The 57671-nt window shown below is 56.2% G+C and carries 55 protein-coding genes and 1 pseudogene (1 of these 56 running past the window's edge); 34 read left to right on the top strand and 22 right to left on the bottom strand.

What is annotated here, in order from left to right; all coding sequences use genetic code 11:
- Window positions 1-399, bottom strand: the 5' end (the start) of a protein-coding gene (locus ACRDD5_RS21125; protein ID WP_438677900.1) for a bifunctional aspartate kinase/homoserine dehydrogenase II. 2034 nt of this gene lie to the left of the window's left edge; 399 of the gene's 2433 nt are visible here — the first part of the coding sequence; its start codon is at window positions 397-399; its stop codon lies off the left edge, out of view.
- 2 nt (window positions 400-401) lie between these two features.
- Window positions 402-1562, bottom strand: a complete 1161-nt coding sequence (gene metB / locus ACRDD5_RS21120; RefSeq protein ID WP_271281450.1) for a cystathionine gamma-synthase — start codon at window positions 1560-1562, stop codon at window positions 402-404.
- 277 nt (window positions 1563-1839) lie between these two features.
- On the opposite strand from metB, the gene metJ reads away from it, so the two are divergent.
- On the top strand, window positions 1840-2157 hold the full coding sequence (gene metJ, locus ACRDD5_RS21115) for a met regulon transcriptional regulator MetJ (RefSeq protein ID WP_015960995.1): 318 nt from the start codon (window positions 1840-1842) through the stop codon (window positions 2155-2157).
- Window positions 2158-2226: 69 nt separating this feature from the next.
- Here the strand turns inward: metJ and ACRDD5_RS21110 are convergent.
- A pseudogene (locus ACRDD5_RS21110) lies at window positions 2227-2902 on the bottom strand (oligogalacturonate-specific porin KdgM family protein).
- A gap of 293 nt (window positions 2903-3195) precedes the next feature.
- Complete coding sequence (rpmE, locus tag ACRDD5_RS21105; RefSeq protein WP_271266271.1) at window positions 3196-3408, bottom strand: 50S ribosomal protein L31; 213 nt, start codon at window positions 3406-3408, stop codon at window positions 3196-3198.
- A 207-nt stretch (window positions 3409-3615) separates the two neighbouring features.
- Here rpmE and priA point away from each other — a divergent pair, with 207 nt between their 5' ends.
- The 7 genes from priA (at window position 3616) to rraA (ending at window position 11592) form a co-directional block, all read left to right on the top strand.
- Window positions 3616-5811 carry a primosomal protein N' gene (priA, locus tag ACRDD5_RS21100; RefSeq protein WP_438677899.1) on the top strand — a complete coding sequence of 732 codons (2196 nt, stop codon included), beginning with the start codon at window positions 3616-3618 and terminating at the stop codon, window positions 5809-5811.
- A 134-nt stretch (window positions 5812-5945) separates the two neighbouring features.
- Window positions 5946-6971, top strand: a complete 1026-nt coding sequence (cytR, locus tag ACRDD5_RS21095; RefSeq protein ID WP_438677898.1) for a DNA-binding transcriptional regulator CytR — start codon at window positions 5946-5948, stop codon at window positions 6969-6971.
- A 93-nt stretch (window positions 6972-7064) separates the two neighbouring features.
- Window positions 7065-8060 carry a cell division protein FtsN gene (gene ftsN / locus ACRDD5_RS21090; RefSeq protein ID WP_438677897.1) on the top strand — a complete coding sequence of 332 codons (996 nt, stop codon included), beginning with the start codon at window positions 7065-7067 and terminating at the stop codon, window positions 8058-8060.
- A 91-nt stretch (window positions 8061-8151) separates the two neighbouring features.
- The gene (gene hslV, locus ACRDD5_RS21085; RefSeq protein ID WP_271281445.1) at window positions 8152-8682 is read left to right on the top strand and encodes an ATP-dependent protease subunit HslV; all 531 of its coding nucleotides are present in this window, start codon (window positions 8152-8154) and stop codon (window positions 8680-8682) included.
- Window positions 8683-8691: 9 nt separating this feature from the next.
- Window positions 8692-10023 carry an HslU--HslV peptidase ATPase subunit gene (gene hslU / locus ACRDD5_RS21080; protein ID WP_271281444.1) on the top strand — a complete coding sequence of 444 codons (1332 nt, stop codon included), beginning with the start codon at window positions 8692-8694 and terminating at the stop codon, window positions 10021-10023.
- Between the two features lie 70 nt (window positions 10024-10093).
- On the top strand, window positions 10094-11014 hold the full coding sequence (gene menA, locus ACRDD5_RS21075; protein WP_438677896.1) for a 1,4-dihydroxy-2-naphthoate polyprenyltransferase: 921 nt from the start codon (window positions 10094-10096) through the stop codon (window positions 11012-11014).
- Between the two features lie 92 nt (window positions 11015-11106).
- Window positions 11107-11592: a ribonuclease E activity regulator RraA gene (gene rraA / locus ACRDD5_RS21070; protein ID WP_271281442.1), complete on the top strand. Its 486-nt coding sequence runs from the start codon at window positions 11107-11109 to the stop codon at window positions 11590-11592.
- Window positions 11593-11655: 63 nt separating this feature from the next.
- Here the strand turns inward: rraA and zapB are convergent, their stop codons facing one another.
- Window positions 11656-11895: a septal ring assembly protein ZapB gene (gene zapB / locus ACRDD5_RS21065; RefSeq protein WP_325934173.1), complete on the bottom strand. Its 240-nt coding sequence runs from the start codon at window positions 11893-11895 to the stop codon at window positions 11656-11658.
- 402 nt (window positions 11896-12297) lie between these two features.
- Between zapB and ACRDD5_RS21060 the strand changes: the two genes are divergently transcribed.
- The 4 genes from ACRDD5_RS21060 to fpr all read left to right on the top strand — a co-directional run bounded on the left by ACRDD5_RS21060 (window position 12298) and on the right by fpr (window position 16672).
- Window positions 12298-13143 (top strand): MIP/aquaporin family protein, encoded by an 846-nt coding sequence (locus tag ACRDD5_RS21060; RefSeq protein WP_271281440.1) that lies wholly within the window; start codon window positions 12298-12300, stop codon window positions 13141-13143.
- A gap of 20 nt (window positions 13144-13163) precedes the next feature.
- A complete protein-coding gene (gene glpK / locus ACRDD5_RS21055; protein WP_271281439.1) occupies window positions 13164-14675 on the top strand; it encodes a glycerol kinase GlpK in 1512 nt (503 codons plus the stop codon).
- Window positions 14676-14818: 143 nt separating this feature from the next.
- On the top strand, window positions 14819-15829 hold the full coding sequence (gene glpX, locus ACRDD5_RS21050; protein ID WP_438677895.1) for a class II fructose-bisphosphatase: 1011 nt from the start codon (window positions 14819-14821) through the stop codon (window positions 15827-15829).
- A 96-nt stretch (window positions 15830-15925) separates the two neighbouring features.
- Window positions 15926-16672 carry a ferredoxin--NADP(+) reductase gene (gene fpr, locus ACRDD5_RS21045; RefSeq protein WP_271281437.1) on the top strand — a complete coding sequence of 249 codons (747 nt, stop codon included), beginning with the start codon at window positions 15926-15928 and terminating at the stop codon, window positions 16670-16672.
- Here the strand turns inward: fpr and ACRDD5_RS21040 are convergent, their stop codons facing one another.
- Window positions 16673-17092, bottom strand: a complete 420-nt coding sequence (locus ACRDD5_RS21040; RefSeq protein WP_438677894.1) for a DUF805 domain-containing protein — start codon at window positions 17090-17092, stop codon at window positions 16673-16675.
- Between the two features lie 119 nt (window positions 17093-17211).
- On the opposite strand from ACRDD5_RS21040, the gene ACRDD5_RS21035 reads away from it, so the two are divergent.
- Window positions 17212-17802 (top strand): DUF1454 family protein, encoded by a 591-nt coding sequence (locus ACRDD5_RS21035; protein ID WP_418939598.1) that lies wholly within the window; start codon window positions 17212-17214, stop codon window positions 17800-17802.
- Window positions 17803-17913: 111 nt separating this feature from the next.
- A complete protein-coding gene (tpiA, locus tag ACRDD5_RS21030) occupies window positions 17914-18681 on the top strand; it encodes a triose-phosphate isomerase (RefSeq protein WP_271281434.1) in 768 nt (255 codons plus the stop codon).
- Window positions 18682-18735: 54 nt separating this feature from the next.
- On the opposite strand, the gene ACRDD5_RS21025 is transcribed toward tpiA, so the two are convergent.
- From ACRDD5_RS21025 to cpxP, 6 genes are all read right to left on the bottom strand, one after another.
- Window positions 18736-20040 carry an SLC13 family permease gene (locus ACRDD5_RS21025; protein WP_438677893.1) on the bottom strand — a complete coding sequence of 435 codons (1305 nt, stop codon included), beginning with the start codon at window positions 20038-20040 and terminating at the stop codon, window positions 18736-18738.
- 73 nt (window positions 20041-20113) lie between these two features.
- The gene (locus ACRDD5_RS21020) at window positions 20114-20863 is read right to left on the bottom strand and encodes a CDP-diacylglycerol diphosphatase (RefSeq protein ID WP_438677892.1); all 750 of its coding nucleotides are present in this window, start codon (window positions 20861-20863) and stop codon (window positions 20114-20116) included.
- Window positions 20864-20969: 106 nt separating this feature from the next.
- Entirely contained in the window at window positions 20970-21959 is a 990-nt protein-coding gene (locus ACRDD5_RS21015; protein WP_271266253.1) for a sulfate ABC transporter substrate-binding protein, read from the bottom strand.
- A 210-nt stretch (window positions 21960-22169) separates the two neighbouring features.
- The gene (gene pfkA / locus ACRDD5_RS21010; protein WP_271281431.1) at window positions 22170-23132 is read right to left on the bottom strand and encodes a 6-phosphofructokinase; all 963 of its coding nucleotides are present in this window, start codon (window positions 23130-23132) and stop codon (window positions 22170-22172) included.
- A 174-nt stretch (window positions 23133-23306) separates the two neighbouring features.
- Window positions 23307-24212 (bottom strand): CDF family cation-efflux transporter FieF, encoded by a 906-nt coding sequence (gene fieF, locus ACRDD5_RS21005; RefSeq protein ID WP_271281430.1) that lies wholly within the window; start codon window positions 24210-24212, stop codon window positions 23307-23309.
- A gap of 153 nt (window positions 24213-24365) precedes the next feature.
- A complete protein-coding gene (gene cpxP / locus ACRDD5_RS21000) occupies window positions 24366-24866 on the bottom strand; it encodes a cell-envelope stress modulator CpxP (RefSeq protein WP_271281429.1) in 501 nt (166 codons plus the stop codon).
- A 150-nt stretch (window positions 24867-25016) separates the two neighbouring features.
- Here cpxP and cpxR point away from each other — a divergent pair, with 150 nt between their 5' ends.
- The gene (cpxR, locus tag ACRDD5_RS20995; RefSeq protein ID WP_271281428.1) at window positions 25017-25715 is read left to right on the top strand and encodes an envelope stress response regulator transcription factor CpxR; all 699 of its coding nucleotides are present in this window, start codon (window positions 25017-25019) and stop codon (window positions 25713-25715) included.
- Entirely contained in the window at window positions 25712-27085 is a 1374-nt protein-coding gene (gene cpxA / locus ACRDD5_RS20990) for an envelope stress sensor histidine kinase CpxA (protein WP_438677891.1), read from the top strand. Before cpxR ends, cpxA begins: the two co-directional genes overlap by 4 nt.
- Before the next feature lie 45 nt (window positions 27086-27130).
- Here cpxA and yiiM read toward each other — a convergent pair whose 3' ends face one another.
- Window positions 27131-27805 (bottom strand): 6-hydroxyaminopurine reductase, encoded by a 675-nt coding sequence (gene yiiM / locus ACRDD5_RS20985; RefSeq protein WP_438677890.1) that lies wholly within the window; start codon window positions 27803-27805, stop codon window positions 27131-27133.
- Between the two features lie 70 nt (window positions 27806-27875).
- Entirely contained in the window at window positions 27876-28496 is a 621-nt protein-coding gene (sodA, locus tag ACRDD5_RS20980) for a superoxide dismutase [Mn] (RefSeq protein ID WP_271281423.1), read from the bottom strand.
- A 289-nt stretch (window positions 28497-28785) separates the two neighbouring features.
- On the opposite strand from sodA, the gene rhaT reads away from it, so the two are divergent.
- Window positions 28786-29820, top strand: a complete 1035-nt coding sequence (gene rhaT / locus ACRDD5_RS20975) for an L-rhamnose/proton symporter RhaT (protein ID WP_438677889.1) — start codon at window positions 28786-28788, stop codon at window positions 29818-29820.
- Here rhaT and rhaR read toward each other — a convergent pair whose 3' ends face one another.
- Together rhaR and rhaS (ACRDD5_RS20965) are read right to left on the bottom strand one after the other, a co-directional pair.
- A complete protein-coding gene (gene rhaR, locus ACRDD5_RS20970; RefSeq protein WP_438677888.1) occupies window positions 29821-30669 on the bottom strand; it encodes an HTH-type transcriptional activator RhaR in 849 nt (282 codons plus the stop codon). It lies immediately after the preceding gene.
- A 73-nt stretch (window positions 30670-30742) separates the two neighbouring features.
- Window positions 30743-31579: an HTH-type transcriptional activator RhaS gene (gene rhaS / locus ACRDD5_RS20965; RefSeq protein WP_438677887.1), complete on the bottom strand. Its 837-nt coding sequence runs from the start codon at window positions 31577-31579 to the stop codon at window positions 30743-30745.
- A gap of 303 nt (window positions 31580-31882) precedes the next feature.
- Between rhaS (ACRDD5_RS20965) and rhaB the strand changes: the two genes are divergently transcribed.
- The 12 genes from rhaB to ACRDD5_RS20905 all read left to right on the top strand — a co-directional run bounded on the left by rhaB (window position 31883) and on the right by ACRDD5_RS20905 (window position 45325).
- Window positions 31883-33352, top strand: coding sequence for a rhamnulokinase (rhaB, locus tag ACRDD5_RS20960; RefSeq protein ID WP_438677886.1), 1470 nt, complete (start codon window positions 31883-31885; stop codon window positions 33350-33352).
- Window positions 33349-34608 (top strand): L-rhamnose isomerase, encoded by a 1260-nt coding sequence (gene rhaA, locus ACRDD5_RS20955; protein ID WP_271281419.1) that lies wholly within the window; start codon window positions 33349-33351, stop codon window positions 34606-34608. Before rhaB ends, rhaA begins: the two co-directional genes overlap by 4 nt.
- 118 nt (window positions 34609-34726) lie before the next feature.
- On the top strand, window positions 34727-35557 hold the full coding sequence (rhaD, locus tag ACRDD5_RS20950) for a rhamnulose-1-phosphate aldolase (protein WP_271281418.1): 831 nt from the start codon (window positions 34727-34729) through the stop codon (window positions 35555-35557).
- A gap of 85 nt (window positions 35558-35642) precedes the next feature.
- Window positions 35643-36629, top strand: a complete 987-nt coding sequence (rhaS, locus tag ACRDD5_RS20945; protein ID WP_271281417.1) for a rhamnose ABC transporter substrate-binding protein — start codon at window positions 35643-35645, stop codon at window positions 36627-36629.
- Between the two features lie 111 nt (window positions 36630-36740).
- Window positions 36741-38246: a sugar ABC transporter ATP-binding protein gene (locus ACRDD5_RS20940; protein ID WP_438677885.1), complete on the top strand. Its 1506-nt coding sequence runs from the start codon at window positions 36741-36743 to the stop codon at window positions 38244-38246.
- Window positions 38246-39250, top strand: coding sequence for an ABC transporter permease (locus ACRDD5_RS20935; RefSeq protein WP_271281415.1), 1005 nt, complete (start codon window positions 38246-38248; stop codon window positions 39248-39250). Before ACRDD5_RS20940 ends, ACRDD5_RS20935 begins: the two co-directional genes overlap by 1 nt.
- Window positions 39247-40251, top strand: coding sequence for an ABC transporter permease (locus ACRDD5_RS20930; RefSeq protein ID WP_438677884.1), 1005 nt, complete (start codon window positions 39247-39249; stop codon window positions 40249-40251). Before ACRDD5_RS20935 ends, ACRDD5_RS20930 begins: the two co-directional genes overlap by 4 nt.
- 71 nt (window positions 40252-40322) lie before the next feature.
- A complete protein-coding gene (gene fucO / locus ACRDD5_RS20925; RefSeq protein ID WP_438677883.1) occupies window positions 40323-41471 on the top strand; it encodes a lactaldehyde reductase in 1149 nt (382 codons plus the stop codon).
- A complete protein-coding gene (gene rhaM, locus ACRDD5_RS20920; protein WP_438677882.1) occupies window positions 41468-41782 on the top strand; it encodes an L-rhamnose mutarotase in 315 nt (104 codons plus the stop codon). The genes fucO and rhaM overlap by 4 nt, the downstream gene beginning before the upstream one ends.
- 151 nt (window positions 41783-41933) lie before the next feature.
- Complete coding sequence (locus ACRDD5_RS20915) at window positions 41934-43241, top strand: 6-phospho-beta-glucosidase (protein ID WP_438677881.1); 1308 nt, start codon at window positions 41934-41936, stop codon at window positions 43239-43241.
- A gap of 32 nt (window positions 43242-43273) precedes the next feature.
- The gene (locus ACRDD5_RS20910) at window positions 43274-44527 is read left to right on the top strand and encodes a PTS sugar transporter subunit IIC (protein WP_438677880.1); all 1254 of its coding nucleotides are present in this window, start codon (window positions 43274-43276) and stop codon (window positions 44525-44527) included.
- Between the two features lie 69 nt (window positions 44528-44596).
- The gene (locus tag ACRDD5_RS20905) at window positions 44597-45325 is read left to right on the top strand and encodes a GntR family transcriptional regulator (protein ID WP_271281409.1); all 729 of its coding nucleotides are present in this window, start codon (window positions 44597-44599) and stop codon (window positions 45323-45325) included.
- A 40-nt stretch (window positions 45326-45365) separates the two neighbouring features.
- Here the strand turns inward: ACRDD5_RS20905 and ACRDD5_RS20900 are convergent, their stop codons facing one another.
- The 4 genes from ACRDD5_RS20900 to ACRDD5_RS20885 all read right to left on the bottom strand — a co-directional run bounded on the left by ACRDD5_RS20900 (window position 45366) and on the right by ACRDD5_RS20885 (window position 50465).
- Window positions 45366-46628 (bottom strand): MFS transporter, encoded by a 1263-nt coding sequence (locus ACRDD5_RS20900; RefSeq protein WP_271281408.1) that lies wholly within the window; start codon window positions 46626-46628, stop codon window positions 45366-45368.
- Between the two features lie 44 nt (window positions 46629-46672).
- On the bottom strand, window positions 46673-48796 hold the full coding sequence (locus tag ACRDD5_RS20895; protein WP_438677879.1) for an alpha-galactosidase: 2124 nt from the start codon (window positions 48794-48796) through the stop codon (window positions 46673-46675).
- Window positions 48797-48900: 104 nt separating this feature from the next.
- Window positions 48901-49896 carry a LacI family DNA-binding transcriptional regulator gene (locus tag ACRDD5_RS20890; RefSeq protein ID WP_271281406.1) on the bottom strand — a complete coding sequence of 332 codons (996 nt, stop codon included), beginning with the start codon at window positions 49894-49896 and terminating at the stop codon, window positions 48901-48903.
- A 20-nt stretch (window positions 49897-49916) separates the two neighbouring features.
- Window positions 49917-50465 carry a helix-turn-helix domain-containing protein gene (locus tag ACRDD5_RS20885; RefSeq protein WP_271281405.1) on the bottom strand — a complete coding sequence of 183 codons (549 nt, stop codon included), beginning with the start codon at window positions 50463-50465 and terminating at the stop codon, window positions 49917-49919.
- Between the two features lie 101 nt (window positions 50466-50566).
- Here ACRDD5_RS20885 and ACRDD5_RS20880 point away from each other — a divergent pair, with 101 nt between their 5' ends.
- Entirely contained in the window at window positions 50567-51226 is a 660-nt protein-coding gene (locus tag ACRDD5_RS20880; RefSeq protein WP_438677878.1) for an AzlC family ABC transporter permease, read from the top strand.
- Window positions 51226-51549: an AzlD domain-containing protein gene (locus ACRDD5_RS20875; RefSeq protein WP_438677877.1), complete on the top strand. Its 324-nt coding sequence runs from the start codon at window positions 51226-51228 to the stop codon at window positions 51547-51549. Before ACRDD5_RS20880 ends, ACRDD5_RS20875 begins: the two co-directional genes overlap by 1 nt.
- A gap of 41 nt (window positions 51550-51590) precedes the next feature.
- On the opposite strand, the gene ACRDD5_RS20870 is transcribed toward ACRDD5_RS20875, so the two are convergent.
- Both ACRDD5_RS20870 and fdhD read right to left on the bottom strand, forming a co-directional pair.
- On the bottom strand, window positions 51591-51803 hold the full coding sequence (locus ACRDD5_RS20870; RefSeq protein ID WP_271281402.1) for a YdgH/BhsA/McbA-like domain containing protein: 213 nt from the start codon (window positions 51801-51803) through the stop codon (window positions 51591-51593).
- 128 nt (window positions 51804-51931) lie between these two features.
- Window positions 51932-52765 (bottom strand): formate dehydrogenase accessory sulfurtransferase FdhD, encoded by an 834-nt coding sequence (gene fdhD / locus ACRDD5_RS20865; RefSeq protein WP_438677876.1) that lies wholly within the window; start codon window positions 52763-52765, stop codon window positions 51932-51934.
- Between the two features lie 376 nt (window positions 52766-53141).
- On the opposite strand from fdhD, the gene fdnG reads away from it, so the two are divergent.
- The 3 genes from fdnG to fdoI all read left to right on the top strand — a co-directional run.
- Entirely contained in the window at window positions 53142-56192 is a 3051-nt protein-coding gene (gene fdnG, locus ACRDD5_RS20860; RefSeq protein WP_438677875.1) for a formate dehydrogenase-N subunit alpha, read from the top strand.
- A 12-nt stretch (window positions 56193-56204) separates the two neighbouring features.
- Window positions 56205-57128: a formate dehydrogenase subunit beta gene (fdxH, locus tag ACRDD5_RS20855; protein WP_438677874.1), complete on the top strand. Its 924-nt coding sequence runs from the start codon at window positions 56205-56207 to the stop codon at window positions 57126-57128.
- The coding region (gene fdoI / locus ACRDD5_RS20850) for a formate dehydrogenase cytochrome b556 subunit (RefSeq protein ID WP_438677873.1) at window positions 57125-57671 on the top strand (547 nt) is incomplete at its 3' end. The genes fdxH and fdoI, both read left to right, overlap by 4 nt.

Genomic DNA, 57671 nt, shown 5'->3' with positions numbered 1-57671 from the left:
AGACCACACTTCACCGTGGCCCACCACTTCGGCATAGACGGCATCGGTGACGCCGCTGTCGAGCAAACCGGCCAGGCGCTCCAGATCCTGAATAAAAGTACTGATCAGGCCATCTGCAACGTTGGCAGGCAGTAAACCGGCGATCAATTCACTCTGATAGCGGCGTAACGCTTGTTGAACCTGATGCGCAGAGAGACGATCGGTCTGGCTTAACTTCAGCCAGCTAATCAACTGGTTGGTGGTGCTGCCCGCCGCAGAGACAACCATCATGTCTCCCGGCATCGAATACTCTGCCATGATCCCCGCGACCCGCAGGTAACACTTCACATCAGCAAGACTACTACCACCAAACTTGTGCAGTTGGCGACCCTTCGCCCCTGCCTGCGCTATCACACTCATGATTACCCCTTGGTTGCGACCTGGAAGGCATTTTCCAGATCGGCAATTAAATCTTCACAATCTTCTATACCGGTTGAGATACGCAGCAGCGTCTCAGAGATCCCGGCGGCGGCACGCGCTTCTGGCGCCATGCCTGCGTGCGTCATGGTGGCGGCGTGGGAGATCAAGCTTTCAACTCCACCTAAGGATTCCGCCAGCGTAAACAGTGACAACCCGCTGAGGAAGCGACGCAGCGTTTGCTCATCGCCATCCAGTTCAAAACTTAACATTGCACCAAAACCCTTTTGTTGACGGGCCGCAATTTCATGTCCCTGATTATCCGGCAGCGACGGGTGGTAGAGCTTCTTCACCAGCGGCTGGGTCTTCAGGAAATCAACAATCGCCTGGGCATTACGCTGCGCCACTTCCATACGCGGCGACAGCGTTCGCAGTCCACGCAACAGCAGATAGCTGTCAAATGCGCTACCGGTGACGCCGATATTATTCGCCCACCATGCCAGTTCGGTGACAACGTCCGGATCTTTAGCAATCACCACGCCCGCAACGACGTCGGAATGGCCGTTCAAATATTTGGTGCATGAATGCAACACCAGATCCGCACCCAGCGCCAGCGGGTTCTGAAGCGCCGGACTGAGGAAGGTATTATCCACCACACTAATCGCTCCCGCATCCCTTGCGAGCTGACAAATTTTCGCAATATCCACGACGCGTAACAATGGATTGCTTGGGCTTTCGACTAACACCAACTTCGGCTTTTCGGCCAACGCCTGTTTCAGCGCCTGTTCATCACCCTGATCGACAAACAGCACGCGATAGCAACCGCGCTTCGCCAGGCTATCAAACAGGCGGTAGCTGCCGCCGTAACAGTCGTGCGGAGCTACCAGCAGATCGCCGGGTTTCAGGTAAACGGTGGTCACCAGGTGGATGGCCGACATCCCGGTATTGGTCATCACCGCGCCTGCGCCACCTTCCAGTTCCGCCAGCGCCCGCTGGGTGACGTCACGGGTAGGGTTGCCACGGCGCGAATAGTCATGCGCACGCGGTTCATTAAATCCGGTGAAGTTATAGGTACTGGAGAGGTGGATCGGTGGGACGACGCAGCCGTACTGTTCGTCATCATTCAATCCGCTACGCACTGCGATGGTGGCCTGTTTACGCGTCATGGTGAAGGCTTCCTGGCTTAATGGATGAAAAGTCAGGCACCAATGTAAACACTGATTAAATGGACGTCAATACATCTGGACATCTAAACTTCTTTGCGTATAGATTGAGCAATGCGTAAATAGCCGTTAAAATTATATGCTTTAGCGCAGACCTCAGAGGCAATATCCGTGTCACGGCCGCGTCTCTACGGTAAACTACGCCCGATTATGGCCCGAAACCCTGCGAAGCGCTGCGGTGGCGGCCTCATATTAATGACAAAGAGGATTAAGGTATCTCATGGCTGAATGGAGCGGCGAATATATCAGCCCATACGCTGAGCACGGTAAGAAGAGTGAACAAGTAAAAAAAATTACGGTTTCCATTCCTCTGAAGGTGTTAAAGATCCTCACCGATGAACGCACGCGTCGTCAGGTGAATAACCTGCGTCACGCCACCAACAGCGAGCTGCTGTGCGAAGCGTTCCTGCACGCGTTTACCGGTCAACCGTTGCCAAACGATGAAGACCTGCGCAAAGAGCGCAGTGATGAAATTCCGGAAGCAGCGAAGGTGATCATGCGTGAGCTGGGTATCGACCCGGATACGTGGGAATACTAAGACGGCGAAGGCAAAAATGTGTCGCCCTCACCGTTCAGTCCCGCTGGGGTTACTCAGCGGGATAGATCCTTAGAAGTTGTAGCCTAAACCGACGCGATAACGCGTCTGACGATCTGAAGAGGTGGCCGTGTTATAGCCCGAAGAGACGTTACCCACCTCAACGAACGGCACCCATGAACCGATTTTATATGCCACCCTACCGTTATATTCATAATCTTCTTTTTTATTATTATAAAGGTTCTCGCTGTCGGCAAACTTATAAATACCGTTCAGCTCAAACATCCAGTCATTAACGTTATATCCGATCCAGGCTATCCGGGCGATAGACCATACGGTCATCTTTCCCGTCCGCGTTGCGGCGAGTATATTCCGTGCGATAACGAAAGGCTGCCCACCAGCGCTCATCGATATTATATTGCACCCGCAGATAAGGTTTATAGATCGCCATATCATCGCCCATTTCAATGGCGACACCCGGCTGCCAGATAAAATTCTGCCAGCTAAATTGATAGCTTGCCGTGTATTCATTGCTGTTACTCTCCATGTTATTCAGCGCATCATTGGACTGGCTGTTATCGGAGCGCGACACGGCCTCGACGGCGACGCCAAAGCCGGTGGCGAAGCGGTGTGACATATAGACACGGTCATAATTACGCCCATCGTCATAATACTCATGACGGTAATCGACATAACCGGCCTGCACCATGCAGGATACTAATGGAAGCAGTAATAAAAATCTTTTCATTATAAAAAGTTCCCTGAATAAGAAAGATGCCGTCCTGTAAAAAAACAAGTTACGCAATACGAATTAAAATGTATGGCGCGCGCAGTGTAGTTTTACGCAGCGAGGGAAACCTTTTGTTTTTTGCCATTTGCGCCTGCATGCTGGCAGAGAGTTAAAGAATATAAAGACAGACCTCACCTTTGGAGGAGATATAACTGGCGTGAATATATTTAATACGGAGATGGGTAATTATCATTGGGGAACAGTGTGCAGAAACAAAAAAAGCGCCTTTCGGCGCCTTTTTTTCGGGTAGCTTATTTAGCGCCCGGGATGCTGAAACGCTTGTTGAAGCGGTCAACACGGCCACCGGTTGCAACGTCACGCTGCTTACCAGTGTAGAACGGGTGGCATTTGCCGCACACGTCCAGGTTCAGATCGTGACCCGCGGTAGAGCGGATGGTGATCACGTTACCGCAAGAGCAGTTTGCAGTAATTTCTTCGTATTTAGGATGAATATCTTTTTTCATGGGGAGAACCTCAGTTAAGGCCGCGTCGCTCTTCCAGCCCTAACGCCAGACACCACGCGATGTTAATAGTATGTACTCTGACGCGACAAAAAGCGCATCAAAGGCGGCGAATCATACAGAATAAGATTTGTGTATGCAAACTGATCAGCACGCCGCCAGCAACTAATGTGTATACTAACGCGCCACTTTTCAAGTCAGGAAGATTCGATGCCCGTTGTTCACGTTGCCCTTCCCGTTCCGCTTCCCCGCACCTTTGATTACCTGCTGCCAGACGGTATACAGGCCAAAGCGGGCTGTCGCGTGAACGTGCCGTTTGGCAAGCAGCAGCGCGTGGGCGTGGTGGTCGCGGTCAGCGAGAAAAGCGAGTTGCCGATCACTGAGCTGAAAAGCGTTATTGAGGTGATGGACAGCGAACCGGTTTTCTCACAAAGCGTCTGGCGTTTGCTGCTGTGGGCGGCCGACTATTACCACCATCCCATTGGCGACGTGCTGTTTCACGCGTTACCCATTCTGCTGCGCCAGGGCAAAAACGCCAGCCATGCGCCGGTGTGGTACTGGTTTGCCACCGAGCAGGGACAAGCCGTCGACATTCACAGCCTGAAACGCTCCCCGAAACAGCAGCAGGCACTGGCGGCCCTGCGTCAGGGGCGGATCTGGCGGCATCAGGTTGAAGCCCTCGATTTTAACGACGCGGCGCTGCAGGGCTTACGTAAAAAAGGGCTGAGCGAACTGGCCTGCGAAGCACCCGCGCTGACCGACTGGCGCGACGGCTTTGCGGTGTCGGGCGATCGTCTGCGTCTGAATACCGAGCAGGCCACCGCCGTTGGCGCTATCCACAGCGCCTCGGACCGTTTCTCTGCCTGGCTACTGGCGGGCGTGACCGGTTCCGGCAAGACCGAAGTCTATCTGAGCGTGCTGGAAAATGTGCTCGCGCAGGGAAAACAGGCCCTGGTAATGGTGCCGGAGATCGGCCTGACGCCACAAACTATCGCCCGCTTTCGCGAGCGCTTTAATGCCCCGGTGGAAGTACTGCACTCCGCGTTAAATGACAGCGAACGTCTCAGCGCCTGGCTGAAAGCCAAAAATGGTGAGGCGGCGATTGTAATTGGTACCCGCTCGTCGCTGTTTACACCCTTTAAAAATCTGGGCGTGATCGTGATCGACGAAGAGCATGACAGCTCCTACAAACAACAGGAGGGTTGGCGCTATCACGCCCGCGACCTGGCGGTGTACCGCGCGCACAGCGAGCAGATCCCGATTATTCTTGGCTCCGCCACCCCAGCGCTGGAAACCCTGCATAACGTACAGCAGCGCAAATACCATCTGCTGCGCCTCACCCGCCGGGCGGGCAATGCGCGTCCGGCCATTCAGCATGTGCTGGATCTGAAAGGCCAGCAGGTGCAGGCCGGATTGGCCCCGGCGCTCATCACCCGCATGCGCCAGCATCTGCAGGCCAACAACCAGGTGATCCTGTTTCTGAACCGCCGCGGCTTTGCCCCCGCGCTGCTGTGCCACGACTGTGGCTGGATTGCCGAATGCCCGCGCTGCGATCATTACTACACCCTGCATCAGGCCCAGCATCATCTGCGTTGCCACCACTGCGACAGCCAACGCCCGGTGCCGCGTCAGTGTCCGTCGTGCGGCTCCACCCATATGGTGCCGGTCGGGCTGGGCACCGAGCAGCTGGAACATGCGCTGACGCCCTTCTTCCCTGGCGTGGCGATCTCGCGCATTGACCGCGACACCACCAGCCGCAAGGGTGCTCTTGAGCAGCAGTTAGCGGAAGTGCACCGCGGCGGTGCGCGCATCCTGATTGGCACCCAGATGCTGGCGAAAGGCCATCACTTCCCGGATGTCACCCTGGTGGCGTTGCTGGACGTTGACGGGGCGCTGTTTTCTGCCGACTTCCGCTCCGCAGAACGCTTCGCCCAGCTCTACACCCAGGTGGCGGGCCGGGCCGGGCGCGCGGGTAAACAGGGTGAAGTGGTGCTGCAAACTCACCATCCGGATCATCCCCTGCTGCAAACGCTGCTGCATAAAGGCTACGACGCTTTTGCCGACCAGGCGCTGGCGGAACGGCAGACCCTGCAGCTCCCGCCGTGGACCAGCCATGTGATTATCCGCGCCGAGGATCACAACAACCAGCAGGCACCGCTGTTTCTCCAGCAGCTGCGCAATCTGCTGCAGGCCAGCCCGCTGGTGGATAATCAGCTGTGGATTTTAGGCCCGGTTCCGGCGCTGGCCGCTAAACGTGGGGGGCGCTACCGCTGGCAAATCCTGCTGCAGCATCCTTCGCGGGTTCGTCTGCAACATATCGTTAGTGGCGCGCTGACGCTGATCAATACCCTGCCAGACGCGCGAAAAGTGAAGTGGGTACTTGATGTTGATCCCATTGAAAGCTGAATCACGGTGAGAGGCGGATCGAAAAATTCAACACGCCTCACACTTTTTATGAAAATTCTGTAACCGATTCCATTCACGATCTGATAAAACTGACGGAGTCAGAAGACCGGTGATACGCCTGTGAGGAGAAGAGGTTGAAGTCCAGGAAAGAGGTTGCCTCGGCGACCATGAAAGATGTTGCCCTGAAAGCGAATGTTTCTACGGCAACGGTATCCCGAGCCTTAATGAATCCCGATAAAGTCTCTCAGACTACGCGTAATCGCGTTGAGCAGGCGGCGCTGGAAGTGGGCTATCTGCCCCAGGCGATGGGCCGTAACGTCAAGCGTAATGAATCCCGCACCATTCTGGTCATTGTGCCCGACATCTGCGATCCCTTTTTCAGTGAAATCATCCGCGGCATCGAAGTGACTGCCGCCGCGGCGGGATATCTGGTGTTGATAGGCGACTGCGCGCACCAGAACCAGCAGGAAAAAACCTTTATTGACCTGATTATCACCAAGCAGATTGACGGCATGCTGCTGCTCGGCTCACGTCTGCCGTTCGATGCCAGCATCGAAGAACAACGCAACCTCCCGCCAATGGTGATGGCCAACGAATTCGCGCCGGAGCTGGAGCTGCCCACCGTCCATATCGATAACCTCACCGCCGCATTTAATGCGGTGAATTATCTGCAGGATCTGGGACATAAGCGTATCGGCTGTATCGCTGGACCGGAAGAGATGCCGCTGTGCCATTATCGCCTGCAGGGCTATGTTCAGGCCCTGCGTCGTACCGGGGTGACGGTTGATCCACACTATATAGCCCGCGGTGATTTTACCTATGCCGCCGGCGGGTTGGCGCTGGAGGCGCTGCTGGCGCTGCCGGAACCGCCTACCGCGGTGTTCTGCCACAGCGACGTGATGGCGCTGGGTGCGCTCTCTTACGCAAAACGCCGTGGCCTGAACGTACCGAAAGATCTCTCTATTATCGGTTTCGATAATATTTCATTGTCTGAGTTTTGCGATCCGCCGCTCTCGACGGTAGCGCAGCCACGCTATGATATTGGCCGTGAAGCGATGCTGCTGTTGCTTGATCAGCTTAACGGGCAAACCGTCAGCAGTGGGTCACGCTTGCTGGACTGTGAATTAATCATTCGTGGTTCCACCCAGGCGCTGACGTAAAGTCACCGCCTTTCAGACTTCCTCGACTGGTCAAAGGCCCGCCGCTTAAGTAACATGACGGGCTGACAAACGAATAAATACAGCGAAACGATAGTGGCACAACGAGATTATGTACGTCGCGGCCAGCCGGCACCTTCGCGACGCAAAAAGAGTAGCTCACGGAGCCAGCAACGTAGTCTGCCTGCTGTCTCGCCTGCCATGGTGGCGATTGCTGCGGCGGTGCTGGTCGCGTTCATCGGCGGCCTCTGGTTCATTACGCATCATAAAAAAGAAGAAGCGGAAGCACTGCAGGGCAAAAAGGTCGTCGGTAATGGCTTACCGCCGAAGCCTGAAGAGCGCTGGCGCTATATTAAAGAGCTTGAAAGTCGCCAGCCGGGCGTACGCGCCCCGACCGAACCTTCTGCTGGCGGCGAAGTCGTGGATCCCACGCAATTAACCAACGAACAGCGCCAACTGCTGGCACAGATGCAGGCCGATATGCGCCAGCAGCCTACGCAGCTTAACGAGGTGCCGTGGAATGAACAGACGGCGGCGCAACGCCAGCAAACGCTGCAACGCCAGCGTCAGGTTCAGCAGCAAACTCAACAGCAACAGCAGCAGTGGGCGCAGACCCAACCGGTGCAGCAGCCGAAAGCGCAGCCGCGCGTAGCGGAACAGCCGTATCAGCAGCCGCGTACCGTGCAGACGCAACCTGCGCAGCAGCCAAAAACGCAGCCTGCGAAGCAAAGCACCGCTGCGCAGCCGTATCAGGATCTGCTGCAAACGCCAGCGCACACGGCCGCAGCGCAGCCGAAAGCCCAGCAGGCGGCACCGGTCACCCGGGAAACCGAGCCACCGAAGCCAACCGCAGAGAAGAAAGACGAGCGCCGCTGGATGGTGCAGTGTGGTTCATTTAAAGGCGCAGAGCAGGCTGAAACCGTGCGCGCGCAGTTGGCCTTTGAAGGCTTTGATTCGCGCATCACCACCAACAACGGCTGGAATCGCGTGGTGATAGGTCCGGTGAAAGGCAAAGATAATGCTGACAGCACCATTACTCGTCTGAAGATGGCGGGTCACTCAAACTGCATTCGACTCGCCTCCGGGGGTTGAAACCCCCAAAATCCCCCCCATCTATCATTCTATTCAGCCCTGAGCACTGGCTCGGGGCCCCTATTCCGATTATGTAAACCAGGGGGTCTTCGTGACAACAATAGTAAGTGTACGCCGTAACGGCCAGGTGGTAATTGCCGGTGATGGCCAGGCCACGCTGGGTAATACCGTCATGAAAGGCAACGTGAAAAAAGTGCGTCGTCTGTATAACGACAAAGTGATCGCCGGGTTTGCAGGCGGTACGGCTGACGCCTTCACGCTGTTTGAGCTGTTCGAACGTAAGCTCGAAATGCACCAGGGCCATCTGGTTAAAGCCGCCGTTGAGCTGGCGAAAGACTGGCGTACCGACCGTATGCTGCGCAAACTTGAAGCGCTGCTGGCCGTTGCCGACGAAAATGCTTCGCTTATTATCACCGGTAACGGTGACGTGGTGCAGCCAGAAAACGACCTGATTGCTATCGGTTCCGGTGGCCCGTACGCCCAGGCCGCTGCCCGCGCGATGTTGGAAAATACCGACATGAGCGCACGCGATATCGCTGTGAAGGCGTTGGATATTGCAGGTGATATCTGTATCTATACCAACCACTTCCACACCATCGAAGAATTGCCGTCTAAGGCGTAAGGATTTCTCATGTCTGAAATGACCCCACGCGAAATTGTCAGCGAACTGAACAAACACATCATCGGCCAGGATAACGCCAAGCGCTCCGTGGCGATCGCCCTGCGTAACCGCTGGCGCCGCATGCAGCTCGATGAAGAGCTGCGCCATGAAGTGACGCCAAAAAACATTCTGATGATCGGCCCGACCGGCGTCGGTAAAACCGAAATCGCCCGTCGTCTGGCGAAGCTGGCGAACGCGCCGTTCATCAAAGTCGAAGCCACCAAGTTCACCGAAGTGGGCTATGTCGGTAAAGAAGTGGACTCTATCATCCGCGATCTGACCGATTCTGCAATTAAGATGGTGCGCGTCCAGTCGATCGAGAAAAACCGCTATCGCGCCGAAGAGATGGCGGAAGAACGCATCCTGGATGTGCTGATCCCACCGGCAAAAAATAACTGGGGCCAGGCCGAACAGCCTGCTGAACCCTCTGCTGCCCGTCAGTCTTTCCGCAAAAAACTGCGTGAAGGCCAGCTGGATGATAAAGAGATTGAGATCGATCTCGCCGCTGCGCCTATGGGCATGGAGATTATGTCGCCTCCAGGCATGGAAGAGATGACCAGCCAGCTGCAGTCCATGTTCCAGAACCTGGGCGGCCAGAAGCAGAAACCGCGTAAGCTGAAAATCAAAGACGCGATGAAGCTGCTGATTGAAGAAGAAGCCGCCAAGCTGGTCAACCCGGAAGAGCTGAAGCAGGACGCTATCGACGCCGTTGAACAGCACGGGATCGTGTTTATCGATGAGATCGACAAGATCTGTAAGCGTGGTGAATCGAACGGTCCGGACGTGTCTCGTGAAGGCGTACAGCGCGACCTGCTGCCGCTGGTAGAAGGCTGCACCGTCTCCACCAAGCACGGCATGGTTAAAACTGACCATATCCTGTTTATCGCCTCTGGCGCGTTCCAGGTGGCGAAGCCATCCGATCTGATCCCTGAACTGCAGGGTCGTCTGCCTATCCGCGTTGAGCTGCAAGCGCTGACCACCGAAGATTTCGAGCGTATTCTCACCGAGCCAAATGCCTCTATCACCGTGCAGTACAAAGCGCTGATGGCGACTGAAGGGGTGAACATTGAATTCACCGAAGACGGCATCAAACGCATCGCTCAGGCGGCATGGCAGGTTAACGAAACCACCGAAAACATCGGTGCGCGTCGTCTGCATACCGTACTGGAACGTCTGGTGGAAGATATCTCTTATGAGGCCAGTGACCTGAATGGTCAGAGCATTACCATTGATGCCGACTATGTGAGTAAGCACCTTGATGCTTTAGTAGCAGATGAAGATCTGAGCCGTTTTATCCTATAATCGCGTTCAATGCATTTTCATCACTGATGATGGGGCTGAAAAGCCCCATTTTTATTGGCAAATAATAACTATGACTGAAATTAGCCGTTCGCAAGCCTGGCTGGAAAGCCTACGTCCTAAAACACTTCCTCTCGCCTTTGCCGCCATTGTGGTGGGCACAGCCCTCGCCTGGTGGCAGGGATATTTCGATCCCCTTGTTGCCGTTCTGGCGCTGATTACCGCCGGATTACTGCAAATTCTCTCTAACCTCGCCAACGATTATGGCGATGCGGTTAAGGGCAGCGATAAACCCGACCGGATTGGCCCCCTGCGTGGGATGCAGAAAGGAGTGATCACCCAGCCGCAAATGAAGCGGGCACTCATTATCACCGTGGTGCTGATTTGCCTCTCCGGGCTGTCGCTGGTGTTGGTGGCCTGTAAAACCCCCGCCGATGTGGTTGGCTTCCTCGTGATGGGCGTGCTGGCGATTGTTGCCGCAATCACCTACACCGTAGGCACCCGTCCTTACGGGTATATTGGTCTGGGTGATATTTCTGTGATGGTCTTCTTTGGCTGGCTGAGCGTAATGGGAAGCGGGTATTTACAGGCTCACGCCCTGATCCCGGCCCTGTTCCTGCCTGCCACGGCCTGCGGTCTGCTGGCGACGGCGGTACTCAATATTAATAACCTGCGCGATATCGACAGCGACCGTCAGAACGGTAAAAACACGCTGGCGGTACGTTTTGGGCCGGTGAATGCGCGACGCTACCACGCCTGCCTGCTGATGGGCGCAATGCTGTGTCTGGCGCTGTTTAATCTGCTGTCGCTGCACAGCGTCTGGGGCTGGCTGTTTATCCTTGCCGCGCCGCTGCTGGTGAAGCAAGCGCGTTTCGTGATCCGCGAGCAAAGTGCGTCCGCGATGCCGCCAATGCTCGAACGCACGGTAAAAGGTGCACTGCTCACTAACTTGTTGTTCGTGGTTGGAATTGTGCTTAGCCAGACGCTGAATTAGCTGACAAATATCAATTAACAATTGATGATTTTGCAAACAATGCGATTCGCGCGATATACTGAAATCATTCGCAGCAACTGAACCTTAAGCCTATGAAATACGATACCTCTGAGCTTTGTGACATCTACCAGGAAGATGTTAACGTCGTAGAACCGCTGTTTTCCAACTTTGGAGGACGGTCGTCGTTTGGCGGACAAATCATTACGGTGAAATGTTTTGAGGACAACGGGTTGCTGTACGATCTGCTCGAACAGAATGGCCGTGGTCGCATTTTGCTGGTCGATGGCGGGGGCTCCGTACGCCGCGCACTCATCGATGCCGATCTTGCCCGTCTTGCCATGCAAAACGAATGGGAAGGCCTTGTGGTGTATGGTGCAGTGCGTCAGGTAGATGACCTGGAAGAGTTGGATCTGGGCATACAGGCGCTGGCCGCGATTCCGGTAGGTGCCGCAGGTGAAGGCATTGGCGAAAGCGACGTGCGCGTCAATTTCGGCGGTGTGACATTCTTCTCTGGCGACCACCTCTACGCCGACAATACCGGGATTATCCTTTCCGAAGATCCGCTGGATATCGAGTAACCCGGCATCCTGCAGAAACAAAAAAAGCATCCTGAGGATGCTTTTTTTATGTCGGAAGCAGAATTACACCTCTTCCATACGTCCCAGCAGGGCATGCAGACGATCCTGCCAGCCAGTCTGCTGTTCGCGCAGCTGGTGGTTTTCACGCTCCAGCTCTTCACGACCGTGCTGAGCAGTTTGAATTTCCTGCGACAGCGCGTTGTTTTTTTCTTTCAGCTCTTCGATTTCCATCTGCAGCAGGGTGATGGTGTCGATCGCCTGCTGTACTTTCGATTCCAGTTTCTCAAACACTTCTAACGACATAATCCTACCTCTCCTGAATTGCAAGGCGACGCTTTGATGTAAACGCGCACAACATATAGTGCCGATTGTATGGAGCCCCGTCGTCCCTGTCCAGCGGCAGACCGCGCAGATTGCGGTTTGCCACACTTTTCGGCCTCGTCCTGGTGCGTTCGCGTCATATACCTCTAAATTGTTAATACTTTAGTTAATGAAATGCTTCTGCCACCTACCACTCCGCTGCTTCTCCGCTCACTTCATGGCGCGTTATCGCTCATTTTATTGACGCAGTACACACATTTTGATTTCGATATTTCTCGTTTTTGCTCGTTAACGATAAATTAACACTATATCTACAGAACGAGTGGGCTGGTATGACCATGGCCACACGAATAATAACCATAAATTTTCTTTCAGGATCCGATTATGAGTGAAACCTCAACCTTAAAAGGTCAGTGCATCGCCGAGTTTCTGGGTACCGGATTACTTATTTTCTTCGGTGTCGGATGTGTGGCGGCGCTGAAGGTGGCGGGCGCCAGCTTCGGCCAGTGGGAAATCAGCGTGATCTGGGGTCTGGGCGTGGCGATGGCCATCTACCTGACGGCGGGTGTTTCCGGTGCGCACCTGAACCCTGCTGTGACCATTGCGCTATGGCTGTTTGCCTGCTTTGACGGACGTAAAGTCGCGCCCTTTATCGTGGCGCAGTTTGCCGGTGCTTTTAGCGCGGCGGCGCTGGTTTACGGGCTCTATTACAATCTGTTTATCGACTTTGAACAGACGCACCACATGGTACGCGGTAGTGCCGAAAGTCTGGAACTGGCGGGCATCTTCTCGACCTATCCCAACCCACACATTAATTTTGTGCAGGCCTTCGCGGTTGAAATGGTGATTACCGCTATCCTGATGGGCGTCATCATGGCACTGGGCGATGATGGCAACGGCATTCCGCGTGGCCCGCTGGCACCGCTGCTGATTGGCCTGCTGATTGCGGTTATCGGCGCATCGATGGGTCCGCTGACCGGCTTCGCCATGAACCCGGCGCGTGACATCGGACCGAAAACCTTCGCCTTCTTTGCAGGCTGGGGCGACGTTGCCTTCACTGGCGCAAAAGACATTCCTTACTTCCTGGTGCCGCTGTTCGGCCCCATTGTAGGTGCTGCGCTGGGCGCATTCGGCTATCGTAAGCTGATTGGCCGCCACTTGCCGTGCGACACCTGTATTGCCGAGGAGAAGGACACGACCTCCGGCACACAACAAAACGCTTCGCTGTAATCTGACTACGGGACCTCACTATGACCGACAAAAAATATATCGTTGCGCTCGACCAGGGCACGACCAGCTCCCGCGCTGTCGTGATGGATCATGACGCGAATATCGTCAGCGTATCACAGCGCGAATTCGAGCAAATTTATCCTAAGCCAGGCTGGGTTGAACACGACCCGATGGAGATCTGGGCTTCACAAAGCTCGACTCTGGTCGAAGTGCTGGCGAAAGCGGACATCAGTTCCGATGAGATTGCGGCAATCGGTATTACTAACCAGCGCGAAACGGCGATTGTCTGGGAGCGTGAAACCGGGAAACCGATCTACAACGCCATCGTCTGGCAGTGCCGCCGTACTGCAGAAATTTGCGAGAAGCTGAAGCGCGACGGCATGGAAGAGTATGTCCGCAGCGCCACTGGCCTTGTGGTCGACCCGTACTTCTCGGGTACCAAAGTGAAGTGGATCCTCGACCACGTGGAAGGCTCCCGCGAGCGTGCCAAACGCGGTGAACTGCTGTTCGGCACCGTGGATACCTGGCTGGTCTGGAAGATGACCCAGGGCCGCGTACACGTGACCGATTACACCAACGCCTCGCGCACCATGCTGTTCAACATCCATCAGCTGGACTGGGACGACAAAATGCTGGAGGTGCTGGACATCCCGCGTGCCATGCTGCCGCAGGTGCGCAAGTCCTCGGAAATTTACGGCCAGACCAATATCGGCGGTAAAGGCGGCACCCGTATTCCTATCGCCGGGATCGCCGGTGACCAGCAGGCGGCGCTGTTTGGCCAACTGTGCGTGAAGGAAGGGATGGCGAAAAACACCTACGGCACCGGCTGCTTTATGCTGATGAACACCGGCGAGAAAGCGGTGAAGTCCGAACATGGGCTGTTGACCACCATCGCCTGCGGTCCGCGTGGGGAAGTGAACTACGCTCTGGAAGGCGCGGTGTTTATGGCAGGCGCATCCATTCAGTGGCTGCGCGACGAGATGAAGCTTATCAGCGACGCGTTCGACTCTGAGTATTTCGCCACCAAAGTGAAAGACACCAACGGCGTGTACGTGGTACCGGCGTTTACCGGGCTGGGTGCTCCGTACTGGGATCCGTATGCTCGCGGCGCGATTTTCGGCCTGACGCGTGGGGTGAACTCGAACCACATCATCCGCGCGACGCTGGAATCTATCGCCTATCAGACCCGCGACGTGCTGGAAGCGATGCAGGCTGACTCCGGCATTCGTCTGCACGCCCTGCGCGTGGACGGTGGCGCGGTGGCGAACAACTTCCTGATGCAGTTCCAGTCCGACATTCTCGGCACCCGCGTGGAGCGTCCGGAAGTCCGTGAAGTAACGGCCCTGGGTGCGGCGTACCTTGCCGGTCTGGCGGTGGGCTTCTGGCAGAACCTCGACGAGCTGCAGGAAAAAGCGGTCATCGAGCGCGAATTCCGTCCAGGCATCGAGACCACCGAGCGCAACTTCCGCTACAGCGGCTGGAAGAAAGCGGTGAAACGCGCGCTGGCGTGGGAAGATCACGACGAGTCGTAATACTTCCCCTCACCCTGCCCTCTCCCACAGGGAGAGGGTATTCAGGTTCCCTCTCCCTGTGGGAGAGGGTGAGGGCATCAGGCCGCACCCTTCCCACTCTGTGAGAAACTTCGTGCAATCCCTTTTGACTGCACGAGTACCCAATGAAACGTGAACTTGCTATCGAATTTTCCCGCGTAACCGAAGCTGCCGCCCTGGCGGGCTACAAGTGGCTTGGCCGCGGCGATAAGAATATCGCGGACGGGGCTGCCGTTCATGCGATGCGCATTATGCTCAACCAGGTCAACATTGACGGCACCATCGTGATTGGTGAAGGCGAAATTGACGAAGCGCCAATGCTGTTTATTGGTGAAAAAGTCGGTACCGGCAACGGCGATGCGGTGGATATCGCCGTCGATCCGATTGAAGGCACCCGCATGACCGCCATGGGTCAGGCCAACGCGCTCGCAGTGTTGGCGGTGGGCGATAAAGGTTCGTTCCTCAATGCGCCAGATATGTACATGGAAAAGCTGATTGTCGGACCAGGGGCTAAAGGCGCAATCGACCTGAACCTGCCGCTGGCGGATAACCTGCGTAACGTTGCCGCCGCGCTGGATAAACCACTGACTGAGCTGACCGTCACCATTCTGGCGAAACCCCGTCATGATGCCGTGATTGCGCATATGCAGCAGCTGGGCGTGCGCGTGTTTGCGATCCCCGATGGCGACGTAGCGGCCTCGATCCTCACCTGCATGCCGGACAGTGAAGTCGACGTGCTGTACGGGATCGGCGGCGCACCGGAAGGTGTGGTTTCAGCTGCGGCAATCCGCGCTCTGGATGGGGATATGCAGGGCCGCCTGCTGGCGCGTCATGAGGTAAAAGGCGACAGCGAAGAGAACCGTCGTATCGGTGAGCAGGAGCTGGCACGCTGTGCCGCCATGGGTATCGAAGCCAATACCGTTTTGCAGCTGGATGACATGGCGCGCAACGATAACGTCATCTTCTCGGCCACCGGCATCACCAAAGGCGATCTGCTGGACGGCATCAGCCGCAAAGGCAATATGGCGACCACCGAAACGCTGCTGATCCGCGGCAAATCGCGCACCATCCGCCGCATCCAGTCGATTCACTATCTGGACCGCAAAGATCCCGACGTGCAGACCCACATTCTGTAATACCGTTTGATCAATTGAGCTTTCCGGCCCGCGCGGGCTGGAAATCTCTCCCCCAGGTAAGGAAGATAGAACAAGAAATCAGCACAGGAGAAGATCATGGCAGACTGGGTAACAGGTAAAGTTAAAAAGGTAGAATTCTGGACCGATGCGCTATTTAGTCTCACCGTCCATGCTCCCATCCATCCCTTCACGGCCGGGCAGTTCGCCAAGCTGGGGCTGGAAATCGACGGCGAACGCGTGCAGCGCGCCTACTCCTACGTTAACGCGCCGGATAACCCGGACCTTGAGTTCTATCTGGTCACCGTCCCTGATGGCAAACTGAGCCCACGACTGGCGGCGCTGAAGCCCGGCGATGAGATACAGATTGTGAGCGAAGCGGCAGGCTTCTTTGTGCTGGATGAAGTCCCGGCCTGCGACACGCTGTGGATGCTGGCAACCGGTACCGCCATCGGCCCTTATCTCTCTATTCTGCAGTACGGACAGGATCTGGATCGCTTTAAAAATATCGTGCTGGTACACGCTGCACGCTATGCCGCCGATTTGAGCTATCTGCCGCTGATGCTGGAATTACAAAAGCGCTATGAAGGCAAACTGAAAATTCAGACCGTGGTGAGTCGCGAAACGGTAGCAGGTTCCCTGACCGGGCGCGTGCCCGCGCTGATTGAAAAGGGGGAGCTGGAAGCGGCCGTTGGCCTGTCGATGAATGCTGAAACCAGCCATGTGATGCTGTGCGGTAATCCGCAGATGGTGCGCGATACCCAGGAACTGCTGAAAACGACCCGACAGATGACCAAACATTTGCGCCGTCGGCCGGGCCATATGACTGCTGAGCACTACTGGTAATTAACGGTACTTCACGTCGATCGTATCTTTTCCGTATTTATTTGCCCCCTGGGTGCCGACAAAGGCGCCCAGGTCGATAACGATCATCACAAAAATAATGGTGGGAATTAAGCGTCCAACGACCCACGGCAACATCGACGGCAGCATCGACCAGTTCCCCGCCAGCAGCATCCACGCCAGAACAACCAGTAGCGCCCATAGCCCTGAGCGGCCCCGGTCGTGCAGACGTTTAACCAACACCGCCGACGTCGGCCACAGCAGAGAGACCAGCACAAACGCAGCGGTCTGAGTGCTCAACCACGCGCGGCTTGCCAGGGTAAACAGGATCAGCATGGCGGCAATCCAGACGCCTATCCAGATCCAGAAATCACGGCGTCCAATACGCCCTTTGAATGAGAACAGCCACTGCTGTATGGTCATATCAGGTTCCTTAGAATCGTAGCGGAGCGTAGTTTACCCTGGAGTTGCATCCTTTTGACAAGCCAGCCGGATACCGTTTTAATCGTGGGCAGTAACATTCAGGGATTTTATTGATGAAGATGCGGTTTCTCTTTATTTGGCTGAGTTTAACACTGCTGGGTGCGGGCATTTCTGTGCGCGCAGCGCAGACCTCCGCGCCCGCAACCGCACCTTATGTGATGCCGGGTGCGCCGTCATTTGATCAGTCCATTAGCCTCTTTCGGGAGACGTTCAATAGCAACAACCCCCGGCTTCCGCTTAGCGAGTTTCGTGCCATTGACGGTGCCCGGGATACCCCGAATCTGACCCGCGCCGCCAGTAAGATTAATGAAAATCTGTATGCTTCTACCGCGCTGGAGCGCGGTACGCTAAAAATTAAGAGCATGCAGATCACCTGGCTGCCGATTCAGGGACCAGAACAAAAAGCCGCAAAAGCCAAAGCGCTGGAGTACATGAGCGCGATTTTACGCGCCTTTACCCCCGCGCTGACCCCATCCCAGAGCCAGAAAAAACTGCAAAAACTGCTGTCGGCAGGCAAAAATAAGCGCTACTACGCCGAAACGGAAGGTGCGGTTCGCTATGTGGTGGCAGACAACGGCGAAAAGGGGCTGACCTTCGCTGTTGAACCGATTAAGCTGGCGTTATCTGAGACGCTCGGTGGGGCGAATTAATGACAAAAAGCAAAGCCTTTCGAGGGAAAATCTCTATACTGATTCACAGACCATGCTGCCCTTCAGGGCGGCCATAATCCTTAATTCGCTCTTGTAGCGTGGAGAAATGAAATGCGACATCCTTTAGTGATGGGTAACTGGAAACTCAACGGCAGCCGCCACATGGTAAATGAACTGGTTGCGAATCTGCGTAAAGAGCTGGCTGGCGTGACCGGCTGCGGCGTTGCGATCGCTCCACCGGACATGTATCTGGATCTGGCTAAACACGCTGCTGACGGTAGCCATATCATTCTGGGCGCGCAGAACGTTGACGTTAACCTGTCTGGCGCATTCACCGGTGAAACCTCCGCTGAAATGCTGAAAGATATCGGCGCGAAATACATCATCATCGGTCACTCTGAACGTCGTACTTACCACAAAGAATCCGACGAGTTCATCGCGAAGAAATTTGCCGTGGTGAAAGAGCAAGGCCTGGTGCCGGTTCTGTGCATCGGTGAAACCGAAGCAGAAAACGAAGCGGGCAAAACTGAAGAAGTTTGCGCACGTCAAATCGACGCGGTACTGACAACGCAGGGCGCGAGCGCGTTCGAAGGCGCAGTTATCGCTTACGAACCCGTCTGGGCAATCGGTACGGGCAAATCAGCAACCCCTGCGCAGGCTCAGGCAGTGCACAAATTTATCCGTGACCACATTGCTAAAGCCGACGCGAAAGTGGCTGAGCAAGTGATCATCCAGTACGGCGGTTCCGTAAATGCAGCGAACGCAGCTGAGCTGTTCACCCAGCCGGATATCGACGGCGCGCTGGTTGGCGGTGCATCCCTGAAAGCTGACGCTTTCGCGGTGATCGTTAAAGCAGCAGAAGCGGCTAAACAGGCGTAATCGCTGTTTGCCGATGAACAAGGCCCGGTCAGCGCCAGCGCTACCGGGCTTTTTTTACAGCTGTCCCAGGATCCTGAACCACAGATAATCCAGCGGCACCAGCACCAGCCAGGTGGCGATCGCCAGCGCCAGGCAGAGCAACATCCCCGCCCGCGCCGGCACTTTGCCTAACCCCATCGCCACCACAATCGGCGACGCCTGATACGGCAGCAGCGGCGTGGAATAGCCCAGTACCTGAATCATAATCACCGACAGCAGCGGAAAACCGGTCGCGTCCGAGAAGCTCTGCGCCAGCGTGGTGTACAGCGCCGGCACGCCGTTCGCGGTCATAATAAAATTCAGCGCCGTGGTGATACCGGTCAGCGCCAGGAAGCTGGTGAACGGATTGTCGGCATCCAGCGGCATTACCTGCAGCAAGGCCTCGCCCACCGCCCGGCCAATCCCTGTCTGCGTCACGGTGATCGCCAGCCCAAGAATGCCCGCCACGTAGATGCAGGTGCGCATGTTCACCCCGGTCGAAAACTCCTCGCCGGTGATGAACCCCACGCGCGGCAGCAGCACCACCAGCGAAGCCGCAAGCCCGACCCACGCCGGGCCAATCCCGTGCCAGCTCTCCGTCACCCACATCACCAACACCACCGCCAGCAGCCAGGCCAGCCGCTTCTCATCGCGCCCCATCGGCTCCGGTGGCGCAAGATCCTGCGCCGGTTTCGGGGCGCCGGGAAACAGCCAGCAGATCAGGCCGATCAGAATGAGTCCTTTCAGAACGCCCAGCACCGGGGTGTGCAGCAGCAAGTACGGCACATAGTTGAGATGAATGCCGTACGACCCTTCCGCCGCGCCGCTCATCACCAGATTGGGCACGTTGGCAGGCAGAATGGTAGCGGAAAGCTGGAAGGTGCCAAACCCGACGGCCAGCGCCAGGCCAAACCACGCCCGGGAGCCATCGGCAATGCTTGCTCGCCTCGCCATCGCCGCCACAATCGGCATCAGCAGCGCGATACGCCCCATATTAGACGGCATCACAAACGCCAGCGCGTAGCTGAGCAACACCACGCTCGCCACCATCTGCACCCAGGAATCGGTCAGCCTGGCTGACAGCGCTCGCGCCGCCCTGTCCGCCAGTCCCGTTTTGCGGATCGCCACGCCGAGCACAAATCCGCTGAACACCAGCCAGAAGGCGGACGACGCAAAACCGCCAAAAATGACATCCGGCGGGGCAATTCGGGCAATCATCGCCGCGGTAAAGAACAGCAGCGCGGTAAGAAATTCCGGCAGTAGCGCCGTCGCCCACAGCACGATAGTGACCAGGATAATCAGCGAGGGCAGAAACAGCGGGTGAGTAAACCAGAGCGACATACCTGTCTCCTGTAGATTTTTTCAGCAAGTCTACGAGGAGCGTTTGCCTCTGTAAACGCCATTTATGGTGGGGTCAATTCAGGATATCGCATTGATGATCCTGCAATTCCTCAGCGGTTGCGAGGTTAAGCGTCAGCAGATTACGCTCGGTCGCCAGCAGGATAAACGACCCATCCGCCTGCTGCGCCATCCCCATGGCGTAGCGCCCCATGTGCTGGCGCGCATCGGGTACCTCCTCTGCCAGCATGATAAACGGGCTGCGCTTAACCAGCTCCGCATCCGTTACCCGGCGCGCCAGATACGTATGCCCTTCCAGACCACCAGGAAACGGCAGCCACTGGGTGCTGATTTGCGCCTGATGCGCATTCAACGCCGCACGCACGTCCGGGCGCAGGCAGGAGATGTGGATATGCAGATGGTTTTGCGTCCGCCCGGTGCGGGAATTAATCGTCAGCGACACCGCGCTGTCAGGAATATCCGCGCCGTGCTTCACACGCATAAAGCTGCGCGCCTGCCACGCCAGCCAGAAGAAATTGGGGGTGTTAGCCTGTGTCAGCAGCGGGCTTTCCGTGCCATTGATACGGTAAGTGGGCATCAACAGATACTGCAGCGGTCCGTTGCGATCTTTTAACACCGCATAACCGGCATCCGGTTTCACCTGGGCGCAAGGGGCAGGATTGCGCTGCTGCAGCTGACCAGGCAAGCACTGGTCGAGGACAATGTCGCGTAACGCATCGGGGTCGCCCGCCTTCATCCGGAAAATCCCCCCCGCCACAATGGCGATCGCCACCAGCGCCAGGAGGATAAAAGCTGCTTTTTTCATGACGCGTTTCCTTTTTCCGAATGAGATGAAAGAGTAACGCAAAATGATGACAAACAAAAAAGCCCGGTCGCGCGAGGCGTACCGGGCCTGATGAGGCTATTTGTGTTTAGCGTTTGCTGATCTGATCGAAGGTGCCGCCATTCGAGAAGTGTTCTTTCTGCGCTTTGGTCCAGCCGCCGAACTCCTGATCGATAGTGAACAGCTTCAGTTTCGGGAAGGCATTTTCGTACTTCTTCGCCACCGCTTCATCACGTGGACGGTAGTAGTTCTTCGCAGCGATCTCCTGGCCTTCTGGCGTGTAGAGATACTTCAGATAGGCTTCGGCCACGGCCTGTGTGCCTTTCTTATCCACGACTTTGTCGACAACGGAAACGGTCGGTTCAGCCAGAATCGATTCGCTCGGGGTGACAATTTCAAATTTGTCTTTGCCCAGCTCGTTGGTGGCCAGCAGCGCTTCGTTTTCCCACGCAATCAGCACGTCACCAATACCGCGTTCCACAAAGGTGTTGGTTGAACCACGCGCGCCGGAGTCCAGCACTTCAACGTTTTTATACAGCGATTTTACGAAATCCTGCGCTTTAGCCTGATCGCCATTGTTGTGATGCAGGGCGTAGCCCCAGGCTGCCAGATAGTTCCAGCGTGCGCCACCGGAGCTTTTCGGGTTTGGGGTGATCACGGATACGCCAGGCTTCACCAGATCATTCCAGTCGTGGATCTGTTTCGGGTTGCCTTTACGCACCAGGAAAACGATGGTGGAGGTGTACGGTGCGGAGTTGTCCGGCAGGCGTTTAATCCAGTTCTTATCGATGCGTCCGCGTTCCGCGATGGCATCCACGTCGTAAGCCAGCGCCAGGGTCACGACATCGGCTTCGATACCGTTAATGACCGACGTTGCCTGCTTACCGGAACCGCCGTGCGACTGGCGGATCACCACGTTGTCGCCGGTTTCCTGTTTCCAGTGCGCCGCGAACGCTTTGTTGTACTGATCGTACAGTTCACGTGTCGGATCGTAAGACACGTTCAGTAACTGGATATCCTTTGCCAGAACGCCGGTCGATGCCAGCAATAAAGTAAACCCCACACCCCATTTGTTCATCGTCCAACTCGCTTAATGATGTTTTTGATGAGTGCAGCGTGCCAGAAAGCTCACCAATGATTAAAGAATAAAAAAAGATTGGATATAACGTTGGGGAATAAATAGGCAGGAAGCGAAAAAAAACCGGGTGGCATCTACGCCTTCCCGGCTTACAAAAGCACGAATCGTAGGCCGGGTAAACGAAGCCGCCACCCGGCGTTACCCATTCAATTAATACAGTTTTTTCGCGCAGTCCAGCCAGTCACCTTTGAACGGACGCTTCATGCTTTCAATTGCGTCAACGATGTCATGGTGAACCAGTTTTTCGTTCTGAATACCGACGCAACGACCGCCGAAGCCCTGCTGCAGCAGCTCAATGGAGTACGCACCCATACGGGAGGCCAGGATACGGTCGTAAGGACCCGGGGAGCCACCGCGCTGGATGTGGCCGAGAACGGTGGCGCGGGTTTCGCGCTTAGTTTCGGTTTCGATGTAACGCGCCAGCTCTTCGATGTCACAGATGTGCTCGGTGATAGCAACGATGGCGTGTTTTTTACCTTTAGCGATCCCGGCTTTGATCTCGGCGACCAGGTCTTCACGGCTGAATTCTACTTCTGGCACCACCACAAACTCACAGCCACCCGCAATGGCCGCTGCCAGCGTCAGGTCGCCACAGTAGCGGCCCATCACTTCAACGATGGAGATACGCTGGTGAGAAGAGGAGGTGTCGCGCAGACGGTCAATCGCTTCAACAACCGTGCCAAGCGCGGTGAAGAAGCCGATGGTGTAATCCGTTCCTTTGATGTCGTTATCGATGGTGCCTGGCAGGCCGATGCACGGGAAGCCCATTTCAGTCAGACGTTTTGCACCCATATAGGAGCCGTCACCGCCGATTACCACCAATGCATCCAGACCGCGTTTCTTCATGTTCTCGATAGCCACCTGACGGATGTGCTCTTCGCGGAATTCCGGGAAACGTGCAGAGCCCAGGAAGGTGCCGCCACGGTTAATCATGTCAGACACGCTGTAGCGGTCGAGCTGTACCATACGATCTTCGTACAGGCCAAGGTAACCGTCATAGACACCAAAAACTTCAAGACCTTCCGTCAACGCCGCGCGAACCACGCCACGAATTGCTGCGTTCATGCCGGGCGCATCACCGCCGCTTGTCAACACACCGATTTTCTTAATCATGACTACCTCTGAACTTAGGAATGCAAAAATGAAATCTGTTGCCGGAAGACGTCTATCGACCAACGAATACTGCAAATAGTATATCAATCACTTCCAGCTGAATTGATTCAGGTCAGCCCACATGGCGGTTATTTTTCCACAAAATGCTGGCCCGGCTCACTTTTTTACAACGAATTACGAAAGCTCAAAATGCTTGTTGTCTGACCTGGGTACAACCGAGCAGGGATCCTGGTGGATAATGACATCCGAACCCGGGAAACGCCGCAAAATCGCTTGCTCAACTTGCTCAGCCACCAGATGGGCCTGAACGAGCGGCAGGTTGTCTTCCATTTCTAAATGAATCTGAATAAAGCGGGTCGGCCCTGACTGCCGCGTGCGAAGATCGTGTGCCCCACTGACGCCTGGCCAGGAGATGACGATTTCAAAGATTTCTTGCCGTTCTGCGTCGGGCAAAGCACGGTCAAGAAGCGATTGCACTGCTTCGTAACCCATGCGTAAGGCACTGTATAAGATATAGATCCCAATCCCTAACGCAAATAACGCATCGGCCCGGTGCCAGCCATACCAGGCCAGACCGAGCGCAATAAGAATAGCGCCGTTCATCATAACATCAGACTGATAATGAAGCATATCTGCCCGTACCGCCTGGCTTTGCGTTTTTCGCACCACCCAGCGCTGGAACGTTACCAGAACGATTGTGCTAATAAGTGCGATAAGCGTAACGATCATCCCAACGCCCGGTTCTTTCATCGGTGACGGGGTATACAGGTGCTGAAACCCGGTCAAAAACAGAAACAACGCCGAGCCGGAAATGAACATACTTTGCGCTAGTGCGGCAAGCGACTCGGCTTTACCGTGACCAAAGGTGTGCTCTTCATCCGCCGGCTGCAGTGAATAGCGCACCACCCACAGGTTAGTGACCGAGGCGGCGATATCGACCAGCGAATCGACCAGTGCCGCCAGAATACTGACCGAACCGGTATACCACCACGCAAAAATTTTGATCACTAGCAGGCACGACGCCATGATCGTCGCCGCGATTGCCGCCCGGCTGACCAGCCGCGCATAAGTTTGATTCATAAACACTCCTGACATGCTATGCCGCTAGTATAACGGATGCAGGGGAGGCAATAAGATGAATAAACGGTTAACACATTTGAATGAAGGGCAAAAAAAACCCCCACATCATGTGGGGGAAGACAGGGATGGTGTCTATGGCAAGGAAAAACAGGGTTACTGGTTACTACGGGTATTGCTACTAAAAAGCGTCGATTCAGACTTCTTCTGCATCCGTGCAACCTCACGCAACTGGTCCATACGTTGCTGGTGTTTCTGGTTCAAAACCGCTTGCTGCTCAGGCGTTAGCAGGTGAAACATCTGGTTGCGGACCCTGGCCATTTCGACCTGGCGAGCAACCTGCTCCTGCGCCATCTTTTCTGCCTGAGCGCGTACAGCGCTTTCATCAAAATTTTCTGCGGTGACAAGGCTATGCATTGTCTCCATTTCGCTAACATTAACAGGGGGCTGGTCATGCCGGGCCCGGTGCATAAGATCGCGCATCTGTTGGCGCTGATGTTCGGTTAAACTTATGCCGTCAAACATATTGACCTGGCCGCTGTGCTGCACAACACCCTCCGTTGAGGGGCGGTTATCGCCGGTGATAGCTTCAGCAGCCTGGCTAAATGCACTGAACGCCAGTGTTGAGGCCATGACGGCAGCGGTAACTATGCGCATCACATACTCCCAAAATCTTTCGTGTCGCGATTCAACGAGAGACAGTCTACGATTCAGGCTGCAAACATGCGTCAGGGGGTGTAAAACAACGTAAAGTCATGGATTAGAGAGCCTTGATGACGTAATTTCTGCCTCGGAGGTATTTAAAGAATGAATAAAATCCTGTTAGTTGATGATGACCGAGAGCTGACATCCCTGTTGAAGGAGCTGCTCGACATGGAAGGCTTTGATGTATCGGTTGCCCATGATGGGGAGCAGGCGCTAAGCCAGCTCGACGATAGCATCGATTTACTTTTGCTCGATGTCATGATGCCGAAGAAGAACGGTATCGACACGCTTAAAGAGCTACGCCAGACACACCAGACCCCCGTGATTATGCTGACCGCGCGCGGCAGCGAACTCGATCGCGTACTCGGCCTTGAGCTGGGTGCCGATGATTATTTACCTAAACCGTTTAACGACCGTGAGCTGGTCGCGCGTATTCGTGCCATCCTGCGCCGTTCTCACTGGAGCGAGCAGCAGCAGAATACCGACAACAGCTCGCCAACGCTGGAAGTCGACTCCCTGAGCCTCAATCCAGGTCGCCAGGAAGCCAATTTTGACGGCCAGGCGCTGGAGCTTACCGGCACCGAGTTCACCCTGCTTTATCTGCTGGCACAGCATCTCGGCCAGGTGGTATCGCGCGAGCATTTAAGCCAGGAAGTACTGGGTAAACGCCTGACGCCGTTCGACCGCGCTATTGATATGCACATCTCTAACCTGCGCCGTAAACTGCCGGAGCGTAAAGACGGTCACCCGTGGTTTAAAACCCTGCGTGGGCGCGGTTATCTGATGGTTTCCGCTTCATGATAGGCAGCTTAACCGCCCGCATCTTCGCCATCTTCTGGCTGACGCTGGCACTGGTTTTAATGCTGGTTTTGATGTTACCCAAACTCGACTCACGCCAGATGACGGAGCTCCTCGACAGCGAGCAACGTCAGGGTGTGATGATCGAGCAGCACGTAGAAGCCGAACTGGCCATCGATCCGCCCAACGATTTGATGTGGTGGCGCAGGCTGTTTCGCGCCATCGATAAGTGGGCGCCGCCCGGACAACGCCTGCTGCTGGTCACCAGCGAAGGGCGCGTGATCGGCGCGGAGCGCAATGAAATGCAGATCATTCGCAACTTCATTGGCCAGGCGGATAACGCCGATCATCCGCAAAAGAAAAAATACGGTCGCGTAGAGATGGTGGGCCCTTTTTCCGTCAGTGACGGGGAAGATAACTACCAGCTCTATCTGATTCGCCCGGCAAGCAACTCCCAGTCCGACTTTATCAACCTGCTGTTTGACCGTCCGCTACTGCTGCTGATTGTCACCATGCTGGTCAGCTCACCACTGCTGCTGTGGCTGGCCTGGAGTCTGGCGAAACCGGCGCGTAAGCTGAAAAACGCGGCGGATGAAGTCGCGCAGGGCAACCTGCGGCAGCACCCGGAACTGGAAGCCGGCCCGCAGGAATTTTTAGCGGCAGGTGCCAGTTTTAACCAGATGGTGACGGCGCTTGAGCGGATGATGACCACTCAGCAGCGTCTGCTTTCGGATATCTCACATGAATTGCGTACCCCGCTGACGCGTCTGCAATTGGGCACCGCCCTGCTGCGCCGCCGCAGTGGTGAAAGCAAAGAGCTGGAACGTATCGAAACGGAAGCGCACCGTCTGGACAGCATGATCAACGACCTGCTGGTGATGTCGCGCAATCAGCAGAAGAACGCGCTGGTCAGCGAAACGGTGAAAGCCAATCACCTGTGGCATGAGGTGCTGGACAACGCCGCCTTCGAAGCGGAACAGGTGGGTAAATCGTTCACCGTCAACTTCCCACCAGGGCCCTGGCCGCTGTACGGTAACCCCAACACGCTGGAAAGCGCGCTGGAGAATATCGTGCGCAACGCCCTGCGCTACTCGCATACCAAAATTGAGGTTGCATTTGCGGTGGATAAAGACGGTATCACCATCAACGTGGATGATGACGGTCCTGGCGTGAGCCCGGAAGATCGCGAGCAGATTTTCCGTCCGTTCTACCGTACCGACGAGGCCCGCGACCGTGAATCTGGCGGCACCGGGTTGGGTCTGGCGATTGTCGAGACCGCCATTCAGCAGCATCGCGGCTGGGTGAAAGCCGATGACAGCCCGCTGGGTGGGTTGCGTTTAACCCTGTGGCTGCCGTTGTATAAACGTTCGTAGCCTGTGTTGTGCCGGGTGGCGGCTATGCCCTACCCGGCCTGACTCTCAACTTCCCCACAATCTGCGAGAATTATCTTCGATCTGGCCGCTAATGCGGCGCTTTTGCATCGTTCGTGTCCAGCTGGTGGACAAGCCCGCCGCCGATAGCAGACGCCGGTACTGATCGTCATCAAACGGCATATGCCACGCAATGGCACAGGCATCATAAACCGACACGTCGCTCAGACGGGAAGCCAGTTCCAGGGGGGCATCGGCGGAGACATTGCCCGCCAGCACCACGCGATACAGCCAGCCGGTTTTACCTGCGTTTTGCAGCTGGGCCGACATATCACTGATGCCAAAATGATAGTTGAGCTTAAAGCAAGGTGAACGCGGCTGAGTGACCTGGATTAGCGTTTCTCCCCAGCGGAAGATATCGCCGATAAAGACGTTTTGCTCCGTCATCCCATCGGTAGAGAGGTTCTCGCCAAAAGCGGGGGCGACAAACAGATCGGCCTGAGCGGGATACTCGCGCGCCCAGTGCTGATAGTGTTCTCGCGGATAGTGGCACAGCGCGCGCTCTGGCCCGCCGTGAATTTTCTTTTCGGCCTGCTCATCGCCTGCCAGCCCCAGGTCGGTCAACATCAGTTCACCGTCAACCTGGCGTTTGGCAATGGCGCTCGGACGGCTGCCGTCGTAATCCCTGACCTTGCCTGTAAAAACATTCACCGGATAGTGCATCGCTGCTCCTTTCTGCAGAGACAAAAAAAGCGAGTCATCAGACTCGCTTCTCACAGGCGGCAATGCAACCTTATTTTTTAGCGGCGAAACGCGCTGCTGCTTCGTCCCAGTTCACGACGTCCCAGAATGCTTTGATGTAGTCTGGACGACGGTTCTGGAATTTCAGGTAGTAAGCGTGTTCCCACACGTCCAGGCCCACGATTGGGAAACCGGATGCGCCAGAAACTGCTTCACCCATCAGCGGGGAGTCCTGGTTCGCGGTAGAAACCACAGCCAGTTTGTCGCCTTTCAGCACCAGCCACGCCCAGCCAGAACCGAAGCGGGTTGCAGCGGCTTTTTCAAACTCAGCTTTGAAGTTATCAACGGAACCGAAGTCGCGCTCGATAGCGGATTTCAGGTCACCCTGTAGGGTGGTGCCGGTTTTCAGGCCTTTCCAGAAGAAGCTGTGGTTCGCATGACCGCCTGCGTTGTTGCGCAGTACAGTTTTCTTGTCAGCTGGCAGTTGATCCAGTTTAGCGATCAGCTCTTCTGCAGACAGGTCAGCGAATTCCGGCAGGCTTTCCAGTGCAGCGTTAGCGTTGTTGACATAAGCCTGGTGGTGTTTGGTGTGATGGATTTCCATCGTCTGCTTGTCGAAATGCGGCTCCAGTGCGTCATAAGCGTACGGCAGGGATGGCAGGGTATAACTCATAATCATCTCCATTATTGTCGGGCGGCAAAGGTGTTAATGCCGCGTAAGCAGTTGGTTCATTATAGTTAATTAAATGATATTGAAAATGTTTATCAATGCCGTAGTTCTAATAAGGTTATAACGTCTGGTTATGAAAGCGAAATTGTGAGTCTCCTCACGCGGTTAACGTGTTCGTTGCCATCAGAAAGCAAAACGCGGCAATCCTCCGAAGGTTCTCTTACCGCTTAATTTTTACACTCATCAAGTCGACAGGAAGACAACGACATATAAAAACGATGAGGATGTAAAAATGAATCATGCAATTACGATGGGTATTTTCTGGCATTTGATAGGTGCAGCCAGTGCAGCCTGTTTCTATGCCCCGTTTAAAAAGGTGAAACACTGGTCATGGGAAACCATGTGGTCCGTTGGCGGTACGGTGTCATGGCTGATTTTGCCCTGGACCATCAGCGCCATCCTGCTGCCCGATTTCTGGGGCTATTTCTCCTCCTTTAACGCCTCAACCCTGCTGCCGGTCTTTATGTTCGGCGCGATGTGGGGCATCGGTAATATCAACTACGGTCTGACCATGCGTTATCTCGGCATGTCGATGGGCATCGGCATCGCGATCGGCATTACGCTGATTGTCGGCACCCTGATGACGCCGATCCTGAATGGTAACTTTGACGTGCTCATCAGTACCGAAGGTGGCCGTATGACGCTGTTAGGCGTGCTGGTAGCGGTGATCGGCGTGGGTATCGTTACGCGCGCGGGTCAGTTGAAAGAGCGCAAGATGGGCATCAAAGCTGCGGACTTCAATCTGAAGAAAGGTCTGGTGCTGGCGGTAATGTGCGGCATCTTCTCGGCCGGTATGTCATTTGCGATGAACGCCGCCAAACCGATGCATGAAGCCGCGGCCGCGCTGGGGGTCGATCCGCTATACGTCGCCCTGCCAAGCTACGTGGTGATCATGGGCGGCGGCGCGTTGGTTAATCTCGGTTTCTGCTTTATTCGTCTGGCAAAAGTGAACGATCTGTCGGTAAAAGCGGATTTCTCGCTGGCTAAATCACTGATCATCACCAACGTGCTGCTGTCGGCGCTCGGCGGCCTGATGTGGTATCTGCAGTTCTTCTTCTATGCCTGGGGCCATGCCAGCATTCCAGCCCAGTTCGACTACATGAGCTGGATGCTTCACATGAGCTTCTACGTGCTGTGTGGCGGGCTGGTGGGTCTGGTGCTTAAAGAGTGGAATAACGCCGGGCGCCGGCCGGTGGGCGTGCTGAGTCTGGGCTGTGTGGTGATCATTATTGCGGCCAACATTGTCGGCCTCGGCATGGCGAACTGATTACGCCGCTTTTCGACTGCGATGACGCCACTGAACCGGCGTCATCCCTATCTCCCGGTTAAATACCACCGAAAAATAGTTACTGTCCTCAAACCCGCACTGCATCGCCACTTCGCTGACCATCATCTCGGTGTGCTGGAGCAGATACTGCGCGTGGCAGATCCGCAGCTGGCGCAGGTAATGGTTGACCGTCATCCCAGTCTGGGTACGGAACTGCTGGCGCAGGGCGCGCTCGCTGCACTGCTCCTGTTCACAGAACTTTTCCAGCACAAAGCTGCGGTTGAGGCTGCCCGCCAGCGCGGTAATCAACTTATCCAGCAACGCCTCCTGCCCGCTGGCGGCGGGGCCATCGGTGGCAAAGCGGTAGCGGTTCAGGGTTAACACCAACTGGGCAAACAGCAGCTCAGACAGTTCGAACGCGTGGGGATCGTTCTTCTGGCTCTCCTGCTCCAACTGGGCGATCACCGGACGCACCAGCGCCATGCCGTTGCTGCCCAGTCGCCAGTGCGGGTTGGCGCGGGCATCGAGAAAGCCCGGAATATTCGCCCCCCAGTCAACGTTGAGCCGCAGCCGGTCAGGGCAGTAAATGACGTTTTGCAGCACCAGATCGTTAACCGAGGCGTAGGCGTGCTTATCTTCAGCGCGGATGTAAAACAGATCCCCGCGGGTGATGCGGTAAGGGCGATCGTTGAGGACGTGCAGGCCATTGCCGCGCCACACCAGCACCAGCTCACAAAAGTCATGGGTATGTTCGGCAAAGACATTTTGCGGATAGCGATCCGCTACCGCCACGGCCTGGGCGGTAGAGGCAAAAAAATCGGCTCTGCGAAGAATTAACTGTCCTGCCACATCCTGACCCCAACGGTGAACAACCTGACATTATTACCCGGTTTGCGGTCAAAAAACGGTGATTGCCTTCGCGTTACTGAAGTGACGCATCCCGGCCCTGACGAATGTCGCGCGGGGACCATTCGAACTCGCGGCGAAACAGGGTGGAAAAGTGGTTACTGTCGCCGAAACCACAGTGATATGCGATATCTGTCACGCTGTCATCGGTATGGCGCAGAAGATGGCGGGCCTTGATCAGCCGCAGGCGGTTCAGATAGCGCTGGGGCGTGAGCCCGGTGTGCTGCTTCAACTGGCGATGCAGGGTGCGTAGCGAGAGCGAAAAGTTCTCTGCCAGCGTCTCCCAGCACACCTCTTCGGCGAAGTGATCTTCCAGCCAGGCCATCAGCTGATTGAGCCGGGCATCGTTATTCTCCAGCCCTTCCACCAGGCTGCTGCGGCGCAGCAGGACCAGCAGCTGCATAAACAGCAGTTCGCGGCTGGCGAGCGCATGGGTTTCAGTATTGTCGTCAGACTGCTCCATCTGGCTGACCAGCTGGCGTACCTGCTGCAGCGTGGAGGGGTTCACCCGCCAGTGCGACGGATAGTGCCCGTCCTTTTCCTGCGGCAGCAGCTGGTTGATACCCGACAAAAACTGGAATGCATCCGGGGAACGGTACAGCACGTTGGTCAGGCACAGGTTGTCGGTATGTTCATACAGGTGCCGGTCATGGTCACGGACAAAACAGACCGTACCGCCGCTGATGGTATAGGGCTGACCGTTAAATACGTGGATCCCGGTCCCGTGTTCAACAATCACAATTTCATGGAAATCATGGTGATGCTCAGGAAATGCCGCCTGAGGCAGTCGCGGTTCAATCGCCACAGGCGAGCCTCCGGAAGGGAAAAAATCCACGCTGTGCAGTACGGTCATAACGGCCACCACCAATGAGAAATGTTCTCAAAATAGTAATTAAGGGCAGCGGTTCTTACCTTAAATTTCTGACAGCATTTGGCGCAAACCCTGTCGATTTTTTAAGAAACATCGACAAAGATCCGGAAATGCGGCCACCGTCACACCACCCAAAATCCGCCCTAATAATAGAAATTGTGAACTCCCTCACGTTCATCTTTGCTTTCTTGCCAGCCGCACAAATTCCCTGTCAGTGGCAAGAAGGTGCTTTTTTGTTCCCCTTCTTACACTTTCGAGCAATGACTCCAAGAAGGACCTCCGACCATGACTTTCCGCCATTGTGTGGCTGTCGATTTAGGCGCATCCAGCGGCCGCGTAATGCTGGCGAGCTATCACCGCGAACAGCGCACGCTGTCGCTGCGTGAGATCCACCGCTTTGTTAACTGCCTGCAAAAGCAGGACGGCTTTGACTGCTGGGATATCGATAGCCTGGAAGCGGAGATCCGCACCGGGCTGAATAAGGTGTGCGAAGAAGGGATTCGCATCGACAGCATCGGGATTGACACCTGGGGCGTGGATTACGTGCTGCTGGACCGTCAGGGCAACCGCGTCGGCCTGCCGGTCTCCTATCGCGACAGCCGTACCGACGGGATGATGGCGCACGCATTAGCCCAGATCGGTAAAGCGGAGATCTACGGGCGCAGCGGCATTCAGTTTCTGCCGTTTAACACCCTGTATCAGCTGCGGTCGCTGGTCGAACAGCAGCCGGAGCTGGTGGCAAACGTCGCCCATGCCCTGCTGATCCCGGACTACTTCAGCTATCGGCTGACCGGCAAGATGAACTGGGAGTACACCAACGCCACCACCACTCAGTTGGTGAACATTAACTCCGATAACTGGGACGAGAACCTGCTCAACTGGACCGGCGCACCGCAGAGTTGGTTCGGCACGCCCACCCATCCGGGCAATGTGATCGGTCACTGGATTTGCCCACAGGGTCATCCCATCCGGGTAGTGGCCGTGGCCAGCCACGATACCGCCAGCGCGGTGATCGCCGCGCCGCTGGCCAGCAAAGACGCAGCGTATCTCTCCTCCGGAACCTGGTCGCTGATGGGCTTTGAGAGCAAAACCCCGTACACCAGCGAAGATGCGCTGGCGGCCAATATCACCAACGAAGGCGGAGCAGAAGGCCGCTATCGGGTGCTGAAAAACATCATGGGCCTGTGGCTGCTGCAGCGGGTGCTGAAAGAGCAGAACGTGAGCGACCTGGCCGCCCTGATCGGTGAAACGGAAACCCTTCCGGCATGCCGTTTCCTGATCAATCCGAACGACGACCGTTTTATCAATCCAGATAACATGAGCGCTGAAATCCAGGCCGCCTGTCGCGACAGCGCGCAGCCGGTGCCTGCCAGCGCCGCCGAACTGGCGCGCTGCATCTTCGACAGCCTCGCCCTGCTGTACGCCGAGGTACTGAACGAGCTGGCGACCCTGCGCGGCAAGCCGTTCAGCCAGCTGCACATTGTCGGCGGTGGCTGCCAGAACCAGCTGCTTAACCAGCTGTGCGCCGACGCCTGCGGTATCACCGTGGTCGCCGGACCCATTGAGGCCTCGACGCTCGGCAATATAGGCATCCAGCTGATGACCCTGGACGAACTGACCAACGTTGACCAATTCCGCCAGGTGGTGACCGGCAATTACGGCCTGACCACCTTTACCCCCAATCCCGATCATGAAATTGCCCGCTATCGCGCGCAATTACAGCAACAACGACCGACTAAGGAGCTTTGCGCATGACCACTCAACTTGAACAAGCCTGGGAACTGGCTAAACAGCGTTTCGCCGCCGTGGGCGTGGATGTCGAGGAGGCTTTGCGTCAGCTTGACCGTCTGCCCGTCTCTATGCACTGCTGGCAGGGCGATGACGTCGCCGGTTTTGAGAACCCAGGCGGCGCGCTGACCGGCGGTATTCAGGCCACCGGCAACTATCCGGGCAAGGCGCGTAACGCCACGGAGCTGCGGGCGGATCTCGAGCTGGCCCTGAGCCTGATCCCAGGCCCTAAACGCCTGAACCTGCACGCCATTTATCTGGAATCCGACCAGCCGGTCGATCGCAATGCGATTAAGCCGGAACACTTTAAGAACTGGGTCGAGTGGGCCAGAAGCAACAAGCTTGGGCTGGATTTTAACCCGTCCTGCTTCTCGCACCCTTTGAGCGCGGACGGGTTTACCCTCTCCCACGCCGATGACGATATTCGCCAGTTCTGGATTGACCACGTGAAGGCCAGCCGTCGCGTGTCGGCTTATTTCGGCGAGCAACTCGGTACGCCGTCGGTGATGAACATCTGGATCCCGGACGGGATGAAAGACATCACCGTCGATCGCCTCGCCCCGCGCCAGCGTCTGCTGGCGGCGCTGGACGAAGCGATGAGCGAGAAGCTGGATCCGGCACACCATCTCGATGCGGTTGAGAGCAAGCTGTTCGGCATCGGTGCCGAAAGCTACACCGTGGGCTCCGGCGAGTTCTACATGGGTTACGCCACCAGCCGTCAGACCGCGCTGTGTCTGGATGCAGGACATTTCCACCCGACGGAAGTGATCTCCGACAAAATCTCTGCCGCGATGCTGTACGTCCCGCACCTGCTGCTGCACGTCAGCCGCCCGGTGCGCTGGGACAGCGACCACGTGGTGCTGCTTGATGATGAAACCCAGGCCATCGCCAGCGAAATTATCCGCCATGACCTGTTTGACCGGGTGCATATCGGTCTCGACTTCTTCGACGCCTCCATCAACCGCATCGCGGCGTGGGTTATTGGCACCCGCAATATGAAAAAAGCTCTGCTGCGCGCCCTGCTGGAACCGACTGAGGAGTTACGTACCCTGGAAGCCTCGGGGGATTACACCACCCGCCTGGCGCTGCTGGAAGAGCAAAAATCGCTGCCGTGGCAGGCCGTATGGGAGATGTACTGCCAGCGCAACGATACCCCGGCGGGCAGCCAGTGGCTGGACAACGTGCGCGCGTATGAACACGACGTATTGAGCAAACGCGGGTAAGACAACCCTCACCTCTGCCCTCTCCCCCAGGGAGAGGGAGCAAACCATCCCCTCGCCCCAAAGGGGCGAAGGTTAGGGTGAGGGGAAACCTCACCGCGATCACAGGAAACGAAAGACTATGCAGACCATCACCAACGCCTGGTTCGTCCAGGGCATGATTAAAGCCACCACCGACGCCTGGCTGAAAGGCTGGGACGAGCGCAACGGCGGTAACCTGACCCTGCGCCTTGACGATACGGATATCGCCCCGTTCGAAGCTGACTTCCACGCCAAGCCGCGCTATATCGCTCTGAGCCAGCCGATGCCGCTGCTCGCCAACACGCCATTTATCGTCACCGGATCCGGTAAGTTCTTCCGCAACGTCCAGCTCGATCCTGCGGCCAATTTAGGCATCGTAAAAGTGGACAGCGACGGCGCGGGCTACCACATTCTTTGGGGGCTGACCAACGAAGCGGTACCCACCTCTGAACTGCCAGCCCACTTTCTCTCCCACTGTGAGCGTATCAAAGCCAGCGGTGGGAAAGACCGCGTGATTATGCACTGCCACGCCACCAACCTGATCGCCCTGACCTTCGTGCTGGAGAACAACACTGACGTGATCACCCGTCAGCTGTGGGAAGGCAGCACCGAGTGTCTGGTGGTGTTCCCGGATGGCGTGGGCATTCTGCCGTGGATGGTGCCGGGTACCGACGAGATCGGCGAAGCCACCGCAGTTGAGATGCAAAAACATTCCCTGGTGCTGTGGCCGTTCCACGGCGTGTTCGGTAGCGGCCCAACGCTTGATGAAACCTTTGGCCTGATCGACACCGCCGAGAAGTCTGCCGAAGTGCTGGTGAAAGTCTATTCCATGGGTGGCATGAAGCAGACCATCACCCGGGAAGAACTGATTGCGCTGGGCAAACGCTTTGGCGTTAACCCTATGCAGTCGGCGTTAGATCTGTACAAATAAGAACATCGCGCCCCGCTCATTGAGACGGGGCGAAACTACACCTGCAATCCCTACACAACTAACTCAATTAAGTGGAGTAAAAGCAATGAAAATAAAGACAAGCTTGATCCTCACCGTTGCCGCCCTGGCGTTGTCCGGTTCTGCTTTAGCTGAAGTAAAAATCGCCCTGGTGGCAAAATCGTTAGGCAATGGATTCTTTGAAGCAGCAAACGTTGGCGCGCAGGAAGCAGCCAAAGAGTTAGGCGATGTAAAAGTGATTTATACCGGCCCGACCACCACCACCGCAGAAGCACAGATCGAAGTGCTGAACGGATTGATCGCTCAGGGTGTGGATGCGATCGCCATCTCCGCCAACGATCCGGATGCCGTGGTGCCGGTACTGAAAAAAGCAATGCAGCGCGGGATCAAAGTCGTGTCCTGGGATTCCGGCGTGGCCAAAGCGGGCCGTCAGATCCACCTCAATCCGTCCAATAACGCCCTGATTGGCGAAACCAACGTCAAGCTGGCGGCCGAAGCGCTGAAAGCGCTGAACGTGGAGAAAGGCGACGTGGCAGTATTGAGCGCCACCCCAACCTCCACCAACCAGAACACCTGGATTGCCGAGATGAAAAAGGTGCTGCCACAGTATCCGTCCGTCAATCTGGTGACCGTGGCCTATGGCGACGATCTGTCGGACAAGAGCTACCGCGAAGCGGTCGGCCTGCTGAAAACCTATCCTGACCTGAAAGTGATTGTCTCCCCGTCTTCCGTGGGCATTGTGGCTGCCGCGCAGGCAGTAAAAGACCAGGGCAAGATCGGCAAAGTGTATGTCACCGGCCTGGGACTGCCTTCTGAGATGGCGGGCGCGGTGAAATCCGGCGCCAGCAAGAGCTTCGCCATCTGGAACCCGATCGACCTCGGCTATGCCGCCACCTATTTAGCGGATGATCTGGTGAAAGGTACCGCCACTAAACAGGAAGCCAGCATGGGTAAACTGGGCAAAGTGAAGCTCGATGCCGACGGCAGCGGCGCAATGGCTGAGCCGTTTGTTTACGATGCCAGCAACATTGATAAGTTCTCGAAGATTTTCTAACAACTTCACCCCTCACCCTAACCCTCTCCCCAAAAGGGAGTGGGGACCGATCGAGCCCCTCGCCCCTATGGGGAGAGGGGTTGGGGTGAGGGGGTCTTATGGAGAACTATCATGTCCATACCCTTGCTTCAGCTTCAGGGCATCACCAAGGTATTCCCGGGTGTACGTGCCCTTGAGAACGTGCAGCTCGAACTCTGGCCCGGCAAAGTCACCGCCCTGATCGGCGAAAACGGCGCGGGTAAATCGACGCTGGTTAAAGTGATGACCGGTATCTATCAGCCCGACGAAGGCGAGATCCTCTACAAAGCGATTCCCATCCACCTGCCAACCCCCGACTCAGCACATAAGGTGGGGATTACCGCCATTCACCAGGAGACCGTGCTTTTCGATGAGCTGTCGGTCACCGAAAATATTTTTGTCGGCCAGTATCTGTATAAAGGCATTTTTAAGAAGCTCGACTGGCCGGAAATGCACCGTAAAGCCCAGGCGATCCTCAGCCGCCTGGAGGTGCAGATTGACCCACGCGCGACGCTTAAAACCCTGAGCATTGCCCAGCGCCATATGGTGGCGATTGCCCGCGCCCTGTCGTTTGATGCCCAGGTGGTGATCCTCGATGAACCGACTGCCGCCCTGTCGCAGCACGAAATCCTCGAGTTTTATCAGATCGTCGAGCGTTTAAAGCAGGAAGGGAAAGCCATCCTGTTTATTTCGCATAAATTCGACGAGATTTTTGAGCTGGCGGATCACTACACCATTCTGCGCGACGGCGTGTTTGTTGGCGCCGGGGCGATCAACGACATCACCGAAGAACGGATGGTGGCGATGATGGTCGGGCGCGCAATTACCCAGACTTTCCCGAAGGTGGCCTGCGAAAAAGGCGCTACCGTGCTGGAGGTGCAGGAGCTCTGTCATCCAACCGAGTTCGCCAATATCTCCTTCACCCTGCGCAAAGGCGAGATCCTCGGCTTTTACGGCCTGGTCGGCGCCGGGCGTACCGAGCTGATGCAGGCTTTGAGCGGCGTATCGCGCCCCTCTTCCGGCAATATTGTGCTGAACGGCACTGCCCGGCACTTCCGCCAGCCCGCAGATGCCATTCAAGCCGGGATCGTCTGCGTGCCCGAAGAGCGGCAAAAACAGGGGGCGATTATCGAGCTGTCGATTGCGCAGAACATCAGCCTGCCGCAGCTCGGCAAACTCAACCCTAACGGGGTGCTGAACGAGGAGCGGGAGTGGCAGCTGGCGGACGATTACGCGAAGCGCCTGCAGGTAAAAGCCTTTAGCTGGAAACAGGCGGTTGAAACGCTCTCCGGCGGCAATCAGCAAAAAGTGGTGATCGGCAAATGGCTGGCGACCCACCCGGAGGTGATCATCCTCGATGAGCCGACCAAAGGGATCGACATCGGCTCCAAAGCGGCGGTGCATCAGTTTATGTCCGAGCTGGTAGGCCAGGGGCTGGCGGTGATTATGGTCTCGTCCGAACTGCCGGAGGTGATGGGTATGGCCGACCGGATTATCGTCATGCATGAAGGGCTGATGGTGGCGGAGTATCAGGCGGGTGAGGCAACAGCCGAAACCATCGTCAGCGCCGCCAGCGGTGCCCGACAGGAGGCCGCATAATGGTGCAGCAACTGCTTAAACACCGCGAGGTATTACTCGCGGCGGTGATCGTGCTGATGATTATCGCCATCGGCACGCGCGTTCCGTCGTTTATCGCCCCGGGTAACCTGGTGGAGATGTTCAACGACACCTCGATTCTGATTATTCTCGCCCTCGGCCAGATGATGGTACTGCTCACCAAAGGCATCGACCTGTCGATGGCAGCGAACCTGGCGCTGACCGGGATGATTGTCGCCCTGATTAACTTCCACTACCCCGACGTACCGGTGTGGGCGCTGCTGATTCTGGCGACCGCGCTTGGCCTGCTGATGGGGATGATCAACGGTCTGCTGGTGTGGAAAATGGGCATTCCGGCGATTGTGGTCACGCTCGGCACCATGAGCATCTACCGCGGGATTATCTTCCTGCTCTCCGGCGGCGGCTGGGTCAACTCCAACCAGATGGGCACCGATTTCCTCGGCCTGCCGCGCGCCTCATTGCTGGGGATGCCGGTCCTGAGCTGGTGCGCGGTTGCCGCCCTGCTGCTGGTGGGCTATTTCCTGCGCTACAGCCGCACCGGACGCGCACTTTACACCGCAGGCGGCAACGCCACGGCGGCGTACTACACCGGGATTAACGCCGGAAAAATGCAGTTCGTCAGCTTCTGCCTCTCCGGGGCGTTGGCCGGGTTCTGCGGCTATCTGTGGATCTCACGCTTCGCGGTGGCCTATGTCGACGTGGCGAACGGCTTTGAGCTGCAGGTGGTAGCGGCCTGCGTCATCGGCGGCATCAGCACCATGGGTGGCACCGGTCGGGTACTGGGCTGCCTGTGCGGGGCACTGTTCCTTGGGGTGATCAACAATGCCCTGCCGGTGATTGGTGTGTCGCCGTTCTGGCAGATGGCCATCTCCGGGACGGTGATCGTGATTGCGGTCCTGCTCAATGAGCGCGGCAACAAACGCAAAGGCCGGTTAATCCTGCGCGATGCGGCACTGGCGCGGCAGAAACAGGCGGTGAGAGCATGAGCAAAATTATGACGTCTGAAGAGATCAAAAATACGCCCGCTGCGGCGGGGATTTTCCGGCGCCTGCTGTGCTGGGAAGGTTTTCTGCTGGCGGTGACGCTGGCGGTGTTCGTGGTTAATGCCCTGGCCTCCCCGTACTTCCTTGATATCTGGAACCTGTCGGATGCCACGTTCAACTTCACCGAAAAAGCGATCATCGTGCTGCCGATGGCGATGCTGATTATCGCCCGTGAAATTGATCTGTCGGTGGCCTCCACCATCGCGCTCAGCTCAACGGTAATGGGCTTTTGCGCGGCGGCCGGGCTGGATACCCCATGGCTGGTCTGCGTGGGGTTAGGGGTTGGGCTGCTGTGCGGGTTGTTCAACGGTATCCTGGTGACGCGCTTTAACCTGTCGTCGATTGTGATCACCATCGGCACCATGAGCCTGTATCGCGGCATTACCTACATCCTGCTCGGCGACCAGGCGCTCAACGCCTACCCGGAGAGCTTCGCCTGGCTTGGGCAGGGCTACGTCTGGGGCGCGCTGTCGTTTGAGTTCGCGCTGTTTATCGTGCTGGCTGTCCTGTTTGCCTTCGTGCTGCACCGAACCAACTTTGGCCGCCGCACCTACGCCATCGGCAATAACCCGACCGGAGCATGGTATTCCGGCATCAACGTGAAGCGTCACAACCTGATCCTCTTTGCGCTGGTGGGGCTGATGGCCGGGTTGGCCTCGGTGCTGCTCACCTCGCGTCTGGGCAGTACCCGCCCGACGATCGCGATGGGCTGGGAGCTGGCAGTAGTGACGATGGCAGTGCTGGGCGGGGTCAATATCCTCGGCGGTTCCGGCAGCATGGTGGGCGTGATTATCGCCGCCTTCCTGATGGGGCTGGTCACCTTCGGCCTGAGCCTGCTCAACGTGCCGGGCATTGTGATGTCGGTGATTATCGGCGCAATGCTGATTGTGGTGATCTCCCTGCCGATCATCACCCGCCGGATTATGCAGCGAAGACGGATCTAAATGTCGGGTGGCGCGGCGTACACGCGCTGCGCCACCGGGCATAAAAATCAACGTAATTAAGGAGAATGATCATGAGCTTTATGTTGGCGCTTCCTAAAATCAGCCTGCACGGCGCGGGCGCAATCGGCGATATGGTTAATCTGGTGGCAAGCAAACAGTGGGGAACGGCGCTGATCGTCACCGACGGTCAGCTGGTCAAACTGGGCCTGCTCGACAGCCTGTTTACCGCACTGGATGAGCAGCAGATGTCGTATCACCTGTTCGATGAGGTGTTCCCGAACCCAACGGAAGCGCTGGTGCAGAAAGGCTATGCCGCTTATCAGGCCGCGCATTGCGATTACATCATCGCCTTCGGTGGGGGCAGCCCGATTGACACTGCCAAAGCGATTAAAATTCTTACCGCCAATCCAGGCCCTTCCACTGCGTACTCCGGCGTCGGCAAAGTGAAAAACGCCGGCGTGCCGCTGGTCGCCATCAACACCACAGCCGGTACGGCGGCGGAGATGACCAGCAACGCGGTGATCATCGACACTGACCGTCAGGTGAAAGAGGTGATTATCGACCCGAACATCATCCCGGATATCGCCGTGGATGATGCCAGCGTGATGCTGGATATTCCGGCCTCCGTCACCGCCGCCACCGGAATGGATGCCCTGACCCATGCCATCGAAGCTTACGTGTCCGTTGGCGCGCACCCGCTGACCGACGCTAATGCGCTGGAGGCGATTCGCTTAATTACGCAGTGGCTGCCCGACGCCGTGGACAATGGACATAACCTCGAAGCCCGGGAGCAAATGGCCTTTGGTCAGTATCTGGCGGGGATGGCATTTAACAGCGCCGGACTGGGCCTGGTACATGCGCTGGCCCACCAACCGGGCGCCACACACAATCTACCGCACGGCGTCTGCAACGCCATCCTGCTGCCGATCATCGAAAACTTTAACCGCCCGAACGCCGTCGCACGGTTTGCCCGCGTGGCGCAGGCGATGGGCGTTGATACCCGCGAGATGAGCGACGAAGCGGCAAGTATGGCGGCCATTCAGGCGATACGTGACCTGAGCGCCCGCGTCGGCATTCCTTCCGGATTCAGCAAACTGGGCGTGACCAAAGCCGACATCGAAGGCTGGCTCGACAAAGCTCTCGCCGATCCGTGCGCTCCCTGCAACCCGCGTAGCGCCAGCCGCGACGAGGTGCGCGAACTCTATCTGGAGGCATTATGATCCGCAAAGCCTTTGTGATGCAGGTGAACCCGGACGCACACGAAGAGTATGAACGTCGCCACAACCCAATCTGGCCCGAGCTGGAAGCAGTGCTGAAAGACCACGGCGCGCACCACTACGCCATCTGGCTGGATAAGACCCGCAACCTGCTGTTTGCCACCGTGGAGATTGAATCAGAGGAGCGCTGGAACGCGGTAGCGAATACCGACGTCTGCCAGCGCTGGTGGAAACACATGCGCGACGTGATGCCGTCTAACCCGGACAACAGCCCGGTGAGTGCGGAACTGCAACAGGTCTTTTACCTCGAATAATCTCTTCTTTGTTGCCCCGTTATCCAGCGGGGCTTTTTCTTACTTCTTATCTCCATACGATTAATGTGTGATTAAGGTCACCCTGAGAGCTTCCCGTTGCGTGATATTTTCCCACCAACTGGCATACGCCAGTTCATATGGAGAATGAGAAATGGGAAAGTTAAAAGTCGTTACCCTTGGTGGAGGTTCCAGCTATACCCCAGAATTACTCGATGGTTTTATTAAAAGACACAAAGAACTCCCGGTCACAGAATACTGGCTGGTTGATGTCGAGGCAGGAAAAGGAAAACTGGAGATTGTCGGCGGTCTTATTCAACGGATGGTGAAAAAAGCCGGTATCAATATGACCGTTCACCTGACGACGCAGCGCCGTGACGCCTTGAAAGACGCCGATTTCGTCACTACTCAAATTCGCGTCGGGCAACTCGACGCGCGTATTCAGGATGAAAAAATCCCGCTGAAATATGGCGTGCTGGGGCAGGAAACCACCGGGCCGGGTGGTTTTATGAAAGCCCAGCGTACGATCCCCGTGTTACTGGATGTCTGTAAAGACATGGAGGAACTGTGCCCCGATGCCTGGCTGATTAATTTCACCAATCCTGCCGGGATCGTCACCGAAGCTATCGAAAAACACAGTGCAATAAAATCACTGGGGATTTGCAGCGGTGCAAACAGCATGATGATGGACGTCGCCAAAACCTATAACGTCGACAGAAAATCCATTTCTGCTCGAATTATGGGCCTTAATCATCTTATTTTTGCCGACCAGATCATGCTGGATGGCAAGGATATAAGCGCTGATTTCTTTGCCCGTCTGGCAGAAGGTACAGGTAATCACACCCTCAAAAATGTGCCTGATTTAGGGTTGCCGCGCGAGTTCGTCAAAGCGCTTAATTTCTACCCGCTCTCCTATTTAAAATACTTCTGGCTCAATCGCGAAATGGTGGAAAAAGAGATTGAGGAGATGAACCAGGGCGGTACGCGCGGAGAACGCTCAAAAGCCATCGAAAAGCAGCTGTTTGAGCTTTATAACGATCCCGCGCTGTGCGAGAAACCCAAAGCGCTGGAAAGTCGGGGCGGAGCCTGGTATTCCGATACCGCCTGTTCCATTATCAGCGCCATCTACAATAATAAAAAAGAAATCCACGTCGTGAATACGTTGAATAACGGTACCACCCGTGACTTACCCGACGCGAGCGTAATTGAAACCAACGCCGTAATAGATAAACAAGGCGCACATCCCATCACCTACGGTCCTTTACCCGCCCGCGTGCGTGGACTCATCCAAAGCGTCAAAGCCTTTGAGGAACTCACCGTAGAAGCCGCCGTCACGGGCAATTACCACACGGCACTATTAGCCCTGGCGAGCCATCCTCTGGTGCCTTCGGTGATCATAGCGGAGAAAATCCTCAATGATTATTTGGCCGCAAACCGTGATTTTCTTCCGCAGTTTCATTGATTATTCACCTTCTCCAGGGAGAGGAAAACGTCATGATGAAGTTCCTTGAGAGCCGTGTTGTTCCGGTGCTTATCAAGGTGGGGGATAATGCGATTCTGGTGGCCGTTCGCAATGGCATCGCATTCACACTGCCTTTTATTGTTGCCGGTAGTTTATTTCTTATTATTGCCAACCTGCCGATACCTGGCTGGACTGAATGGCTGGGGGATTTTGGCACTAAGCTCAGCGTGCCGGTGAATGTCACTTTTGGTGCGATTGGTCTTATCGCCGCCATTGGCATTAGTTTTAACCTCGCCCGACAGCTCCAACTGGATGGCGTAAGCTGTTGCTGTATTACCGTCGCCGTATTTATGCTGGCCCAACTGGATGATGCAGGGAAAATAAATGTCAGTAACTTTGGCGCATCCGGGCTTTTCTCCGCCATTATTCTGTCTATTTTAACCGTGTATGTTGTGCGCTTTTTTATTCAGCGTAAAATCTATATTAAATTACCCGAAAGCGTTCCCCCGGCGGTATTACAGTCGTTTGTTAGTCTGGTTCCCGCCACGGTCTGTTTGACGGTAGTCTGGTTTGTCAGGGTCATTCTCGATTTTGATATTAATGCCTTTTTTACCCTGATTCTCAGCCCGTTAGTGCTGGGTATGGATACGCTACCGGGAATGTTACTGCTGGTATTGACTATCTCGTTGCTCTGGTGTTGCGGCATTCACGGCACCAACGTTTTATCGGGCATCACCAGCCCGATATTCTTAAAGTTTATCGCCGAGAACACTGAGGCGTTTCTCAATCATCAGCCGGTTCCGCATATTGCCGCAGAAGGGTTTTATACCTTCTTTATCTGTGCGGGCGGTTCAGGGGCGACCATGGGATTAGTGCTGGCGATGATCTTTTCCCGCAGTCGTTATTATCGCTCGCTGGGGAGGATGTCGATTGGCCCGGCGATATTCTGTATTAACGAGCCGGTGATATTTGGTGTACCAATGGTCTTTAACCCGTTAATGATGTTGCCATTAATTATTACACCGCTGGTTTTATGTACGATATCGTGGCTACTGATGGATTTTAATATTATTGGCCGACCCGTTTTGCAGGTCCCCTGGACTATGCCACCCATTCTCAATGCCTGGTTTGCCACCGCCGGAAATCTGCCAGCGGCGATATGGTCGGGCTGCATGGTGGTCATTTCGACGGTGATTTATTATCCGTTCTTTAAAATGATGGAACGCAATCAAATCCAGAAAGAAGCCGAAGAAGATTCCGCCCTGAGCCCGGCAACCTCAACGTGATACAGGTCAGCGACAGGGGCGGCGTGCATGTTACACTGACCCCTGTCGCTCATCCTTAAGAGCCAGAAAATGGTCGCTCGATATATTGAAATCAAAAACAGTATTCGCTCAGATATTCTGCAAAAGAAATACCTTATTGGTGACAAAATCCCTTCTGAACGCGATCTGGCGAAACGGTATAATGTCACTCGCGTAACGCTGCAAAAGGCGATGCTCGCGCTGGAGCAAGACGGCTTTATTGAGAAGATCCACGGCAAAGGGATGTTCGTGGCGAAAGTCGCAGAAGATAACGTCTTTATGCTGAACAACCATCCTGGTGATTCTATCCTCGGCTTTTCGCGGGAGTTTAATCAGCAGGGCAACGTATCCAGCCAAATTATCGCTCAACAGATCTTGCCTGCTCCCCAGGCTATTGCTCAACATCTCGATATGACACCCGGTGATTCGGTGCATTTTATTCGCCGCCTGAGATGCATTGATAACACCCCCGTACTGATTGAAGATTCATGGATAATCTGCGCGGTGATTGACGCCATTCCCGTCGCTGTTCTTCAGCAAGGTTCTCTGTATCAATACATCGAACAAAAAACAGCGAAGAAAATTAAATTCTATAACTCGGTGATTGAAAGCGATCTGTTCGACGAGGAATTTTCGGCGCTGTTGCAGATCCCCACTGGCAGGCCGATGCTTAAGGTCACTGGGGTAACAAAGTTAGAAGACGGCACTATCTTTAACTATTCCTGCAGCTATAACCGCGCTGATATGTTCAAAATCAAAAACAACTGGGTAAGCACCTGAAAACTCCCTGATGGCCAACGCCCGCAGGGAGGATGCAGACTCACGCAGGTTGAGACACTTTTTGTGTCGCCGCAGCACGATGGTTTGACAGCGTAAACGCCGAAATCACCGTCACCGCCAGTACAAAACAGCCCAGCATCAGATAGGTATCCTGGAAGCCGATCCGGTCATACATATTCCCGGCGAACGCAGAGAGAAAGATCGCCGCCAGCTGTTTGGCAAAGTTAAAGCCAATCAGGTAGATGGTGGCCGACAGGCGGGTATCAAAGACGCCGGTAATGTATTTGAATGCGCCCACCAGCAGGAACGGCACTTCCAGCGCGTGGAGCATCTTCAGGGCCACCACTTCAACCGCGGTAGTAGCAAACGACGAGCCAATAATGCGCGTCGCCATAATCAGCCCGGCAATCAGCAGCGTATTTTTGGCACCGATGCGGTTAATGATCCACGGTGAGCAGAACATGATAATGGCGTTGCAGATCTCCCCGGCGGTGGTCGCAAAACCAAATGCCCGCGTGCCTTCCTCTGGTGTGGCGAAGAAGGTTTTAAAGAAGGTGGCAAACTGCTGATCGAACACGTCATACACGCAGGCCACGCCAATCACGTACAAAATGAACATCCACATTTTGCGCTGACGGAACAGGTTGATTACGGTTCGGGTGGTGATCTGTGGCTGGTTGGCCCCTAACGCGTCCATTACCTGTGCGGTCTGGTTGGGCTTCGGTTTGGCTATCACCAGCAGCAACATCAGTACAAGCGCCGCCCCCGATCCCATCCAGAACACATACGACGGATCGATACTGAACAGTACCCCGCCGGTAGAAGCGCACAGCCCCCAGCCCAGACAGCCAAACATCCGCGCCTTACCGTATTCAAAGAAGCTGTTGCGGCTCACGCGCTCGATGTAGGCCTCGATGGCCCCGGAGCCCGCCGAGAAGACAAAACCGATGTACAGCCCGCCGCTCAGCGCCCCCAGCCAGATATTGACCTTCAGCAGCGGAGCGAAGACGTAGAGGAAGAAGGGAGCAAACAAGAACAGCAGAACCGCAATAATCCACAGCAGGTGTTTTTTCAGCCCCAGCTTGTCAGACACCACTCCCAGCACCGGCTGGAACGAGATGGCGGACAGCGAGATGCAGGAGAAAACGATCCCGGTATGGGTTTTATTCAGGCCAATGATATCCGACAGCCAGATCGGCAGGAACGGAAAGCAAGTCGCCATGATGAAGAAGTAGAGAAAGAAGAATGACCCGAAGATCCAGAAATTCGGATTGTCTTTGTGGGTACAGGCAGTCGTGTTCATTATTTTTATCCTCAACTGAGGGCCGGTTGCCCGGCCCATTGGCCTTATACGCGTTCTACGCCAATCAGAATGGCGGTTTCCGGATCCAGAATCGGCAGCGCAAGTCCCGCCTGCATCAGCCATTCGCCACTCACCGTTTGCGGGGCTTCCATCCACGCCGGCAGCTTGCGCATGGTGTGGCCGCCTTCGCCGGTCAGGCGAATATTCGGATGATCGAGCAGCGTGATGCGGTACCGGGCGTTGGCCTCCAGTCCCGGCATGCGCAGCGGCATCACCAAGGTGTAATCAGGCATTTGTAGCTGGCTGACAATAAACAATCCCTGCTTCTTATCGTCGCTCACTATACCCTGCACCTGGGTGGTGGCATCAGGCATATCCACGCGCCACTGGGTGCCGTGGTGGATCACCTCGCGCCACTGCTTGTGCAGCGCTGCATAGCGGCGATAGCCGTCGCGCTCGTGCTCATCCACGCTTAGCGGATCCAGCTCCAGTCCCATATGACCAAACAGCGCCGTCAGACCACGGAATTCGATGCTGTGCTGGCGGAAGGTGGCATGGCATTTATGATGACCGATATGCGCACCCATCACCTCCGGCGGGAAGAAATAGCTCATCCCGCGTTGAATGGTATTGCGCTCCAGCGCGTCGTTGTTGTCCGAGGCCCAGAAGCGATGGCAGCGGGTCAGCACTTCATAATCGATACGCCCGCCGCCGGAGGAGCAGGATTCAAACTCCACCTGCGGGAAGCGCTCGCCCAGCACATCCAGCAGGCGGTAGAACTGACGGGTCTGAGCGTCGGCGGCGGCTTTGCCCTGATGACCGGGCTGCACCAGCTCGCGGTTCATATCCCACTTCACATAGTCCACCGGATGTTCACCCAGCAGCCAGCTCATGCGCTCCAGCAGATAATCAAAGACCTGCGGAATATTGAGGTTCAGCACCAGCTGATGGCGACCGGTCGCCTGTGGGTAACCTGGCAGCGCCAGCACCCAGTCAGGATGCGCACGATACAGATCCGAATCCGGGTTAATCATTTCCGGTTCAACCCAGATACCAAACTCCATGCCGAGGTTTTTGACGTGGTTGATCACCGGCATCAGGCCGTCAGGGTATTTTTTCTCGTCGAGATACCAGTCTCCCAGCGCGCGGTGGTCGTCGTTGCGCCCTTTGAACCAGCCGTCGTCGATGATAAAACGCTCCACGCCCAGCGTGGCCGCTTCTTCGGCCATCCGCATGATGTATTCCGGGTCGTGACTGAAGTAGATCCCCTCCCAGGTATTGAGATGCACCGGGCGCGGTTTGTTCTCCGGGAAGCGAATAATATTGTCGCGCAGATAGCGGTGGAACTGCTGGCTCATGCCGTTCAGCCCCTGCGCCGAGTAGCTGGCGTACAGGCGCGGCGTCCACAGGGTTTCACCCTCCTCCACCTTCATTTCGCCCGGCAGATACAGTGCTTCGGCCTGCAGATAGCGGCGACCGTCGGTTTTGGCTTCCGCGCGCAGGCGGTGGTTACCGCTCCAGCCCAGGTGAACGCCCCATACGTCGCCGTCCATTTCGCTAAAACCTGCCGTGCCGCTGATAAGACCTGGGAAGTGCTCGTGTGAGGAACGGCCGCGACGGTTCTCGATAACGAAGCTGTCGTGCTCCAGCAGCAGTCGATGCGGCTGGAATTCGCGGATCCAGCGACCATGAAACGCCATCACTTCGCGCGAACGTTCTGCCAGCGGCAGCGTAACCGCCAGGCGATCCACCTGCCACGGCTGGCTTTTAAGATTGGTCAGACCGTGGCGAACCACCAGCACGCCGCTGCCGTCGAGGGCGATTTCGCTGGTTAAGCGCAGGCCCGCATGGTCATCTTCGGCAGTCACGGTGAGGGTTTGCCCCTCCTGCGCTACGGCAACGGTGCGGAACTGCGGCGAGCCGTCCAGCCCCTGACGGTGGCCTTCAATGCCCGGCGCCCCAAACAGGCCGTGAGCCAGTTCCGCCATCAGCGTTACAGGCAGGTCGACATCCAGCCTGCCGTTGGCGACCGGGCGGGACAGAGTTTCCGCATCCTGCGGCGAAAAGTAGCGAAGGTGCGGACCCCAGTAAAGAATTTCGGCGAACGGGTGGGTTTTGATAACCACATCCACCGTTTCGCTGGCAAGACGTAAAATTGAATCGTGCATCGGACATCTCCTGTCGTCGGGATGTCCTGAGTGTTGATCCGAAACGTTTCGGATGAAAACCAAAACGTTTCGGATTTGTGATCGGGTTTAGAAATTAGGGAAATTTAAGCCGTCTGGCCCGGGGAGAAATCCGGTTGCCACAGCACCTGAAGCTGGCTGATATCGTCGCCATTAATCAGCTGCCGCACCATGTCGGCGATCTGTTTTCCGACGCCCTCACGGGTGGACTGGATCACCGCCGCCACGTCGATATCGACAATGCTGTCCTGCGGCAGGCCGTCGTAAACCACCAGCGAAACGGCGTTCTCGCCCGTTAAGCGCCCCATCTGCGCCAGCGCCATCGCGGCACCATCGCCGTGGGTGTTGCAGTCGGTGACGATCGCCGTTGGCGCGACATCCAGCGCCAGCAATGCCTGGGTGGTGGTGTATCCCGCGCGGCGTGACGGCGGCATGATGCGCAGCCATTCGCTGGAGAGTCCCGCTTCGTGCAGGGCATCTAGATAGCCCTGACGGCGCTGGGTAATAAACGCCTGGCTGTTGCTTTCCCCTAACAGCGCGATGCGCTGATGCCCACGCTCGATAAGGCGACGTGTCGCCTGATACGTCCCGGCATAGTTGTCAAAGTCGAACCAGGCATAGGGGTCAGGCAGGTGGCTGCGCCCGAGGGCGAGGAAAGGGAATCCGGCGGCCTGCAGCTGCTCCAGACGCGGATCGCGGTCCAGGGTGTGGGCCACAATCAGCGCATCCACACGGCGACTTTGCACCATCCGCATGTAGCTGTGCTTGTCGGCCAGATCGTCGTCGGCAATCAGCAGTAAGTCGATTTCATGTCGCGCCAGTTCGTGGCTAATTTCGCCGACCATGTCCATAAAAACGCTGTTATTGAGCGGTACCGGATGTACCGGAAACACCAGCCCGACGGCGTCGATTTTGCCCATCTTCAGGCGGCGGGCAAAGGTGTTTGGACGATAGCCACGGCGCTGGGCTTCGGCTTCCACGCGGGCGCGCGTCTCGCGGGAGACATCATCGTATCCGTTAAGAGCGCGGCTGACCGTGGTAACCGAAAGTCCCAGTTCTTTGGCAATGGCTTTAAGCGACATGATTATCCGTGTCTGAAAAGTTAGTTTTGTTCAGCAACCATCAGCGCACAGGTATCACGCTCAAGGGCTTTGAAGATATGCGGCCGATCGGCGGGATAGCAAATGTAGTCCCCTTCTCCCAGCTCTTCAGGCGCGTCCGTCAGGCCAACCAGCGCCCGGCCCTGAGTCACAATAATGTGTTCAACCGACCCCGGCGTATGAGGATGGGAAATACGATCCGCACCCGGCTGCGCCATCAGCATATAGATATCACGTCGCGCGCCCGGTGGGCATGTCGCCAGCAGGATGGCCTCAAAGTTTGCCTGCTCGGCAATCACTTTGGTGCCTTCGCCACGGCGGATCACTTGGGTCGCGGGCTGTTGCGGCTCCAGCAAACGGGCAAACGGAATGCCCAATGCCACGCACAGCGACCAGAGCGTTTCGAGGCTGGGGTTGCCGTTGCCGGACTCCAGCTGCGACAGCGTGGATTTGGCGATCCCGGCACGACGGGCGATTTCCGCCAGTGAAAGTCCGGTTCGCAAGCGTTCCCGCACCAGGCTTTTGGCGATCACGCTAATTGGCTGCGTCATAAAACGGCCTCTGTTCTGTAAATCGAACGAATCGTTCATCTTGTAAAACGACATTGATGCGTTCATTATAATGGATATTCGTTCGATATGGCTAACAGTGTATGAAGCATTCTCTCTCAAGTCTTAAAGGCGACACCATCAAGGCAATTGTACTGGTGTGTCTGGCGGTTGGTGTTGTGGGTATGTCCTACGGCTCGCTGGCGATGGCGTATGGCTTCCCGCTTTGGGTGCCGTTTTTGCTCTCTGTTTCCGTGCTGGCGGGGGCGTCCGAGTTTATGTTTATCGGCATTGTGGCCAGCGGCGGGAACCCGCTTGCCGCAGCGGCTGCGGGGCTACTGGTCAATGCCCGCCACGTGCCGTTTGGCGTGACCGTGCGCGAGTTGGTGGGTAAACGCGGACTGGGCCTGCTGGGTTGCCACATCATGAATGACGAAAGCGTGGTGTTTGGTCTGTCGCAAAAAACGCTGGAGCAGCGCAAAGCTGCGTACTGGCTCTGCGGCCTGGGCGTGGCGATTATCTGGCCGCTAGGCACGATGCTGGGTGCGTTGGTCGGCAAACTGCTGCCAGAGCCCGAAACCATTGGTCTGGACGCGGTGTTCCCGGCCATTTTACTGGCGCTGGTCGTGCCGGCGTTTAAAAACCGCACCACCCTTATTCGCGCCTGCAGCGGTGCCGCGCTGTCGCTGGCGGCCGTGCCGTTTGCCCCGGTGGGTCTGCCGGTGCTGCTATCGTTACTGGGCCTGGCGGCGAGGAAAAAATAATGGAAAACATGACCGTCTTTCTTCTCGGCATCGCTATTTTGTCTGCCGGTACCTATCTGATGCGCCTCGGCGGGGCCAAACTGGGCAGCCGGTTAGCCCTGTCCGAACGTTCGCAGGCGCTGTTGTCGGATGCCGCAACCGTGCTGCTGTTTTCGGTCGCGCTGGCGACAACCTTTTATGAAGGGGAGCATTTCGCCGGGATGGCGCGCGTACTGGGTGTGGCCTTTGCCGTGTTCCTGGCCTGGCGCAAAGTGCCGTTGATTCTGGTGATCGTTGCGGCGGCAGTGGTGACGGCGCTGTTACGTCTGGCAGGCATAAACTAAAAAAGCGCCCCGAGGGCGCTCTTTCGACAGATGCTATGTGCTTATTTGTTCAGTTCAGCGGTCATGTGCACACGGTTACCGGAGAAAGCCTGAGTAATGGTGTAAGACGATGCGCCTGCCTGCTGAGCCTGAGCGGCGATTTTGGCTTCTGCGCCATCAATGGTGCTGGCAGATGCGGTAACAGTCTGTGCAGCGAAAGAACCAAAAGAAGCAGCCAGAGCGATAACAGCGACAAAAGTTTTGATGCTTTTCATGATGTAAATCCTTGCGATTAGTTGTTTTGGTAAGGCGTTGTGCCTTGATGTGATAAATAATAGCCCTCACATCCCCAAACGAAAAGCGGAAGGATTTGCCGTTGTCATTCAAAAAAATTGATCTAACTTTAAGCAGTGATTAAGCGCTGCGGATGGGTATACACCGTGACCCTGCCGGGCTTGCAGAAACCCACCAGCGTCAGGTTGCAGCGTTCTGCCACCTCAACGGCCAGCGTGGTGGCGGCCGAGACCGCAAACAGGATCTCCACCCCGCACATCGCCGCTTTTTGTACCATCTCGTAGCTTGCCCGGCTGGAGACCAGCGCCGCCCCCTGCTGCCATATCTCGCTTTCCCCTGCCCGACGGCCAAGCAGTTTATCCAGCGCGACGTGCCGGCCCACATCCTCATGCCCGCCCGCAATCTCGCCCGACGGCAGGATCCAGGCTGCTGCGTGTGTGCAACCGCTCAGCTGACCAATGGGCTGGACGGTATGAAGCGCCTCCAGCGCCATGTCGAGGTTCGCCAGGATGAACGTCTGGCTAAACGGCAGCGGTGTGATGGGTTTGCCAATGTCGTTCAACTGCTCCACGCCGCAGACCCCGCACCCGGTGCGGCCTGCCAGCGCACGGCGCCGCTCCTTCAGGGCCATAAAGCGACGGCTGGAGAGTTCAATCTGCACTTCGAGCCCGTTGCAGACCTGCACCACGTCCATGCCGTAGATCTCCTGTGGATGATCGATGATGCCTTCGGAGAGCGAAAAACCAATGGCAAACTGGGTCAGATCCTTGGGCGAGGCCATCATCACCACGTGCGAGATACCGTTATAAACCAGCGCAACGGGGACTTCCTGCGCAATCCAGTCCGGGATCGGCTGTGAGAGCTGCGGGGGCCTGCGCACCTCACACGTCACGACGCCGACGGGCAGTGAGTGAGGCGGGGTATCACGATTTTCTTTTGGCACGACATAATCCTGGGCGACTTCATATTTGAGCCTACTATTGCAGCACAAACGCAGGTGCTCGCGCATAGTATGGATCAATTTTTGGTGCAGATGCTTGTGCGAATGATTACCCCTTGCGGGGGAGAGGCGGAAAATATCGCTACAGACTCGCAACATGAAAAGGTAATAAATTGACTTATCTCACATTTTTCACTTCATCCGAACAGATTTTGTTCACGTTGTTTTAACTTCATTCAAACAGGCCTACCGACATTGTGGTATTCTGAGCCATATCCCTTATGGAATTGAGGGAATTCATAATTTCGTCATCTTTGCGGCTATTATTTAACCGCAAAGAAAAATTATATGGTTGCAATGTCGAAACAAGGAGTGACCCATGCAGGTCAGCAGAAGGCAGTTCTTTAAGATCTGCGCTGGCGGTATGGCAGGCACAACGGCAGCGGCTCTGGGCTTTGCTCCAGGCGTAGCGCTGGCGGAAACACGGCAGTACAAACTGCTGCGCACCCGCGAAACCCGTAATACCTGTACGTACTGCTCTGTCGGTTGTGGGCTGTTAATGTATAGCCTCGGCGACGGCGCGAAAAACGCTAAAGCCTCTATTACCCATATCGAAGGCGACCCGGATCACCCGGTCAACCGCGGTGCGCTGTGCCCGAAAGGGGCCGGTCTGGTGGACTTCATCCACTCAGAAAGCCGCCTGAAGTTCCCTGAGTATCGCGCGCCTGGCTCCGATAAATGGCAGCAAATTGGCTGGGACGAGGCGTTCGATCGCATCGCTAAGCTGATGAAAGAAGACCGCGATGCCAACTATGTCGCCCAGAACGCCGACGGCGCCACCGTTAACCGCTGGCTCTCCACCGGCATGCTGTGCGCATCTGCCTCCAGTAATGAAACCGGCTATTTAACCCAGAAATTTACGCGCGCACTCGGCATGCTCGCGGTCGACAACCAGGCGCGTGTCTGACACGGACCAACGGTAGCAAGTCTTGCTCCAACATTTGGTCGCGGTGCGATGACCAACCACTGGGTCGACATCAAAAACGCCAACCTCATCGTGGTGATGGGTGGGAATGCGGCAGAAGCGCATCCGGTGGGATTCCGCTGGGCGATGGAAGCCAAAATCCACAATGGCGCGAAGCTGATTGTTATCGATCCGCGCTTTACGCGTACGGCATCGGTCGCCGACTTCTATGCTCCAATTCGTTCCGGTACTGACATCACTTTCCTGTCAGGCGTGCTGCTGTACCTGCTGACTAACGAAAAATATAACCGTGAATACACCGAGGCCTACACCAACGCCAGCCTGATCGTGCGTGAAGATTTTGGCTTCGAAGATGGCCTGTTCACCGGTTATGACGCCGAAAAACGCAAATACGATAAAACCAGCTGGAACTACGAGCTGGATGAAAATGGCTTCGCCAAACGCGATACCACCCTCACCCATCCGCGCTGCGTGTGGAACCTGCTGAAAACGCACGTCTCCCGCTACACGCCGGACGTGGTTGAAAATATCTGTGGGACGCCGAAGGCTGACTTCCTGAAGGTGTGCGAATATATCGCCGAAACCAGCGTTCACGATAAAACCGCATCGTTCCTGTATGCGCTGGGCTGGACGCAGCACTCCGTCGGCGCGCAGAACATCCGCACCATGGCGATGGTTCAGCTGCTGCTTGGCAACATGGGAATGGCAGGCGGCGGCGTGAACGCCCTGCGCGGTCACTCCAACATTCAAGGTTTAACCGACATCGGCCTGCTGTCGCAGAGCCTGCCCGGTTACATGACCCTGCCAGGCGAGAAGCAAACCGATCTCCAGACCTACCTCACCGCCAACACGCCAAAACCGCTGCTGGAAGGCCAGGTTAACTACTGGGGTAACTACCCGAAATTCTTCGTCTCGATGATGAAGGCCTTCTATGGCGATAAAGCGACAGCCGAGAACAGCTGGGGCTTTGACTGGTTGCCGAAGTGGGATAAGGGCTACGACGTTCTGCAGTATTTCGAGATGATGAACCAGGGTCAGGTCAACGGCTATCTGTGCCAGGGCTTTAATCCGGTGGCCTCGTTCCCGAACAAGAACAAGGTGGTGGCGTCGCTGTCGAAACTGAAGTTCCTGGTAACGATTGACCCACTTAACACCGAGACCTCTACCTTCTGGCAGAACCATGGCGAGTCGAACGACGTTGATCCATCGACGATCCAGACCGAAGTGTTCCGCCTGCCATCGACCTGCTTCGCCGAAGAGAACGGCTCTATCGTTAACTCCGGCCGCTGGCTGCAGTGGCACTGGAAAGGCGCAGACGCCCCGGGCATCGCCATGAACGACGGTGAGATCCTGGCCGGTATCTTCTTACGCCTGCGTAAGATGTATGCGGCAGAAGGCGGCGCGAACCCGGAACAGGTTCTGAACATGAGCTGGAACTACTCGACACCGGAAAACCCGGCGCCAGAAGAAGTGGCGATGGAGAGCAACGGCAAAGCGCTGGCAGATATTATCGACCCGGCCACCGGCACCGTGCTGGCGAAAAAAGGCGAACAGATCAGCACCTTTGCCCATCTGCGCGACGACGGTACGACCTCAAGTGGCTGCTGGATCTTCGCCGGGAGCTGGACGCCAAAAGGCAACCAGATGGCCAACCGCGATAACGCCGACCCGTCGGGCCTCGGCAATACGCTTGGCTGGGCATGGGCATGGCCGCTGAACCGCCGCATCCTGTATAACCGCGCCTCCGCTGACCCGCAGGGTAAGCCGTGGGATCCAAAGCGTCAGCTCCTGAAGTGGGACGGCGCGAAGTGGGGTGGCGTCGATATTCCGGACTACAACGCCTCTGCACCGGGCAGCGATGTCGGGCCATTTATCATGCAGCCGGAAGGGATGGGACGCTTGTTTGCAATCGATAAGATGGCGGAAGGGCCGTTCCCGGAACACTACGAGCCGTTCGAGACGCCGCTGGGCACCAACCCGCTACACCCGAACGTGGTCTCCAACCCGGCTGCCCGTATCTTTAAAGGTGATTTCGAGGCGCTGGGCAAAAAAGACAAGTTCCCGTATGTCGGCACGACCTACCGTCTGACCGAGCACTTCCACTACTGGACCAAGCACGCGCTGCTTAACGCTATCGCGCAACCGGAACAGTTCGTGGAGATCGGCGAGAAGCTGGCGAACAAACTTGGGATTGCGCAGGGCGATACGGTGAAAGTCTCCTCTAACCGCGGCTATATCAAAGCCAAGGCAGTGGTGACCAAGCGTATTCGCACCCTGAACGTACACGGACAGGAAGTTGATACCATCGGCATCCCGATCCACTGGGGTTACGAAGGGGTGGCGAAGAAAGGGTTTATCGCCAACACCCTGACGCCGTTCGTCGGTGATGCGAATACGCAGACGCCGGAGTTCAAAGCGTTCCTTGTGAACGTGGAAAAGATGTAACGGAGACGACTTATGGCTTATCAATCGCAAGACATTATTCGTCGCTCCGCGACTAACGGTCTGACGCCCGCGCCGCAGGCGCGGGACCACCAGCAGGAGGTGGCGAAGCTTATCGACGTCACCACCTGCATTGGCTGCAAAGCCTGTCAGGTGGCCTGTTCCGAGTGGAACGATCTGCGTGATGAAGTGGGTCACAACGTCGGGGTATACGATAACCCTGCCGATCTGACCGCCAAATCCTGGACGGTAATGCGCTTCTCGGAAGTGGAACAGAACGACAAACTGGAGTGGCTGATCCGCAAAGACGGCTGTATGCACTGCGCGGATCCGGGCTGCCTTAAGGCCTGCCCGGCGGAAGGGGCAATCATTCAGTATGCCAACGGCATCGTCGACTTCCAGTCTGAGCAGTGCATTGGCTGCGGCTACTGCATTGCGGGCTGTCCGTTCGATGTGCCGCGCCTGAACCCGGAAGACAACCGCGTTTACAAATGTACGCTGTGCGTCGATCGTGTGACCGTCGGCCAGGAACCGGCCTGTGTAAAAACCTGCCCTACCGGCGCCATTCATTTTGGCTCCAAAGAGGACATGAAAACACTGGCAGGCGAGCGCGTATCCGAGCTAAAAACCCGGGGTTATGACAATGCTGGCCTGTACGATCCGGCCGGTGTTGGCGGTACCCACGTGATGTACGTGCTGCACCACGCCGACAAGCCGAATCTGTATCACGGTTTGCCGGAAAACCCGGAAATCAGCGCCACGGTTAAGTTCTGGAAAGGCATCTGGAAGCCGCTGGCGGCAGTCGGTTTCGCCGCCACATTCGCCGCCAGCATCTTCCACTATGTCGGCGTCGGCCCTAACCGTGCGGATGATGAAGAAGACAATCTTCATGAGGAAAAAGATACGCCTCGTGACGATCGTGAGGAGGAGCGCAAATGAAGAAACGTGACACCATCGTGCGCTACACGGCGCCGGAGCGTATTAACCACTGGGTCACCGCCTTCTGCTTCATGCTGGCGGCGATAAGCGGGCTGGGGTTCTTCTTCCCCTCCTTCAACTGGCTAATGCAGATCCTCGGTACGCCGCAGCTGGCGCGCATTCTGCACCCCTTTGTCGGGGTGGTGATGTTTGCTTCGTTCATCATCATGTTTTTCCGCTACTGGCACCACAACCTAATCAATCGGGATGATATCTTTTGGGCGAAGAATATTCGTAAGATCGTCGTCAACGAGGAAGTGGGTGATACCGGACGCTATAACTTCGGCCAGAAATGCGTATTCTGGGCGGCGATTATTTTCCTGGTACTACTGCTGGTGAGTGGGGTGATCATCTGGCGTCCGTATTTTGCGCCTGCTTTCTCAATCCCGGTGATCCGATTTGCGTTAATGCTGCATTCATTTGCCGCAGTGGCGTTAATTGTGGTTATCATGGTGCATATTTACGCCGCCCTTTGGGTGAAAGGCACCATTACCGCGATGGTGG

The organism is Silvania sp. (assembly GCF_051656365.1).
Lineage (GTDB): Bacteria > Pseudomonadota > Gammaproteobacteria > Enterobacterales > Enterobacteriaceae > Enterobacter > Enterobacter hatchlandensis.
Note: the sequence above shows the minus strand (reverse complement) of the source record. Positions and strands in the feature narration are given on the sequence as shown.

Coding starts and splice junctions, on each gene's coding strand:
- metB (WP_271281450.1), bottom strand. CDS start 1,562: ATGACGCGTAAACAGGCCACCATCGCAGTGCGTAGCGGATTGAATGAT.
- metJ (WP_015960995.1), top strand. CDS start 1,840: ATGGCTGAATGGAGCGGCGAATATATCAGCCCATACGCTGAGCACGGT.
- rpmE (WP_271266271.1), bottom strand. CDS start 3,408: ATGAAAAAAGATATTCATCCTAAATACGAAGAAATTACTGCAAACTGC.
- priA (WP_438677899.1), top strand. CDS start 3,616: ATGCCCGTTGTTCACGTTGCCCTTCCCGTTCCGCTTCCCCGCACCTTT.
- hslU (WP_271281444.1), top strand. CDS start 8,692: ATGTCTGAAATGACCCCACGCGAAATTGTCAGCGAACTGAACAAACAC.
- menA (WP_438677896.1), top strand. CDS start 10,094: ATGACTGAAATTAGCCGTTCGCAAGCCTGGCTGGAAAGCCTACGTCCT.
- rraA (WP_271281442.1), top strand. CDS start 11,107: ATGAAATACGATACCTCTGAGCTTTGTGACATCTACCAGGAAGATGTT.
- zapB (WP_325934173.1), bottom strand. CDS start 11,895: ATGTCGTTAGAAGTGTTTGAGAAACTGGAATCGAAAGTACAGCAGGCG.
- ACRDD5_RS21060 (WP_271281440.1), top strand. CDS start 12,298: ATGAGTGAAACCTCAACCTTAAAAGGTCAGTGCATCGCCGAGTTTCTG.
- glpK (WP_271281439.1), top strand. CDS start 13,164: ATGACCGACAAAAAATATATCGTTGCGCTCGACCAGGGCACGACCAGC.
- glpX (WP_438677895.1), top strand. CDS start 14,819: ATGAAACGTGAACTTGCTATCGAATTTTCCCGCGTAACCGAAGCTGCC.
- fpr (WP_271281437.1), top strand. CDS start 15,926: ATGGCAGACTGGGTAACAGGTAAAGTTAAAAAGGTAGAATTCTGGACC.
- ACRDD5_RS21040 (WP_438677894.1), bottom strand. CDS start 17,092: ATGACCATACAGCAGTGGCTGTTCTCATTCAAAGGGCGTATTGGACGC.
- ACRDD5_RS21035 (WP_418939598.1), top strand. CDS start 17,212: ATGCGGTTTCTCTTTATTTGGCTGAGTTTAACACTGCTGGGTGCGGGC.
- tpiA (WP_271281434.1), top strand. CDS start 17,914: ATGCGACATCCTTTAGTGATGGGTAACTGGAAACTCAACGGCAGCCGC.
- ACRDD5_RS21025 (WP_438677893.1), bottom strand. CDS start 20,040: ATGTCGCTCTGGTTTACTCACCCGCTGTTTCTGCCCTCGCTGATTATC.
- ACRDD5_RS21020 (WP_438677892.1), bottom strand. CDS start 20,863: ATGAAAAAAGCAGCTTTTATCCTCCTGGCGCTGGTGGCGATCGCCATT.
- ACRDD5_RS21015 (WP_271266253.1), bottom strand. CDS start 21,959: ATGAACAAATGGGGTGTGGGGTTTACTTTATTGCTGGCATCGACCGGC.
- pfkA (WP_271281431.1), bottom strand. CDS start 23,132: ATGATTAAGAAAATCGGTGTGTTGACAAGCGGCGGTGATGCGCCCGGC.
- fieF (WP_271281430.1), bottom strand. CDS start 24,212: ATGAATCAAACTTATGCGCGGCTGGTCAGCCGGGCGGCAATCGCGGCG.
- cpxP (WP_271281429.1), bottom strand. CDS start 24,866: ATGCGCATAGTTACCGCTGCCGTCATGGCCTCAACACTGGCGTTCAGT.
- cpxR (WP_271281428.1), top strand. CDS start 25,017: ATGAATAAAATCCTGTTAGTTGATGATGACCGAGAGCTGACATCCCTG.
- cpxA (WP_438677891.1), top strand. CDS start 25,712: ATGATAGGCAGCTTAACCGCCCGCATCTTCGCCATCTTCTGGCTGACG.
- yiiM (WP_438677890.1), bottom strand. CDS start 27,805: ATGCACTATCCGGTGAATGTTTTTACAGGCAAGGTCAGGGATTACGAC.
- sodA (WP_271281423.1), bottom strand. CDS start 28,496: ATGAGTTATACCCTGCCATCCCTGCCGTACGCTTATGACGCACTGGAG.
- rhaT (WP_438677889.1), top strand. CDS start 28,786: ATGAATCATGCAATTACGATGGGTATTTTCTGGCATTTGATAGGTGCA.
- rhaS (WP_438677887.1), bottom strand. CDS start 31,579: ATGACCGTACTGCACAGCGTGGATTTTTTCCCTTCCGGAGGCTCGCCT.
- rhaB (WP_438677886.1), top strand. CDS start 31,883: ATGACTTTCCGCCATTGTGTGGCTGTCGATTTAGGCGCATCCAGCGGC.
- rhaA (WP_271281419.1), top strand. CDS start 33,349: ATGACCACTCAACTTGAACAAGCCTGGGAACTGGCTAAACAGCGTTTC.
- rhaD (WP_271281418.1), top strand. CDS start 34,727: ATGCAGACCATCACCAACGCCTGGTTCGTCCAGGGCATGATTAAAGCC.
- rhaS (WP_271281417.1), top strand. CDS start 35,643: ATGAAAATAAAGACAAGCTTGATCCTCACCGTTGCCGCCCTGGCGTTG.
- ACRDD5_RS20940 (WP_438677885.1), top strand. CDS start 36,741: ATGTCCATACCCTTGCTTCAGCTTCAGGGCATCACCAAGGTATTCCCG.
- ACRDD5_RS20935 (WP_271281415.1), top strand. CDS start 38,246: ATGGTGCAGCAACTGCTTAAACACCGCGAGGTATTACTCGCGGCGGTG.
- ACRDD5_RS20930 (WP_438677884.1), top strand. CDS start 39,247: ATGAGCAAAATTATGACGTCTGAAGAGATCAAAAATACGCCCGCTGCG.
- fucO (WP_438677883.1), top strand. CDS start 40,323: ATGAGCTTTATGTTGGCGCTTCCTAAAATCAGCCTGCACGGCGCGGGC.
- rhaM (WP_438677882.1), top strand. CDS start 41,468: ATGATCCGCAAAGCCTTTGTGATGCAGGTGAACCCGGACGCACACGAA.
- ACRDD5_RS20915 (WP_438677881.1), top strand. CDS start 41,934: ATGGGAAAGTTAAAAGTCGTTACCCTTGGTGGAGGTTCCAGCTATACC.
- ACRDD5_RS20910 (WP_438677880.1), top strand. CDS start 43,274: ATGATGAAGTTCCTTGAGAGCCGTGTTGTTCCGGTGCTTATCAAGGTG.
- ACRDD5_RS20905 (WP_271281409.1), top strand. CDS start 44,597: ATGGTCGCTCGATATATTGAAATCAAAAACAGTATTCGCTCAGATATT.
- ACRDD5_RS20900 (WP_271281408.1), bottom strand. CDS start 46,628: ATGAACACGACTGCCTGTACCCACAAAGACAATCCGAATTTCTGGATC.
- ACRDD5_RS20895 (WP_438677879.1), bottom strand. CDS start 48,796: ATGCACGATTCAATTTTACGTCTTGCCAGCGAAACGGTGGATGTGGTT.
- ACRDD5_RS20890 (WP_271281406.1), bottom strand. CDS start 49,896: ATGTCGCTTAAAGCCATTGCCAAAGAACTGGGACTTTCGGTTACCACG.
- ACRDD5_RS20885 (WP_271281405.1), bottom strand. CDS start 50,465: ATGACGCAGCCAATTAGCGTGATCGCCAAAAGCCTGGTGCGGGAACGC.
- ACRDD5_RS20880 (WP_438677878.1), top strand. CDS start 50,567: ATGAAGCATTCTCTCTCAAGTCTTAAAGGCGACACCATCAAGGCAATT.
- ACRDD5_RS20875 (WP_438677877.1), top strand. CDS start 51,226: ATGGAAAACATGACCGTCTTTCTTCTCGGCATCGCTATTTTGTCTGCC.
- ACRDD5_RS20870 (WP_271281402.1), bottom strand. CDS start 51,803: ATGAAAAGCATCAAAACTTTTGTCGCTGTTATCGCTCTGGCTGCTTCT.
- fdxH (WP_438677874.1), top strand. CDS start 56,205: ATGGCTTATCAATCGCAAGACATTATTCGTCGCTCCGCGACTAACGGT.